General features: G+C 48.7%; 55 protein-coding genes, 2 tRNA genes, 1 pseudogene and 1 riboswitch (1 of these 59 only partly in view). Of the genes and pseudogenes, 37 read left to right on the forward strand and 21 right to left on the reverse strand.

Going from position 1 to position 56,637, the window contains the following annotated elements; translation table 11 throughout:
- Window positions 1-232: 232 nt before the first annotated feature.
- A complete protein-coding gene (locus tag ACTHUG_RS07725; RefSeq protein WP_440385540.1) occupies window positions 233-727 on the forward strand; it encodes a type IV pilin protein in 495 nt (164 codons plus the stop codon).
- Window positions 728-791: 64 nt separating this feature from the next.
- On the opposite strand, the gene ACTHUG_RS07730 is transcribed toward ACTHUG_RS07725, so the two are convergent.
- The 7 genes from ACTHUG_RS07730 to metK form a co-directional block, all read right to left on the reverse strand.
- Complete coding sequence (locus ACTHUG_RS07730; protein ID WP_070838655.1) at window positions 792-1,616, reverse strand: undecaprenyl-diphosphate phosphatase; 825 nt, start codon at window positions 1,614-1,616, stop codon at window positions 792-794.
- A 44-nt stretch (window positions 1,617-1,660) separates the two neighbouring features.
- Window positions 1,661-2,302, reverse strand: a complete 642-nt coding sequence (locus ACTHUG_RS07735) for a thiol:disulfide interchange protein DsbA/DsbL (RefSeq protein ID WP_440385541.1) — start codon at window positions 2,300-2,302, stop codon at window positions 1,661-1,663.
- 11 nt (window positions 2,303-2,313) lie between these two features.
- Window positions 2,314-3,384 carry an SPOR domain-containing protein gene (locus ACTHUG_RS07740; protein WP_440385542.1) on the reverse strand — a complete coding sequence of 357 codons (1,071 nt, stop codon included), beginning with the start codon at window positions 3,382-3,384 and terminating at the stop codon, window positions 2,314-2,316.
- 154 nt (window positions 3,385-3,538) lie between these two features.
- Window positions 3,539-5,035, reverse strand: coding sequence for a YifB family Mg chelatase-like AAA ATPase (locus ACTHUG_RS07745; RefSeq protein ID WP_440385543.1), 1,497 nt, complete (start codon window positions 5,033-5,035; stop codon window positions 3,539-3,541).
- Window positions 5,036-5,048: 13 nt separating this feature from the next.
- Window positions 5,049-5,369, reverse strand: coding sequence for an accessory factor UbiK family protein (locus ACTHUG_RS07750; protein WP_049349661.1), 321 nt, complete (start codon window positions 5,367-5,369; stop codon window positions 5,049-5,051).
- Between the two features lie 124 nt (window positions 5,370-5,493).
- A complete protein-coding gene (locus tag ACTHUG_RS07755; RefSeq protein ID WP_440385544.1) occupies window positions 5,494-6,558 on the reverse strand; it encodes a DUF1176 domain-containing protein in 1,065 nt (354 codons plus the stop codon).
- A gap of 170 nt (window positions 6,559-6,728) precedes the next feature.
- Window positions 6,729-7,898: a methionine adenosyltransferase gene (gene metK / locus ACTHUG_RS07760; RefSeq protein WP_440385545.1), complete on the reverse strand. Its 1,170-nt coding sequence runs from the start codon at window positions 7,896-7,898 to the stop codon at window positions 6,729-6,731.
- 173 nt (window positions 7,899-8,071) lie between these two features.
- Window positions 8,072-8,182: riboswitch (SAM-I-IV-variant riboswitch) on the reverse strand.
- Window positions 8,183-8,290: 108 nt separating this feature from the next.
- Here metK and ACTHUG_RS07765 point away from each other — a divergent pair.
- A complete protein-coding gene (locus ACTHUG_RS07765; RefSeq protein ID WP_440385546.1) occupies window positions 8,291-9,172 on the forward strand; it encodes a lysophospholipid acyltransferase family protein in 882 nt (293 codons plus the stop codon).
- Between the two features lie 48 nt (window positions 9,173-9,220).
- Here ACTHUG_RS07765 and ACTHUG_RS07770 read toward each other — a convergent pair.
- Window positions 9,221-9,297: transfer RNA gene (locus ACTHUG_RS07770), tRNA-Pro, on the reverse strand.
- A gap of 200 nt (window positions 9,298-9,497) precedes the next feature.
- Between ACTHUG_RS07770 and recC the strand changes: the two genes are divergently transcribed.
- Together recC and ACTHUG_RS07780 are read left to right on the forward strand one after the other, a co-directional pair.
- Window positions 9,498-12,797, forward strand: coding sequence for an exodeoxyribonuclease V subunit gamma (gene recC, locus ACTHUG_RS07775; RefSeq protein WP_440385547.1), 3,300 nt, complete (start codon window positions 9,498-9,500; stop codon window positions 12,795-12,797).
- A gap of 3 nt (window positions 12,798-12,800) precedes the next feature.
- Window positions 12,801-13,307, forward strand: coding sequence for a thioredoxin family protein (locus tag ACTHUG_RS07780; protein ID WP_440385548.1), 507 nt, complete (start codon window positions 12,801-12,803; stop codon window positions 13,305-13,307).
- Between the two features lie 109 nt (window positions 13,308-13,416).
- Here the strand turns inward: ACTHUG_RS07780 and lapB are convergent, their stop codons facing one another.
- Window positions 13,417-14,586: a lipopolysaccharide assembly protein LapB gene (gene lapB / locus ACTHUG_RS07785; RefSeq protein WP_440385549.1), complete on the reverse strand. Its 1,170-nt coding sequence runs from the start codon at window positions 14,584-14,586 to the stop codon at window positions 13,417-13,419.
- Between the two features lie 25 nt (window positions 14,587-14,611).
- A complete protein-coding gene (locus ACTHUG_RS07790; protein WP_036490154.1) occupies window positions 14,612-14,935 on the reverse strand; it encodes a LapA family protein in 324 nt (107 codons plus the stop codon).
- A 213-nt stretch (window positions 14,936-15,148) separates the two neighbouring features.
- Between ACTHUG_RS07790 and ilvE the strand changes: the two genes are divergently transcribed.
- Window positions 15,149-16,147 (forward strand): branched-chain-amino-acid transaminase, encoded by a 999-nt coding sequence (gene ilvE / locus ACTHUG_RS07795; protein WP_036493516.1) that lies wholly within the window; start codon window positions 15,149-15,151, stop codon window positions 16,145-16,147.
- A 1,074-nt stretch (window positions 16,148-17,221) separates the two neighbouring features.
- Window positions 17,222-19,462, forward strand: coding sequence for a right-handed parallel beta-helix repeat-containing protein (locus ACTHUG_RS07800; protein ID WP_440385847.1), 2,241 nt, complete (start codon window positions 17,222-17,224; stop codon window positions 19,460-19,462).
- A gap of 92 nt (window positions 19,463-19,554) precedes the next feature.
- Here ACTHUG_RS07800 and metE read toward each other — a convergent pair whose 3' ends face one another.
- The 3 genes from metE to iscX form a co-directional block, all read right to left on the reverse strand.
- Complete coding sequence (gene metE / locus ACTHUG_RS07805; RefSeq protein WP_440385550.1) at window positions 19,555-21,831, reverse strand: 5-methyltetrahydropteroyltriglutamate--homocysteine S-methyltransferase; 2,277 nt, start codon at window positions 21,829-21,831, stop codon at window positions 19,555-19,557.
- A gap of 89 nt (window positions 21,832-21,920) precedes the next feature.
- On the reverse strand, window positions 21,921-22,802 hold the full coding sequence (gene metF / locus ACTHUG_RS07810) for a methylenetetrahydrofolate reductase (RefSeq protein WP_003745556.1): 882 nt from the start codon (window positions 22,800-22,802) through the stop codon (window positions 21,921-21,923).
- Between the two features lie 168 nt (window positions 22,803-22,970).
- Complete coding sequence (gene iscX / locus ACTHUG_RS07815; RefSeq protein WP_003682097.1) at window positions 22,971-23,168, reverse strand: Fe-S cluster assembly protein IscX; 198 nt, start codon at window positions 23,166-23,168, stop codon at window positions 22,971-22,973.
- A gap of 311 nt (window positions 23,169-23,479) precedes the next feature.
- Between iscX and ACTHUG_RS07820 the strand changes: the two genes are divergently transcribed.
- Window positions 23,480-24,100, forward strand: coding sequence for a hypothetical protein (locus ACTHUG_RS07820; protein ID WP_440385551.1), 621 nt, complete (start codon window positions 23,480-23,482; stop codon window positions 24,098-24,100).
- Between the two features lie 76 nt (window positions 24,101-24,176).
- On the opposite strand, the gene fdx is transcribed toward ACTHUG_RS07820, so the two are convergent.
- The 3 genes from fdx to hscA all read right to left on the reverse strand — a co-directional run bounded on the left by fdx (window position 24,177) and on the right by hscA (window position 26,910).
- Window positions 24,177-24,518: an ISC system 2Fe-2S type ferredoxin gene (gene fdx, locus ACTHUG_RS07825; RefSeq protein ID WP_003745561.1), complete on the reverse strand. Its 342-nt coding sequence runs from the start codon at window positions 24,516-24,518 to the stop codon at window positions 24,177-24,179.
- 93 nt (window positions 24,519-24,611) lie between these two features.
- Window positions 24,612-24,974 carry a TIGR02328 family protein gene (locus ACTHUG_RS07830; RefSeq protein ID WP_440385552.1) on the reverse strand — a complete coding sequence of 121 codons (363 nt, stop codon included), beginning with the start codon at window positions 24,972-24,974 and terminating at the stop codon, window positions 24,612-24,614.
- Window positions 24,975-25,050: 76 nt separating this feature from the next.
- Window positions 25,051-26,910 carry a Fe-S protein assembly chaperone HscA gene (hscA, locus tag ACTHUG_RS07835; RefSeq protein WP_440385553.1) on the reverse strand — a complete coding sequence of 620 codons (1,860 nt, stop codon included), beginning with the start codon at window positions 26,908-26,910 and terminating at the stop codon, window positions 25,051-25,053.
- A 245-nt stretch (window positions 26,911-27,155) separates the two neighbouring features.
- On the opposite strand from hscA, the gene rpsF reads away from it, so the two are divergent.
- The 5 genes from rpsF to mltB all read left to right on the forward strand — a co-directional run bounded on the left by rpsF (window position 27,156) and on the right by mltB (window position 29,814).
- A complete protein-coding gene (gene rpsF / locus ACTHUG_RS07840; RefSeq protein ID WP_004519252.1) occupies window positions 27,156-27,527 on the forward strand; it encodes a 30S ribosomal protein S6 in 372 nt (123 codons plus the stop codon).
- Window positions 27,524-27,826, forward strand: a complete 303-nt coding sequence (priB, locus tag ACTHUG_RS07845; RefSeq protein ID WP_180947864.1) for a primosomal replication protein N — start codon at window positions 27,524-27,526, stop codon at window positions 27,824-27,826. Before rpsF ends, priB begins: the two co-directional genes overlap by 4 nt.
- A 6-nt stretch (window positions 27,827-27,832) precedes the next feature.
- Window positions 27,833-28,063 carry a 30S ribosomal protein S18 gene (rpsR, locus tag ACTHUG_RS07850; protein WP_003678863.1) on the forward strand — a complete coding sequence of 77 codons (231 nt, stop codon included), beginning with the start codon at window positions 27,833-27,835 and terminating at the stop codon, window positions 28,061-28,063.
- Window positions 28,064-28,079: 16 nt separating this feature from the next.
- A complete protein-coding gene (gene rplI, locus ACTHUG_RS07855; protein ID WP_036490126.1) occupies window positions 28,080-28,532 on the forward strand; it encodes a 50S ribosomal protein L9 in 453 nt (150 codons plus the stop codon).
- A 202-nt stretch (window positions 28,533-28,734) separates the two neighbouring features.
- The gene (gene mltB, locus ACTHUG_RS07860) at window positions 28,735-29,814 is read left to right on the forward strand and encodes a lytic murein transglycosylase B (RefSeq protein ID WP_070825675.1); all 1,080 of its coding nucleotides are present in this window, start codon (window positions 28,735-28,737) and stop codon (window positions 29,812-29,814) included.
- Between the two features lie 57 nt (window positions 29,815-29,871).
- Here the strand turns inward: mltB and ACTHUG_RS07865 are convergent, their stop codons facing one another.
- Window positions 29,872-30,585 (reverse strand): aldose epimerase family protein, encoded by a 714-nt coding sequence (locus ACTHUG_RS07865; RefSeq protein WP_314060270.1) that lies wholly within the window; start codon window positions 30,583-30,585, stop codon window positions 29,872-29,874.
- A 199-nt stretch (window positions 30,586-30,784) separates the two neighbouring features.
- On the opposite strand from ACTHUG_RS07865, the gene dnaX reads away from it, so the two are divergent.
- Window positions 30,785-32,788, forward strand: a complete 2,004-nt coding sequence (dnaX, locus tag ACTHUG_RS07870) for a DNA polymerase III subunit gamma/tau (RefSeq protein ID WP_440385554.1) — start codon at window positions 30,785-30,787, stop codon at window positions 32,786-32,788.
- 90 nt (window positions 32,789-32,878) lie between these two features.
- A complete protein-coding gene (locus ACTHUG_RS07875; RefSeq protein WP_440385555.1) occupies window positions 32,879-33,214 on the forward strand; it encodes a YbaB/EbfC family nucleoid-associated protein in 336 nt (111 codons plus the stop codon).
- Window positions 33,215-33,362: 148 nt separating this feature from the next.
- Here ACTHUG_RS07875 and ACTHUG_RS07880 read toward each other — a convergent pair.
- Window positions 33,363-33,438, reverse strand: a tRNA-Asn gene (locus tag ACTHUG_RS07880).
- 138 nt (window positions 33,439-33,576) lie between these two features.
- On the reverse strand, window positions 33,577-34,068 hold the full coding sequence (locus tag ACTHUG_RS07885; RefSeq protein ID WP_101755261.1) for a NemA protein: 492 nt from the start codon (window positions 34,066-34,068) through the stop codon (window positions 33,577-33,579).
- A 180-nt stretch (window positions 34,069-34,248) separates the two neighbouring features.
- On the opposite strand from ACTHUG_RS07885, the gene dapF reads away from it, so the two are divergent.
- The 7 genes from dapF (at window position 34,249) to ACTHUG_RS07920 (ending at window position 39,088) form a co-directional block, all read left to right on the forward strand.
- Window positions 34,249-35,100, forward strand: a complete 852-nt coding sequence (dapF, locus tag ACTHUG_RS07890) for a diaminopimelate epimerase (protein WP_049330948.1) — start codon at window positions 34,249-34,251, stop codon at window positions 35,098-35,100.
- Window positions 35,097-35,699 carry a hypothetical protein gene (locus ACTHUG_RS07895; protein WP_440385556.1) on the forward strand — a complete coding sequence of 201 codons (603 nt, stop codon included), beginning with the start codon at window positions 35,097-35,099 and terminating at the stop codon, window positions 35,697-35,699. Before dapF ends, ACTHUG_RS07895 begins: the two co-directional genes overlap by 4 nt.
- Window positions 35,700-35,805: 106 nt before the next feature.
- Window positions 35,806-36,738, forward strand: coding sequence for a cysteine synthase A (gene cysK / locus ACTHUG_RS07900; protein ID WP_440385557.1), 933 nt, complete (start codon window positions 35,806-35,808; stop codon window positions 36,736-36,738).
- 155 nt (window positions 36,739-36,893) lie between these two features.
- Complete coding sequence (locus tag ACTHUG_RS07905; protein WP_432757692.1) at window positions 36,894-37,394, forward strand: membrane lipoprotein lipid attachment site-containing protein; 501 nt, start codon at window positions 36,894-36,896, stop codon at window positions 37,392-37,394.
- Window positions 37,395-37,676: 282 nt separating this feature from the next.
- A complete protein-coding gene (locus tag ACTHUG_RS07910; protein ID WP_414386996.1) occupies window positions 37,677-37,997 on the forward strand; it encodes a hypothetical protein in 321 nt (106 codons plus the stop codon).
- 9 nt (window positions 37,998-38,006) lie between these two features.
- On the forward strand, window positions 38,007-38,600 hold the full coding sequence (locus ACTHUG_RS07915) for a DUF4304 domain-containing protein (protein WP_440385558.1): 594 nt from the start codon (window positions 38,007-38,009) through the stop codon (window positions 38,598-38,600).
- A 176-nt stretch (window positions 38,601-38,776) separates the two neighbouring features.
- On the forward strand, window positions 38,777-39,088 hold the full coding sequence (locus ACTHUG_RS07920; protein ID WP_440385559.1) for a hypothetical protein: 312 nt from the start codon (window positions 38,777-38,779) through the stop codon (window positions 39,086-39,088).
- Window positions 39,089-39,244: 156 nt separating this feature from the next.
- On the opposite strand, the gene ACTHUG_RS07925 is transcribed toward ACTHUG_RS07920, so the two are convergent.
- A complete protein-coding gene (locus ACTHUG_RS07925) occupies window positions 39,245-39,628 on the reverse strand; it encodes a YkvA family protein (protein WP_049349066.1) in 384 nt (127 codons plus the stop codon).
- Window positions 39,629-40,091: 463 nt separating this feature from the next.
- On the opposite strand from ACTHUG_RS07925, the gene sdhC reads away from it, so the two are divergent.
- The 16 genes from sdhC (at window position 40,092) to ACTHUG_RS08005 (ending at window position 56,049) form a co-directional block, all read left to right on the forward strand.
- A complete protein-coding gene (gene sdhC / locus ACTHUG_RS07930) occupies window positions 40,092-40,469 on the forward strand; it encodes a succinate dehydrogenase, cytochrome b556 subunit (RefSeq protein ID WP_440385560.1) in 378 nt (125 codons plus the stop codon).
- Window positions 40,463-40,804 carry a succinate dehydrogenase, hydrophobic membrane anchor protein gene (gene sdhD / locus ACTHUG_RS07935; RefSeq protein ID WP_003745591.1) on the forward strand — a complete coding sequence of 114 codons (342 nt, stop codon included), beginning with the start codon at window positions 40,463-40,465 and terminating at the stop codon, window positions 40,802-40,804. Before sdhC ends, sdhD begins: the two co-directional genes overlap by 7 nt.
- A gap of 2 nt (window positions 40,805-40,806) precedes the next feature.
- On the forward strand, window positions 40,807-42,570 hold the full coding sequence (gene sdhA, locus ACTHUG_RS07940; RefSeq protein WP_003745594.1) for a succinate dehydrogenase flavoprotein subunit: 1,764 nt from the start codon (window positions 40,807-40,809) through the stop codon (window positions 42,568-42,570).
- Window positions 42,571-42,689: 119 nt separating this feature from the next.
- Complete coding sequence (locus tag ACTHUG_RS07945; protein ID WP_003678833.1) at window positions 42,690-43,397, forward strand: succinate dehydrogenase iron-sulfur subunit; 708 nt, start codon at window positions 42,690-42,692, stop codon at window positions 43,395-43,397.
- Between the two features lie 3 nt (window positions 43,398-43,400).
- Window positions 43,401-43,649, forward strand: a complete 249-nt coding sequence (locus ACTHUG_RS07950; RefSeq protein ID WP_003678830.1) for an FAD assembly factor SdhE — start codon at window positions 43,401-43,403, stop codon at window positions 43,647-43,649.
- Between the two features lie 122 nt (window positions 43,650-43,771).
- On the forward strand, window positions 43,772-45,055 hold the full coding sequence (gene gltA / locus ACTHUG_RS07955) for a citrate synthase (RefSeq protein WP_440385561.1): 1,284 nt from the start codon (window positions 43,772-43,774) through the stop codon (window positions 45,053-45,055).
- A 210-nt stretch (window positions 45,056-45,265) separates the two neighbouring features.
- The gene (locus tag ACTHUG_RS07960; RefSeq protein WP_440385562.1) at window positions 45,266-48,094 is read left to right on the forward strand and encodes a 2-oxoglutarate dehydrogenase E1 component; all 2,829 of its coding nucleotides are present in this window, start codon (window positions 45,266-45,268) and stop codon (window positions 48,092-48,094) included.
- Window positions 48,095-48,193: 99 nt separating this feature from the next.
- A complete protein-coding gene (odhB, locus tag ACTHUG_RS07965) occupies window positions 48,194-49,375 on the forward strand; it encodes a 2-oxoglutarate dehydrogenase complex dihydrolipoyllysine-residue succinyltransferase (protein ID WP_002219391.1) in 1,182 nt (393 codons plus the stop codon).
- 258 nt (window positions 49,376-49,633) lie between these two features.
- Window positions 49,634-51,067 carry a dihydrolipoyl dehydrogenase gene (lpdA, locus tag ACTHUG_RS07970; RefSeq protein WP_002225317.1) on the forward strand — a complete coding sequence of 478 codons (1,434 nt, stop codon included), beginning with the start codon at window positions 49,634-49,636 and terminating at the stop codon, window positions 51,065-51,067.
- A 124-nt stretch (window positions 51,068-51,191) separates the two neighbouring features.
- Window positions 51,192-51,479, forward strand: coding sequence for a hypothetical protein (locus tag ACTHUG_RS07975; RefSeq protein ID WP_004519272.1), 288 nt, complete (start codon window positions 51,192-51,194; stop codon window positions 51,477-51,479).
- Between the two features lie 71 nt (window positions 51,480-51,550).
- Window positions 51,551-52,717, forward strand: a complete 1,167-nt coding sequence (gene sucC, locus ACTHUG_RS07980) for an ADP-forming succinate--CoA ligase subunit beta (protein ID WP_003675098.1) — start codon at window positions 51,551-51,553, stop codon at window positions 52,715-52,717.
- A 10-nt stretch (window positions 52,718-52,727) separates the two neighbouring features.
- Entirely contained in the window at window positions 52,728-53,618 is an 891-nt protein-coding gene (gene sucD / locus ACTHUG_RS07985) for a succinate--CoA ligase subunit alpha (RefSeq protein ID WP_002221113.1), read from the forward strand.
- A gap of 194 nt (window positions 53,619-53,812) precedes the next feature.
- Entirely contained in the window at window positions 53,813-54,247 is a 435-nt protein-coding gene (locus ACTHUG_RS07990; protein WP_070843376.1) for a DUF883 family protein, read from the forward strand.
- Between the two features lie 109 nt (window positions 54,248-54,356).
- On the forward strand, window positions 54,357-54,764 hold the full coding sequence (locus tag ACTHUG_RS07995; RefSeq protein WP_295697042.1) for a phage holin family protein: 408 nt from the start codon (window positions 54,357-54,359) through the stop codon (window positions 54,762-54,764).
- On the forward strand, window positions 54,745-55,011 hold the full coding sequence (locus tag ACTHUG_RS08000) for a hypothetical protein (RefSeq protein WP_440385563.1): 267 nt from the start codon (window positions 54,745-54,747) through the stop codon (window positions 55,009-55,011). The genes ACTHUG_RS07995 and ACTHUG_RS08000 overlap by 20 nt, the downstream gene beginning before the upstream one ends.
- A gap of 225 nt (window positions 55,012-55,236) precedes the next feature.
- Entirely contained in the window at window positions 55,237-56,049 is an 813-nt protein-coding gene (locus ACTHUG_RS08005) for a phosphatidylserine decarboxylase (RefSeq protein WP_311398427.1), read from the forward strand.
- 84 nt (window positions 56,050-56,133) lie between these two features.
- Here ACTHUG_RS08005 and znuD read toward each other — a convergent pair.
- Window positions 56,134-56,637, reverse strand: a pseudogene (znuD, locus tag ACTHUG_RS08010) (TonB-dependent zinc receptor ZnuD); it runs 1,784 nt beyond the window's last position.

Raw genomic sequence — 56,637 nt, forward strand, 5'->3', positions numbered from 1 at the left:
CGACGGTTTCTTCTGCCGCGCCTAAGGCTGCGCAGCCTGCCGTGAAAAAATAAGCCGGATTCTGCCTATATGCCGCCCTGCGGCCGAACCGTTTGCCGGTTGGGCCCCGGGGCGGCTTTGTTTGGGGCGGGGGGAATAGAAGCTTGGACCAGTGGGAACTTCTGTCGGGTGAAGGGATAAACGGATAGGACGCCTATTGGATAGGGATATAAAAGATAAAGGGAATAAGGATATGTATTTAAAGGCATTTGACGGAAAACGGAATGGGACAACTGTGCAGAGGGGGTATTCTTTGGTACAGCTGTTGGTGGTGATGTTGCTGGTTTCGATCTTGGCGGCGGTGGCCTTTACGGCCTATCGGGAATCGGTCCGCTCGGCCAACCTGCGTGCGGCGCATGCCGCGCTGCTGGAAAATGCGCGCTTTATGGAGCAGTTCTATGCGAAAAAGGGCAGCTTTAAGCTGACGTCGACGAAGTGGCCGGAATTGCCGGTGAAGGAGGCGGGCGGTTTCTGTATCAGGATGAGCGGCCAGGCTAGGGGTATCCTGGAGGGTAAGTTTACCTTGAAGGCAGTGGCGCTGGATAGGGAGGCGGAGCCGAGGGTGCTGCGCTTGAACGAGTCGTTGACGGCGGTGGTGTGCGGGAAGATGAAGGGGAAGGGTAGTTGTGCGGACGGCGAGGAGATATTTAGGGGTAATGATGCGGAGTGTAAGCCTTTTATGGGGTGACAATAGGGTGGAATGGATAAAGGAGAAGAAAAAGGACGTGCGCGGGCACGTCCTGGGAGAGGGGTTATTCGCTCCAGCTGACTAAGCCTAGCATCCAAGTAAGTAGAATCAGACCACCGAATACGATGCGGTAGTAGGCAAAGGGAACATAGTTTTTACTGGAAACAAATTTCAGCAAAGCTTTTACTGCTAATAAACCGGCGATAAATGCTGCGATAAAACCGATGGCAATTTGTCCGACATCTTGCAAGGTAAAGAGTTTGTAGTTTTTTAAGATGTCGTAACCTGTAGCTGCAATCATCATTGGTACGGCAAGGAAGAATGAAAATTCGGTAGCCGTTTTACGTTCCAGTCCCCACAGCATACCGCCCATGATGGTACTGCCTGAACGTGATGTCCCAGGGATAAGGGCACAAATTTGGGCGCATCCTACAACAAATGCGTCAATTGGGCGCATATCATCGACATGGTTGACTTTAGGTTTGGCTGTTGTTTGGCGTTTTTCAACCCATAAAATGAAGAAGCCGCCCAATACCAGCATGGTAGCAACGGTAATCGGGTTGAAAAGATGCAATTTAATTTGTTTACTGAATAAGAGGCCAACAATCGCAGCGGGGATGAACGCGATAAATAAATTCAGCACAAAGCGATTGGCTGTTCGCTCTTTGCCTAGTCCTTTTATGATATGGGTAAATCGTTGGCGATATTCGAATACAACGGCTAATACGGCTCCGAGCTGGATGGCGATTTCGAATACTTTTCCGTTACTTCGGAAATTCATTAAGTCGCCGAATACAATCAAGTGACCGGTACTTGAAATGGGGAGGAACTCGGTTAAACCTTCGATGATACCGAGAATAAGTGCTTTAAATAAAATCAGAATGTCCATAAGTTTTCAGACGGCCTTGAGGCCGTCTTTCTTTTATTGAATAGTTAAAGTGGTTTTGAGGATTGTTCGCGGCGGACTTTAATGATGAGCTCGTCTATGGTTTTCATACCGGCTTTCCAGTCGCTACCGTTGAAATTGACTTTGTATTTACCACCGACAATGATAGTTGGTGTGTTTTCAATTCGATAAGTTTCCGTCAATTGCTGCATTTTTGCAGCAGCCGATGCGGCAGCAGGGTTGTTGTAGGCTTGAAGCAGTTTTTTACTGTCAAAACTTGTCTGTTTACCGACCCATGTGCGGAATACATTTGCATCAGCCAAGTTAATCTTCTGTTCGTAAACAGCTTTGAAGATAACTGGATTGGCCTGATATTTTAAACCTGAAAGATTGACGGCAGCGGTTACCTTGGCCAAACCCAACATTTCAGGCATCCAAACGACGTGCTCTGTCCGTAAGGAAACATCTTTGGCGAAGGTTTTGCTGTGTTGCAACAAAACCGGATCGAGATGGTAACAATGGACACAGAAGTAGCCGAAAAATTCTAGCACTTCAATTTTTCCGGCTTGCTGCTGCGGGATAGGGCGATTAAGAACGGTATAGTCCACGCCTTCGGTAGCAGCCTGCGCACTTAGACTGAGCAGGCTCAGGCTGAGTGCGGCAATAGTTTGTTTCATACGCTGCTTCATCAGTGATTCCATTATTTGGTAGAACGAATCAAGCTGTTGATATTATGGCCTTGCAGGTTTTTTTGCAGTTTCACAGCGGCTTCCTGCGGCATGGTGTTACTTTGAACTCGATAAATGGTTTTGTCGCCGTTTTGCGATTCAACCACTTTGGAAGAAACACCTAAAATAGCCAGTTTTGCACGTTGTGAGTCTGCGCTGGAGCGGTCTGCATATGAACCAAGTTGCAGGAAGGCTTTTTTACCGCTGTTGGCAGCTGCTTCAGCTTTTTCTGCAGACTGTTTACTTGCAGCGTTGCTGCTTTCTTTTGTTGCAGAGGCATTTGCTGCTTTACGTGCTTTTTCGATGCTGCCGCTGTTGAGGATTTGCTCAGGTGTCGGCTTGTTTTGTTTTTTGGCTTCGGCTGCTTTTTTCTCAGCCAATTTGCGCTCGGCACGCTCTTTTTGTTTGTCGGTCAGTTGGTCGGCCGCTTTTTTGTCTTTTGCAGTTTTATCAGCAGCTTCTTTTTCAGCTTTGGCTTTTTCTGCGCGTTTTTTTTCTAATTCGGCTTTTTTCTCGGCCAGTTTTTTCTTAGCGGCTTCTTTTTCTGCTTCCGCTTTTGCGGCTTTTTCTTTGGCTTCACGTTCGGCTTTGTCGGCGGCAGTTTTGTCTGCTCTTTCTTTGGCTTCGCGTTCGGCTTTATCGGCAGCGGCTTTTTCAGCTTTTTCTTTAGCTTCGCGTTCGACTTTTTCTGCTTCGGCTTTATCCGCTTTTTCTTTGGCCTCGCGATCGGCTTTTTCCTGAGCCTCTTTTTCTGCTTGTGCCGCTTTCTCTTCAGCTTCTTTTTCAGCCGCTTCTTTTTCAGCTTTGGCTTTTTCTTCATCTGCTTGGCTGGACGAATTGTCGGTAGCAGGGCGTTTCTCTGCTTTGTCTTGAGGCTTCAGGATTTCAGGTTCTTCGCTTTGTTTAGGCTGAGTCAGCTCTTTGAAAACGTTTTGGTTGCCTTGGTTCAAGAAGAACAAAATACCGGCAATAATACCTGTTGCCAGTATCAGGCCGAAAAAGAAACCGGCCAAGCCTTTGCCATATTGTGTAGATTTTTTCATGACTTACCTTGTAATAATGGGTTCAGACGGCCTGAAGGGAGACTGTCTGAGTTTGAATTCGATATTTTATCAATAACCGTTATGGACGGCAAAATCCTGATGCTTTGTTTACTCTAGTTTTACTTAAATATAAAGATTCAGGCCGTCTGAAAAGTTAGAGGGCGCGACGGAAGCCGATGGCTTTCATCACATGGGTTTTACTGACTTCTTCGTCTCCTGCCAAATCGGCCAGCGTACGGGCGACGCGCATGATGCGGTGGAAGCTTCGAGCGGAAAGGGACAGTTTTTCGAGCATGGTTCCCAAGGCTTCTTGCGCTTCTTTTTGGATACGGGCTTTGCCATCGAGCTCGCTGACACTCAATTCGGCATTAACTTTGCCTTGTCGGCCGTATTGGATTTTGCGCGCGGCGGTAACGCGTTTTAATACGGCGGCACTGGATTCGCCGACTTCTTGTTGCATCAGCTCGGCGGCGGAAAGGCTGGGTACTTCGATGGTTAAATCAATGCGGTCGAGTAATGGCCCTGAAATTTTGCTGCGGTAACGGGCGATGCTTTCAGGCGTGCAGCGGCAAGGTTTGGACGGATGACCGAGATAGCCGCAAGGGCAGGGGTTCATAGCGGCGACGAGCTGGAACTTGGCCGGATAAACGGCTTGGCGTGCAGCGCGGGAAATATGGATTTCGCCGTTTTCCAAAGGTTCGCGCAATACTTCCAATACTTTACGGTCAAACTCGGGCAATTCGTCTAAAAACAACACACCGTGATGCGCCAATGAAATTTCACCCGGACGCGGGTCGGAACCGCCGCCGACCATGGCGGCCGAGCTGGCGCTGTGGTGGGGACTGCGGAAAGGACGGTTGCTGTCGAGTTGCTGTTGATGGTTGGGCAGGAGCGAACGCAATGCCCAGACTTCGACCAATTCGTCTTCGGTCAAAGGCGGAAGGATACTTGGCAAGCGTTGCGAAAGCATGGATTTGCCTGTACCTGGAGGGCCCATCATCAGCAGGCTGTGTCCGCCTGCCGCGGCGATTTCCAAGGCGAGGCGGGCGGTATGTTGGCCTTTGACATCAGCTAAGTCGGGTATTTTACTTTGTTCAGACAGCCTTTGTGGCAGTTTGCATTCGGTTTGTGTCAACGGTTCGATGTCGTTTAAATGGGCGGCCACTTCGCCCAAAGAACGTGCGCCATAAACCGCAATGCCACGCATGACGGCAGCCTGCTCAGCATTTTCCTGCGGCAAGACGAAAGAACGTCCCGCCTGCATGCCCTGCCATGCCATGGCCAGCGCGCCGCGTACGGGACGCAGCAGCCCGGACAGCGCCAATTCTCCGGCAAACTCATATTGCGCGAGCTTTTCAGGATTAATTTGTCCCGATGCGGCAAGAATGCCCAAGGCAATCGGTAAATCGAAACGGCCGGATTCTTTGGGGAGGTCGGCCGGTGCGAGGTTGACGGTAATTTTCTTGGCGGGGAAGTCGAAGCCGCTTTGGATGATGGCGGCACGCACGCGGTCGCGGCTTTCTTTGACTTCAGTATCGGGCAAACCGACGATATTGAAATGTGGCAAGCCGTTGGCAAGGTGGGCTTCCACTTCGACCAACGGCGCGTTCATACCGCTTAAGGCGCGGCTGTAAACCAAAGCAAGCGACATGTTTCAGACGGCCTTATTCGGCGGCTTCGGTTTGTTGTACGATTTCGGCAACCGCTTCTTCGGCAGCTTCTTCGGCCGCTTTCAAAGCGGCTTCTTCAGGCTCTTGGGCGGCTTCGAGTTTGGCCAAACGGGCTTCCAATTCGGCCAGCTTGGTACGGGTTTTAATCAAAACCTGTTGTTGGATGTCGAATTCTTCTCGGGTTACCAAATCCATGCGGTTGAACGCGCTGCCGAGCATGGCTTTAACGTTTTTTTCCATGTCTTTGGCAGGGCTGTTGGCGATGGTTTCGCTGATTTTGGAGCTGACTTCTTCAAAAAGTTGTTTGCCGAACATAATCCGTATCCTTTATTCAGAATGTATATAGAAATTCAAGTGGCTATTGTATAAGGAAAAAGGCCGTCTGAAAACGGGAATTTTGAGACGGCCTTTGCTTCCTATCGTAAATATTCCGTGTCTTTTAACGCTCAACACGGGCTTCAAAAACAGGCATCAGCCATGCGCCGCCCGTGAAGCCTTTGCATGAACCGGTGGTGTGTTCCTCACTGCGGACAAACGTTTTACCGTCCCATACCGCGGCATTGCCCGACCAGCAGTCGCCGATCCCTCGGCCTTTGAAGCTGCCGCTGAGGGTGGCTGTTTTCTCATCGAATCCGCCGTGTCCGCCGTATGTCATTGGTGGCAGCACTTGTTCGATTTTGGTTAATTTTTTGTCGGCAATGACATAGTAGCCGCTGGTTTGATAGGCTCCGCCGATACAGACAGCCTCCACTAAAACTTGTTGTTTGTTGAGCGGATAAATATTTAGGCTGCGGTTCCAATCCATGTGCTCTTTATCATGCAGGGCCGGGCAGTAATTATCGTCGTTTTCAGAAACGCGGTTGCTGTCTCGCAGCAGTTTCATGACGGCATTGTGGCGCGGCGTGTTTTGCTTCAGCGTATCGCCTGCATTTTTCGGTACGGCAACGGCACGGATAACGGGTTTGGGTTGCGGATTGAGGACTGCCTGACTACTGTTGCCTTTGCGTATCAGCGCGGAAGGTGTGTTCAGACGGCCTTGGAATTCGTCCGCTTTCAACATTGCCGCCGCCGCGCCTTTGTCGGACAAATGCCATTCATATTTTCCAGAGCGGATGCTGATTTGGCTTTTTTTTTTCAATGCTTCGAGCAAGGCGTTGGTTTGCGCGCTGCTCAATTTGCCTTGGCCTTTTTTATTCAACGCCAATTTGCCCAGTGATTTACCGTTCAATACCAATTCGTTGCGGGCCGCCACACGGGCGAGTTGCCTATCATCGTCGTTAAACGGCAGCAGGGAAACTTCGCCGGCAACGGCGGCATTCGCCCCCGCTTTTCGGGTAAACAGGATGGAAACCGGCGTTTCTGTTTCATCCGCCTGATATCCGGCAAGACGGCAGGTACCGGTATTGTCGCAAGCGATGTCCCAGTCTTGGTAATTTTGATAAAAGCCTTGAGGCGGAGCAGCCAGTGCGGTGGCAGGTAAAACAGCCAGCAGCCATTTTTTCATGATGCCTTCTTTCAAATTTATTTATGTAGATTCACAAAGGCGGCATATCAATCCAAAATTTGTTACGCTGTTTTGTGAAAATACGATGTGTCGTTCGTAAAAAGGTTTTGAATATTGAGATGTAAAAAAAGGCCGTCTGAAATGCCCTTTCAGACGACCTCTATGCTTTTTTATACGCCTGCGGCTGCTTTCAATGCGGCTGCTTTGTCGGTACGCTCCCAAGTAAACTCAGGCTCTTCGCGGCCGAAGTGGCCGTAGGCAGCAGATTTGCTGTAAATCGGGCGCAAGAGGTCGAGCATTTGGACGATGCCTTTGGGGCGTAGGTCGAAATGTTCGCGAACCAAGGCAATCAGTTTTTCTTCGCTGATTTTGCCGGTGCCAAAAGTATCGATGGAAATCGAAGTCGGTTCGGCAACGCCGATGGCGTAGGAAACTTGGATTTGGCATTGGGTTGCCAAACCGGCGGCTACGATGTTTTTCGCAACATAGCGGCAGGCGTAGGCGGCAGAACGGTCCACTTTGGACGGGTCTTTGCCGGAGAATGCGCCGCCGCCGTGCGGAGCTGCGCCGCCGTAGGTATCGACGATGATTTTACGGCCGGTCAAACCGCAGTCGCCTTGCGGGCCGCCGATGACGAAGCGGCCGGTCGGGTTGATCAGGTATTTGGTTTCGTCGGTCAGCATTTCAGACGGCAGAACCGGTTTGATGATGTGTTCGATCACGGCTTTGCTCAGTTCTTCATGGCTGATTTCAGGGTCGTGCTGGGTGGACAGGACGACGGTGTCGATGCGTTTTACTTTGCCGGTTTCGCTGTCGTAAACCACGGTCAGTTGCGCTTTGGCATCAGGGCGCAGCCACGGCAGGCGGCCGTCTTTGCGCAATTCGCTTTGGCGTTGCATCAGGCGGTGGCTGTAATAGATGGCAAACGGCATCAGGGTCGGGGTTTCGTCGCAGGCATAGCCGAACATCAAACCTTGGTCGCCTGCGCCTTGATTCAAGTCGATGCCTTCGCCTTCGTTCACGCCTTGGGCGATGTCGGGGGATTGTTGGTCGTAGTACACGCCGACTGCGCAGCCGTTGGCATCAAAGCCCAGCTCGGAGGAGTTGTAGCCGATGCGTTTGATGGTTTCGCGTGCGACTTTGATGTAGTCCACTTGGGCGGTGGTAGTGATTTCGCCTGCCAATACGCACAAGCCTGTGTTGACCAGGGTTTCCGCGGCAACACGCGCTTTGGGATCTTGCGCCAAGATGGCATCCAAAATCGCATCGGATACTTGGTCGGCAACTTTATCCGGATGGCCTTCGGATACCGATTCGGAAGTAAACAGATATTCGCTCATTGCTATTCTTTCATTAAAAACAGGCTGCTGTGTTTTCAGACGGCCTTTTATTTCGGACAGCGGAAATCATAACAAAAACTCCGCTTTTTCTCTATACAAGTGAGAAACATTCGCACTTGCCTGCTGTTTCGGAATCCTGTTGCGTGTTTCTTACAGGCAAAAAAATTCCCGCATTAAGCGGGTTTGGATTGCTCTGGCGAGCCACATCGGTTTTTCAACCGTCCACCTTACCTTTCCGTTTGAAAAGCAGGTTGGCATGGAATTCCCAACTCTTAATGCAGGGCGGATAGTAGCAGAAAAGCAGGTGTGCCGCAATATATTTGCCCGAAGTCTGTTTTGTTCAGACGGCCTGTTTCGTTTACAATCTGTCCACTTCATTTTGGTAAAACCTTATGCAAACGCTTGTTACCTTTGTTTTTAAATTTTTGGCCGCGCTGCCTTTGGCTTGGTTGCACAAATTAGGCAACCTGCTGGGTAGTTTGGGTTTCCGCGTGCTGTCGAAAGATCGCCGGCGTGTTTTCGAAAACATGAAACTTGCCGGATTGAACCCGACGGACGAGGCAGTGAAAAAAGTTTTCCGTGAAACGGCAAAAGGCGGCTTGGAATTGCCGGTGGCGTTTTTCAGACGGCCTGAAGAAATTGAAAACCTGTTTGTCAGCGTCAACGGTTGGGAACATGTTCAGACGGCCTTGATCGCGGGCGAAGGTTTACTGTTTATCACGCCGCACATCGGCAGCTATGATTTGGCCGGCCGCTACATCAGCCAGCAGCTGCCGTTTCCGCTGACGGCGATGTACAAACCGCCTAAAATCAAGGCTTTTGATGCGGTAATGCAAGCAGGACGCGTGCGCGGTAAGGGCAAGACTGCACCGACCAGCATTCAGGGCGTCAAACAAATCATCAAGGCCCTGCGCGGCGGTGAGGCGACCATTGTGTTGCCGGACCATGTGCCGTCTCCGGAAGAAGGCGGCGACGGCGTGTGGGTGGGCTTTTTCGGCAAACCTGCCTACACCATGACGTTGGCGGGCAAGCTGGCGCAAGTCAAAGGCGTGAAGGCTTTGTTTTTCTGCGGCGAGCGTCTGCCCGACGGGAAAGGCTTTGTCTTGCACATCGAGCCATTGCGCGGCGAGTTGAACGGCGATAAGGAGAACGATGCGCGCGTGATCAATGAAAATACCGAATATTGGATACGCCGTTTTCCGGAACAATATTTGTTTATGTACAACCGCTACAAACATCCCGAAGGCGCGCCTTTCCCGCCGCCGGAAGTATAGGCTTGCCGAATGTAAAAAACCTGCTTGGATTCAAGCAGGTTTTGTGTTTGGTCGGAATGAGAGGATTCGAACCTCCGACCCCTTCGTCCCGAACGAAGTGCGCTACCGGGCTGCGCTACATTCCGAATGTGGGGAATTATAGGATAGGAGAAGCCGGTTTGTACAGGGGGTCGATAAATAATTAATAATTGGCCGCCGATGGATTTGTTTTAGGCCGTCTGAAGCGATGTGTTTCAGACGGCCCGTGTTTTTGTTTGCTGCTTCTGCTGAAGCATTTGTCCTAATGGCATTATAATGTGGGCAATTGTTTTTTAGATTGTCTGCTATGTTTTATCTTTATCAGTCCGACCGTTTGGAAGCGCTTGCCGAAATGTGCGCGCATATTCATCAGGCCTTGCCTTTGGATGCGGTATTGGCGCAGGAAGAAGTGGTGGTGCAGAGCCAGGGGATGCGGCGGTATCTGAATGTGTTTTTTGCGCGCAAACTCGGCGTGGCGGCGAATTTGAAGTTCAGCCTGCCGGCCGGTTTGGCGTGGCAGCTGATGCGTAAATTGGTTCCCGATGTGCCGCCGCTCAGCCCGTTTTCGCCTGAAGTCATGCGTTGGCGTTTGCTGGATTTGTTCCGCAGCGAAGCGTTTCAGACGGCCCCGGAATACGAAAACGTGCGCTTGAAGCTGGAAAGTTATTTAAAAAGCTCGGCATCGGCGGATTATCAGCTTGCCGGACAAATGGCGGATATTTTCGACCAATATTTGGTGTACCGGCCGGATTGGATTGATGCGTGGCAGGCTGGGAAGCTGCTGGGTTTGGGCGATGATGAGGATTGGCAGGCGCGGCTGTGGCGTTATTTGGACGATGGCAGCCAATCGGCGCCGCACCGCGTGGCCTTGTGGGAAAAGCTGTTGGCGCAGTTGGATAAATCGGTCTTGCCGCAAAGGTTGTTTGTATTCGGCATTTCGACAATGGCGCCGATGTATCTGCAACTGCTGCACCAAATTTCCAAGCATTGCGATGTGTTTGTGTTTGCGCTCAACCCGAGCAGCCAATATTGGGGCGAGGTCATCGACGAGGCACAAATTTTGAAAAGGGGCGATGAGGCGGATTTGTCGCAGGCAGGGCATCCGCTGTTGGCTTCTTTGGGCAAGCAGGGACGCGATTTCTTTGATTTTCTGTCGGAAGTGGAAACTGAGCAGGATATTCAGGTTTATGAAGAGGGAAAAGACGATACCTTGTTGCATTGCCTGCAAAACGATATCCAAAATTTAATCATGCCGTCTGAACGCTTATACCAACAGGAAGAAAGCGAGGCAGGCGCGCAGCAGGCTTGGGTTCAAGTCCACGATGCGGATGGCAATCCGGTGTGTGTCGAGCCGGACAAGCTGTTGAACGATGGCTCGGTCAAAATCGTCGCGGCCCACAGTCCTTTGCGCGAACTGCAGATTTTGAAAGAAGAGCTGTCGCTGGTGTTGCAAAATAATCCCGACTGGCAGCCGCACGATATTGCCGTTTTGACGCCGAACATCGAGCCCTACAGCCCGTTTATCGAAGCTGTTTTTGGACAGGAGCAGGCCGGCAGCCAGGCTTTGCCGTATTCGATTTCGGATGTAAAACTCAGCCGCCGCCAACCCTTGCTGTATGCTTTGGCGCAAACTTTGGATTTGCTGGAAAGCCGGTTTGAAGTGGACAAGGTTTTACCTTTGCTGGAAAGTCGGTTGGTGTTGCAACGCTTCGGGTTGAGCGAGGAAGATGTGCCGCTGCTGCATGAGGCTGTTGCCGGATTGAATGTGCATTGGGGTTTGGACCAAACCATGCGCGAGGGTAAAGACAACCTCTTTACTTGGCAGCAGGCGGTAGAGCGTTTGGCCTTGGGCTGGATGCTGCCCGAAGGCGGCCACGGCATGTGGCAGGGCGTGAGCGCGTGGCATAGCAACGTCAACCAGTTGGATGTGTTCAGCGGTTTTGCCGAATTTATCCGTACTTTGGCCTATATGGCGGCGCAATGGCAAGAGCCTGCCGATGTGGAAGGCTGGGTGCAGCGTTGCCGCGATTTGCTGGAGAAACTGTTTGCTCCGGATACGGACGACCAATACGCCAAGCAGCAGTTTGAGCAGTCTTTGGCGAAATGGCAGGAAGAGGCGCAGTTAGCCGAATTTGACGGATTGTTGCCGTGTAAAACCGTTATCCGCCATATCCGCCGCTTTTTGGACAGCGAAAGCCAAGCCGGATTTTTGAGCGGCGGCATTACTTTTTGCAGTATGGTGCCGATGCGCAGCCTGCCGTTTAAAATGGTTTGCCTGCTGGGTTTGAATGACGGCGATTTTCCGCGCAATACCAAAGCGGCGGTGTTCGACCTGATTGCCAAACATCCGAAAAAAGGCGACCGCGCCCGCCGCGACGACGACCGTTATCTCTTCCTCGAAGCCTTAATCAGCGCGCGCGAAATGCTGTATTTGTCTTATATCGGCCGCGATATACGCAATGATGCCGAGTTTGCACCGTCTTCGTTAATCAGCGAGCTGCTGGATACTATTGCCGCCATGACGGGGAGAAGCGGGCGCGAGTTGGCGGAGAAATGGGTGAAACATCATCCTTTGCAGGCGTTTTCACGCCGTTATTTCCAAAAGGACGCGCTTTCAGACGGCTTCTTCAGTACGCGCCAAGATTACGCCGATGCGCTGAACCAACCGCCAGTAGAAGCGCAGCCGTTTTTCCTTGAGGCTTTAAGTCAGGAAGAGCCGGGCAAAACCATTCAGCAGGGCGAGCTTATCAGTTTTTGGCGCAACCCTGTCAAAGTTTGGCTTAAGAGAAATTTAAGCTGGGATCAGCCGTATTTGGACGGCGCATGGGAATCTGCCGAACCGTTTGAGCCGCAACATGAAGGCCGGATTGCCGATGCCTATTTGGATGCGCGGCGCAAAGGGGAAGATTTTGAAGATACGGCCATTCGGCTGAATGCAGAAAGCCTGATGCCGGTAGGCGAATTAGGCGGCTTGTGGCAGAAGCAGTATCAGATATCTGCGAAAAACGTAGATGCCGAGTTGATACGCAGTGACAAAAGGCCGTCTGAACCTTATGAATTACACTTTGACGACTTGGTTTTACAAGGCACCATCGGCAATCTTTACGAATGCGGACGCATTGTGTTCCAAAAACAAAAAGACAATGCGCCCAACCGCATTGCCCGTTTATTGGAGCATTTGATTTTTTGTGCTGTCGCCCCTCAATCCGTTGCCAACCGACAAACCCATATTGTCAGCCTGGGGCAGACCGAAACCTATGCCGCCATCGGGCAAGAGGCGGCGAGGGCACTTTTGAAAGAATGGTTGGTATATTTCCGGATCGGACAAAATACCCCCTTGCCGTTTTTTGCCAAAACCAGCCTTGCCGCTGTGGAGGAGTACAACAAGAAAGAGGATTGGGATGCTGCCTTGAGGAAAGCCCATGATGTTTTTAACGGCAATAAAATGAGCAAAGGGCAGAAAGAATATACTGAAGTGAAGCTGGTGTTTGGCCATTCGGATGAATCGCCTCTTGATGAGCCGCTATTTGAAAACCTTGTCGTCAATCTGCTTGTTCCGCTTTTGAACAGCGCGGCAGGGAAAAACAATGCAACAGAACAGGAGTAAAGCATGGCTACTTATGAAGAATATTTGGATTTTGATACCGAAGAAGACAAATTGAAACAGCAGCAGCTCTATCAGGCGACCGAGCTGTCGGCGCAAACGGCAGCGGCGGTCAAAAAGATCAGACGTCCGCAAAACTGGCTGCTTGCCGCTGCGCCATATTGTCCCGATTGCCGCGTGTTTGTGCCGTTTATTCAAAAAATGGCGGAGTTGAACCCCAATATCCGCGTCAACTATATTGCCCGCAGTGATTTTGACGACAGCAGCCGTTTCGATAATCCGCGCCAACAGGAAATCGTCCGCACCAACCAAAAAATCCCTGCGCTGTTTTTAATCGGACATGAAGAGGCAGGGCCTGTGTTTAGCGAGTTTCCGCAAGTAGTGTTGAACCAAATTGCGGCAAATGAAACCCGTCGCACGGAATTGCGTGATGCATACCGTGCCGGCGAGTTTAATGCCGATATTGAGGCTCAGGTTGTAGCGGCGTTGGCATGGGCAGAGCAGCGTTGTTGAGCAAATATTGCCGGTGTGTGAAGCCATGTTTTGAACCGCTTTGATATTTTGTAATAAAAAGGCCGTCTGAAAAGATTTCAGACGGCCTTTTTTAATGCTTAACGCTTTATCAAATCTCGATTTTATTCGGCGTAAAGGTTTGCCATTTATTGCAGGCTGGGCAGTGCCAGAAGAAGACTTGGGATTTGAAGTGGCAGTTGCGGCAGCGGTACATGACGCTTTTTTGCAGCTGGCGGCCGATAATGGAACGAATCATATCGGTATCGGCTTTCCACTCCGGATTCATACTGCTGAGTTTCAAACCAAGCAGGCGGTACACGCCGTTGAGGTCGGGTTTTTGGCGGACGAGTTCGACAGCGATTTGCGCCGCTTCAGTTTCGCCTTTGAGCAGCAGGGCTTTCTCGTAGATGACGTTGATCAGGTCAAGATCGGGAAAGGTTTGCATATAGCCGATGAGGCGGTTGAGGCCTTCTTCCTGTTTGCCTTGCGCGGCATAGGCTTCATAGAGTTTCTCGCCGACCATGCTCAAATAGGCGTGGTTTTGCTGCTCGATGGCGGAATACGCTTCCACGGCGGCAGGAAAGTTGCCCTGACGGTATTCGATGTCGCCGAGAATGATGTTGGCGCGCGTACATTTTTTGTTGGCTTCGAGCGCTTTGCCGATGTTGTAGCGGGCGGCGTCGAAGTTGGATTTAAACAGCGCGGCTTGGGCGATTTCGCAATAGAACTGGGCGATTTCAAACTGGTAGGTCTGTTCGTCATGGCTCAAGAGTTGCGCCATTTCGATGGCTTTTTCCCAGTCGCGGTCTTGTTGGTAAATACTCAAAAGGTGTTGGCGGGCTTCGCGTGCCATGTCGCCTTCCTGCAAACCGAGGAAGATTTGTTCGGCACGGTCCACCAAGCCTGCGCTTTGGTAGTTTTGCGCCAATTCAAAAAGCACGCGCGCGCGTTTTTCGTTGATGGTGTCGGGCGAATCGAGCAGGGCGCGGTGCATATTGATGGCTTTGTCGTTTTCGCCGCGTTGGCGGTAGAGCTTGCCTAAAGTCAGGTTCAAATCGTATGACTGCGGCTGTTGGTCGATGACTTCCGCCAATTCGCGCGCGGCGCGGCCGCTGTTGCGGTCAACGAGGGCGTCAAGGCTTTTGTAAAAGCCGGCCGGTATGCTTTTGGCCTGTTTTAGGACGGTCTTCATATCGACGCGTGCGGCAAACCAGCCCATGGCGAAGAAAACGGGGAGGAGGACGATGGGCAGTAAGATGACCCACAATTCGTTGTCCATGGTATTCCTTTATTGATTGGTGGCGTTACGCTTTGGGAGCGGTTTCGGAAGCCGTTGCCGGTGTTTCGGTTTTGACTGGGGTCAGGTCTTTTTCGGAAAGGTGGGCGTATTTTTTCACTTCGGCACGCAGGCGGTTGTTTTCGCTGCGCAGGGTCAGCAGACGGCCGAAGAGGGCAAACATACCGAACACGATGCCGATAATAAAGGCGCCGAAAAGCACGACAATCAGCGGCAGATTGACGTTTTGGCCGGGCAGGTAGAAGAAGGATACGGTGTGGGTATTGGTGATGGCCAGCAGGAGGAAAACAAGAAGAATCAGGATTTTGATGATGGTATAGATGAGTTTCATGGGTTGCTCCGGGTGGGCCGCGGTTGGGGCAGGCCGTCTGAAAAATGGTATCAGTTTAAACGATTTGCCGGATTTCGGATAGGACGGCATGTTTCAGACGGCATGGGAAGGGTATCTTTAATGCTGACGGGTACTTGTCAAACCCATATTGAAAGGCGTATTGTTCAGTCTTTAGTTATTATCTTACAAATCAGAATAAGAAAGGCAATCATCATGAGCAGACCAGTCCCAGCCGTATTCGGCAGCGTTTTCCACGCTGAAATGCCCGTTATCGCTTATCGTGAAGGTAAATGGCAACCGGTAGAATGGCAATCTTCCAAAGACCTGACACTTGCCCCCGGCGCACATGCGCTGCATTACGGCAGCGAATGTTTTGAAGGTTTGAAGGCATTTCGTCAGGCAAACGGCAAAATCGTGATGTTCCGCCCGACCGCCAACATCGCGCGTATGCAGCAAAGCGCAGATATTCTGCACCTGCCGCGTCCTGAAACGGAAGCTTATTTGAATGCTTTGATCGAATTGGTCAAACGCTCCGCCGAGGAAATCCCTGACGCACCTGCCGCTTTGTACCTGCGTCCGACTTTGATCGGTACCGACCCTGTGATCGGTAAAGCCGGTTCTCCTTCCGAAACAGCCTTGCTGTACATTTTGGCTTCTCCTGTCGGCGACTATTTCAAAGCCGGTTCGCCCGTTAAAATCTTGGTGGAAACCGAACACATCCGTTGCGCCCCGCACATGGGCCGCGTGAAATGCGGCGGCAACTACGCTTCCGCCATGCCTTGGGTATTGAAAGCCAAAGCAGAGCACGGTGCAAACCAAGTATTGTTCTGCCCGAATGGCGACGTTCAGGAAACCGGCGCGTCTAACTTTATCCTGATTAACGGCGATGAAATCATTACCAAACCGTTGACCGACGAATTCTTGCACGGCGTTACCCGCGATTCCGTACTGACTGTTGCTAAAGATTTGGGCTACACCGTTACCGAGCGCAACTTTACTGTCGATGAGCTGAAAACTGCGATTGAGAATGGTGCGGAAGCGATTCTGACCGGTACGGCTGCGGTTATTTCTCCGGTAACTTCTTTCGTGATTGACGGCAAAGAAATCGAAGTGAAGAGCCAAGAGCGCGGTTATGCAATCCGTAAGGCAATTACGGACATTCAATACGGTTTGACAGAAGACAAACACGGCTGGTTGGTCGAAGTTTGTTAAGTAGAACGCAGTGAATATAAAAGGCCGTCTGAAATATTTTTTCAGACGGCCTTTTTTTATTGGTTTTTTGATGGGGAAATCGATAATAAAATGCTAAATTTTTTAAACAAACGGTAGTATTTTTAGATAATCGGTATATAATGCACAGTCATGTTGTAAAAATACACATTGGAAATATCGAATTTTATTGATTTTTAGAAGAAGTTAAAAACAGTTATAGATATTTATTCTGTATATTTTGTAAATTTAGTTAAATAGGGAATGCTAAAAACATATCGTGTTAGAATTTCCCTCCTTTTTGGTTTCGCGGGATTCACTCTGTCAAGCCAAAAAGGAAAACGATGCAAGATAAAACCATTTTTATTTTGCTATAAAAATCAAAAATAACTTAACTTTGGATGAACTAATCAATTAAAAAGGGACTCTGATACATTTCCGTCAAAAATAACCGGACACATGGTACGCGGACAGATTGCCTATATAAAGTCATCCAAGGGTTCTGTCTGACACCATGGCCGTTTCCAATCAGAAAACCGGCAGAAGGGGAAACGCTGCCGAGTTTCTTAAAGCGGCCAACTTCAGTTTGGCCTTTATACAGGCAATTGTTGTTACGACAGAATCCGTCTTACCTCTTTAATCAATCGGCTTTTTTGTCGCACGCTTGTGCGGTAGGAAAGGCGATATTCGATACAAGGAAATACGCTGATTATGTCACATAAACTTGCTCCTCTTGGCCGTACCCACATTCGTCACGGCTCATCCACACCTGAAGCAAATTCCAAATCATCTTCTCCTCTAAAAGAATGGATACACACCCACAATTGGGGGGATATGCCGTCGGTTTCTCCTGAGCTTAAGCAATTAAGCGGTAAAAATACGGTAACGAGAGAAGTAGTGCATGTGGCGGAGGCAGCAAGATTCGACAGTTCTTCATCATCTTCAGACGGCCTTGTGACAAAAATGCATGTTGCACGGGCCAGCGTTGCTTCTGTAAGCAGCGTTTCCAGTAAACATACCATTGCGCCTAAAGTGGCGAGCAAACACGTTGTTTCAAAAGAACCGGTTAATCAATCGATGGAAAAAGTCCTGGCTGAAAGGCAAAAAGTTTACGAAGAAGCCAAAGCAAAAAAAATAGCCGAGGCTGCCGCGGCCAAAGCAAAGGCTGTCGAGCGCGCAAAAGAAGCGCATAAAGCGGCAGTCGAAAAAGCGGTTGCAGAGCGTAAAGCCAAACTCGAAGCCGCACGCAAAGAAAAAGAGGCGGAAGACAGAGTTGCCGAAGAAAAAGAAACCGTTGAGATTGTCCATAAAAAGAATCTGAAGGATTCAGACGGCCATGACAAAATAGCGGGCGTTTCTTCCGGTAAAAAAGCAATCAATAGCCACGACGGCCACCTCAGTTCAGGCAAAGCAAACAAAATTGACGACCATACCGAAGGCAGGGCAGGACTATCCGGAAAATACCGCGTGTATGAATCTAAAGAGTATGGTAATTACGTTCGTGTGAATGATTTTGGTGCCGATGCGCAGGGTAAAAAAGACAGCCTTCAGGCATTTAAAGCGGCTTTAGAGGCGGCGCACAAAGAAAAAGCCATGGTCTTCTTGGATGGTACTTACTATATTTCCAATCAGATTGTGATGGATAAAACCGTCTCCGGCGCGCGCGGCTTGTTTGGTTCTGGCATGGGCAAAACCAAAGTAACGTTTGATAAAGCACAAACAGGCGAATTCAATCCGGACACCAACCATGACGATATCCGCGAATTTGCCGGTATCTTGATCGATGGGCAAAACAATAAAACCATTGCCGATTTGTCGGTTCAATATACCAACCCTGATTTTTACCGCAAAGGCTTAAGCTATTTTGGCAAGGTAAACGGCATTTTGGTCAACGATGCGGACAATACTTTAATCAGCAAAGTTGAGGTTTCCGGTGCCAATCGTGCTGGTGTGATGTTTACCTCGACCGCTTCTTTGGAAACGGAAAAAGGCCATAAGCTGACCTTTAAAGAACGCGTGCAAAGCGGCGAAATTAATGAAACATACGAAGCGCTGCCTTTGGGTGAAAACAACCGTATTGTCGATTCGTATCTGCACCACAACCGCGTTGCCGGTGCGCTGATCGGTTTCCAACAAAACTTTATCGGCGAGGGCAACCGTTTGGATTGGAACGGCCACGAAGCGGATGGCGGGACAGGGTACGGTATAGCCGTGGCTGCCGGCAGCTACAATTACGGCATCACATACCGTAAAAACACGACCGACCATAACTACCGCAAGGGTTTGGATGTGCATGATGGTACAGGCATTGTCATTGAAAACAATGTGTTAACGGGTGACCGACTGTATGGTATTGTTGCCTACAACCGCCAGTTTTCTATGGATAAAGTCAAAATTACCGGCAATACCATTATTCAAGATCCGAGCTTCCGTTTGAATGTTGATGATGACTTGGGCAAGTACTACCACATGTATTCAGGTATTCAGGTGCAAACCAATACCCAATACAGAGATTTGCACTCAGCTGACAAAGGCTATTTTGATATCAGCGATAATGTCATTAAAAATCTGACGGTTTATCAAAATAATATTCAGACCTACGCGATTGAGTTCCGTAACCATGAAAGCAAAATGGATTACACGCTCAATATGGCAAACAACAAGATCAGCGGCGAATCCACTAAATATCTGATTGCCGTCATCAACGATACCTACGACCGCGTTTTATCTAAAAACGGCATGGGTAGCGGTACCATTACCATCAGCGGCAATGATGCCGATATCGGCAAGATTATGAAAGGCGCAGTACCGGTTTATGTGGAAGAACACCATGGCAATGTCGCTATGCATGGTGCGGTAACGATTCACAACAACAAAATTTCCGTGCGTGAAGAATCTGCCGGCTACGTCGAATTTGCTTATTTAAAGAGCAATGCCAAAGAGTACAACATCACCAATAACACATTGAAACTTGGCGGTGATTTGAATGATGCTTTGATAGACGTACACAGTACCAACCCTAAGGGTAAGGCATCTTTAAATGTGGCCAACAACAAAATCCTGACGGACATTAAAGGCAAGTTGTATGATTCATGGCTGCGCTTTGAGAATGACATCAACACGTATTCTGAAGGCAATAGCCATAACGGCGCGGCACTGAAAAAAGTGAATACGACCGGCAGTAAAGTGGCATTGAGCGATATTTTGTCAGAAGCCAACCATATTGTTGAAACGACTAAAGAGACTGTGTATCACCATACTCAGAACGTGTATACATCAGGAGTGGAAGAACATCATACAACGACAGGGATTTTGTAAGTTGTTGAAGCCGTAATTTTTATGTTTTAAACATTGATAAATAAAAAAAGGCCGTCTAAAAATTTTCAGACGGCCTTTTCATCTAACTCACATTATTTAGCCAGTTCGGCACGCAGTTTGTGGGTTACGTTCATCATCACTTGGAGTTGTTCCAGAGTTTCTTTCCAGCCACGGGTTTTCAGGCCACAGTCCGGGTTCACCCACAGACGTTCAACCGGTACAACCTCGATGGCTTTGCGCAATAGGTGCTCAACTTCAGCTTCAGTCGGTACACGTGGGCTGTGGATGTCGTAAACGCCCGGGCCGATGTCGTTCGGGTATTTGAATTCGCCGAACGCGGTCAAGAGTTCCATGTCGGAACGTGAAGTTTCGATGGTGATCACGTCAGCATCCATAGCGGCGATGGCCGGCAGGATGTCGTTGAACTCGGAGTAGCACATATGGGTGTGGATTTGAGTGCTGTCTTCGCAACCGGTAGAGGACAAGCGGAAAGATTCGCCGGCCCAGTTCAGGTAAGCATCCCAATCGGCACGTTTCAAAGGCAGACCTTCGCGGATGGCAGGTTCGTCAATTTGGATGACTTTGATGCCGGCTTTTTCCAGATCCAATACTTCGTCGTTCAGAGCCAGTGCGATTTGTTTGCACACGGTAGAGCGAGGAATATCGTTGCGGACGAAAGACCATTGCAGAATGGTTACAGGGCCGGTCAACATACCTTTCATCGGGCGTTTGGTCAGGCTTTGTGCGTAAGTAGACCAAGCCACGGTCATGGCTTCAGGACGGCTTACGTCACCGAAGATGATAGGTGGTTTAACGCAGCGTGAGCCGTAGCTTTGTACCCAGCCGTATTGAGTGAATGCAAAACCGCTCAACAATTCGCCGAAGTATTCGACCATGTCGTTACGCTCGGCTTCGCCGTGTACCAGTACGTCCAAGTCCAGTTTTTCTTGCTCTTCAACTACCAAGGCGATTTCTTTTTTCATCGCGGCTTCGTAATCGGCGGCAGACAGTTCGCCTTTTTTGAAGGCTGCGCGTGCTTGGCGGATTTCGGTAGTTTGTGGGAAAGAACCGATATTGGTCGTCGGCAGCAGAGGCAGGTTCAACCATGCTTGTTGCGCTTTGATACGGTCGGCAAATGGAGATTTGCGTTGGTCTGCGTTGGCAGGCAAATCGGCCAGGCGTTTGGCAACGTCTGCACGGTGGATTTCGCTGCTGTTGGCACGGGAGTCGGCGGCAGCTTGGCTGGCGGCCAGTTCTTCGGCAACAGAATCACGGCCTTCGTTCAATGCGGCTTTCAGAACGCGCAATTCTTGGGTTTTTTGCAGGGTGAATGCCAACCAAGAGTACAGGTCAGGTTTGTTGGCTTTCAGTTTTTCTTCAACTGACAAGTCAAATGGAGTGTGCAGCAGAGAGCAAGAGCTGGAAATCCACAAACGGTCGCCCAGTTTGGCTTGCAGAGGCTCGACAGTTTCCAAAACTTTGTTCAGGTTGGCGCGCCAAATATTGCGGCCGTCGATAACGCCGGCAGACAGAACTTTGTCGTAGTCGGCAAATGCGTCCAGTTGCTCAGGAGCGCGTACCAAGTCGATGTGCAGGCCGTCAACAGGCAGGGATTTCAACAACGCGGCGTGTTCGGCAACAGAACCGAAGTAAGTACTCAACAGGATTTTGGCGTTTACTTTGCTCAAAGTGGCGTAAACGTCTTTGTAGGCTTCTACCCATTCTTTTGGCAGGTCGACAGCCAAAGCAGGCTCGTCGATTTGAATCCATTCGGCACCGGCTTCAACCAAAGCGTTCAGGATTTCAACGTAAACAGGCAACAGTTTAGGCAACAGGCTCAGACGGTCGAATTCGACAGCGCCTTTTTCTTTACCTACCCACAGGAAAGTCAATGGGCCGACGATGGTCGGTTTGGATTTCAGGCCCAAAGCTTGGGCTTCTTGCAGTTGTTGAACGTAGTGTTTAGCGTTGGCTTTGAATTCGGTATCGGCGTGGAATTCAGGCACCAAGTAGTGGTAGTTGGTGTCGAACCATTTGGTCATTTCGATAGCGAATTGGTCTTTATTACCACGGGCCAGTTGGAAGAATTGTTCCAAAGACAGGTTTTGGCTGTCGAAGCCGAAGCGGGCAGGGATGGCACCGGTGGCAACTTGCAGGTCGAGGATGTGGTCGTAGAAAGTGAAATCGCCTACGGCAACGTAATCAGCGTTGGCAGCGGCTTGGTGTTTCCAGTTTTTCTCGCGCAAGTCTTTAGCAACAGCCAGCAATTCTTGCTCGCTGATTTCTTTGCGCCAGTATTTTTCTTGTGCGAATTTCAATTCGCGGAAGGCACCGACGCGCGGGAAGCCTGAAAAATGCAATGTTGTCATGTTAACTCTCCTGGTTGGAATTTTGAATCAGGCCGGTATGGCCTGAATGTTCGATATTGTAAATCAGAATGGGGAGGCCGTCTGTTTTATTAACGCGGACGCACGCCCAAAATATGGCAGATGGCGTAAGTCAGTTCGCTGCGGTTGAGGGTGTAGAAGTGGAAGTCTTTGACACCTTCGCGCGAGAGGACTTTGACCATGTCGATGGCGATGCTGGCGGCAACAAGGTTGCGCGTGCCTTGGTCGTCATCCAAACCTTCGTACATTTTAGACAGCCAGCTTGGGATTTTGACGTTGGTCACTTGAGCCATTTTGGTCAATTGTTTGAAATTGGTTACGGGCAGGATGCCGGGAACAATTTCAACGTCAATGCCCATCATCACGCAACGGTCGCGGAAGCGCAGATAGCTTTCCACGTCGAAGAAGAATTGGGTAATAACGTTGTTTGCACCCGCATCGATTTTGCGTTTCAGATTAATCAAGTCGGCTTGTGCGGATTTGGCTTCCGGGTGCACCTCTGGATAGGCCGCTACGGAAATATCAAAGTCGGCAACGGAGCGCAACAGTTTGACCAAATCTTCGGCATAGAAAGGTTTTTTCTCATAGCCGGGCGGCTCGTCGCCACGCAGGGCGACAATGCGGCGGATACCGCTGTCCCAATAATCTTTGGCGATTTGGCGCAACTCGTCAGGGCTGGCGTCGATACCGGTCAGGTGGGGGGCGGCGTCAAGGCCGGTTTCTTGTTTGATGCGTTTAACGATACTGTGTGTGCGGTCGCGTTCGCCGGAGTTTGCGCCGTAGGTTACGGAAACGAATTTCGGATGCAAGGTTTGCAGGCGATGGATGGAATCCCACAGCATGGTTTCCATTTGTTCGTTTTTCGGTGGGAAAAATTCGAACGAAACGTTGATGTCGCCTTTCAAATCAGAAAGGCTGTTGTTTAAAGCGGCGATTTCTCGAGCGTGATTCATGGTTATGCACCTTCTGCATATCTTTTATTTGTTGTCAGACTGCATAATAAATTTGAGGTTGGTATGAGTCAATTTCGAAATTTTCCGAAATTGTATGAATAGATTTAATAAAGACCTCAGGCCGTCTGAAAAACAGCCTGAGGTCTTGTTTGATGAAAAGGGAAAAGGTTATTCCGCTTCATCTATCCAGGCTTGTTGCACGGCTTCGAGAATGCGTTCGCCGCAACGCGCCGGATCATCGTCAAATTCAGGCAGTGCCATAATCAAATCACGCAGTTGGGTAAAACGCACGGTTTTCGGGTCGATGCTGTCGCCGTGTAAATCGTAGAGTTCTTCGGCGATGCGTTGAGTATCTGTCCATTTCATGATGTGTTCCTTTATTGGGTTTCGACTATTGCCAATTATTTTAATCAAGAAGAAGTCGGACTGCCAGATTGTTTTACGGAAGAAGGGCAGATAAATGATGACGCTATTTTTTAACAAAATAGCATAGTTGCGTTAAAATACGGCAAGACACTTAAAATTCACGGCATATTCCCTTTGAATCTACCGTTTTATACTTTCTATTCCGTTTTGAATGATTTGGTTTCCATGCAAAATTTACATTTCGCTATGCAACCAAATTTTTTGGAACGGCTCTTAAGACAATCCATCGCTTAAAAATAAAAGGAAAAAAGATGAATAACGCACTCAACGCCAAGCTGTCCAAACTGATTTACGCGCTTGCTTCCGATGATCCGGAATATCTGTCCAAAGCAGGTGCATTTGACCGTTTGCTGTTGTTGGTTCGCGAATTTTATCGGATGCTGGACGAAACAGAAGGTTTGAAACAGCTGGTGTTCCGTCTGTATTACGGCAAACATTATGGCTTGATTAAACTGGATGCTGCTTCACCCAATGACGATGCAGGCGCATTGAGGTTGAAACGTTGGATGGTTTATTCGCGCATCGCCGAGCGTATCGAAAATTGCAGCAAGCATTTGTCGGTCGTGCTTGAAGATGCAGTGTTGGAAAATGGCGCGGACAAATCGCGTTATATAGATGAAGCCAATGCCATTATCGAGCGTTTCGGTTTGGTAAGGGATGAGGCAGCACTTTCGGCGATTGAGGCAGAGGAAGCTTTGAAGGCTGAGGCTGAACTGCCGACAGTCAACAAATCTCAGAACGCTGCTCCCCGTTATAATGGCAATCTGCATCAAATCAGAATGCAAGAGAAAATTGAAAATTACTCCGCTACACAGAAAGTGGCTTCCATGCAAATTTCGCGTATGCGTTTTATTTTTCCCCATATCAAATAGGTTGCCGCATAAGCAACAGGCCGTCTGAAAACCATGAATTTGTGGTTTCAGACGGCCTTTTTCATTAATCCTTGTTTTAATGGTCTTCACGCGCGTGGTTGATCGTATATTTGGGAATTTCTACGACCAAATCTTCATCGGCAACAACTGCCTGACAGCTCAAGCGTGAATCGGCTTCCAAGCCCCATGCCTGGTCGAGCAGGTCTTCTTCCAGTTCGCTCGGTTCTTCCAAGCTGTCAAAACCTTTGCGGATGATGACGTGACAGGTTGTGCAGGCACAGGATTTTTCACAGGCGTGATCGACTTCGATGTCGTGGTCGAGCAGTACGTCAAGGACGGTTTGACCTTCCGGTGCGTCTTCGATAACCGCGCCTTCGGGGCATAATGTCGCGTGTGGGAGTACGGTAATTTTTGGCATTTTTATTGTCTCAGTTGTTTAAGAGTGGTTGTGGTTCAAAGTGGTTTCAGACGGCCTTGGGTATTCAATATTCAGACCGTCTGAAAAATGGGTTTATAACATGATGCCTTTACTTTTTAAATTTTCCAGGCATTCGTCCAAGTAGGCATCATCATGTTCGGCATAAATCGGCGAAGTAGCTGTTTCAGCCGCGTGCGAATGGTATGGGGCAATGGCTTTGCCGCGATATAGCGGGTCTTTCCATAAGGCATCGGGTTTGTAACCGCGCTTTTCCATCTCTTCCATAATCAACGCGTGATACAGATAGAGTTTGTAGGGTGAATGGGTAAAAACGTAATTAACCGTCGCATGCGGCCTACCCCAACCTGCTCCGCGTAAAGCGGCGCATTCGCGGTGTTGCCCCAAAAGCTGGGCGCGGGGGAGTAGGGGGATAAGGGTTTGGTGCCAGAGTCGCATAGAAGTAATCAGGTCGTTTGGGATATTAGATTTTCAGACGGCCTTTTGATTCAAGGCCGTCTGAAACCATTTGCCGTCAAATATTATCAACGCTTTGACCTGTCAGTGCACGTTGGATATTGCGGTTCATGCGCTTGGCGGCGAAGTTGTCGGTGCTGTGGCTGAGTTTGGCGACGGCGGCGCGGATGTCTTCGGCTTTACCGTCTTTCAGACGGCCTTGCAAAGCAGCGATGTCTTGCTGAATTTGTTGCAATTCTTCGGTATCCAGCAAATCGCTATCCAACTCAAGGGCAGCGTTGACGGCATCGGTCAGGCTTTCGGCTTCGACTACGGCTTCGGCACGTGCGCGTGTGGCCATGTCTTCGGCGGCGTTGTTCATGCTGTCTTTGAGCATTTGGGTGATGGTGCTGTCGTCTAAACCGTAGGAAGGCTTGACTTCGATTTGCGCCTGTACGCCGGTGCTTTGTTCTTGTGCGGAAACAGACAGCAAACCGTCGGCGTCAACTTGGAAGGTAACGCGGATACGCGCTGCGCCTGCTGCCATCGGCGGAATGCCGCGCAGGGTAAATTTGGCCAGGCTGCGGCAGTCGGAAACGAGTTCACGCTCGCCTTGTACGACGTGTATCGTCATGGCAGTCTGACCGTCTTTGAATGTGGTGAAGTCCTGCGCGCGCGCGGTAGGAATGGTGGAATTGCGCGGGATGATTTTTTCGGCAAGGCCGCCGTAGGTCTCCAGGCCGAGTGATAAAGGTGTCACGTCCAGCAGCAGCCATTCGCCGTCGTTTTTGTTGCCGGCAAGGACGTTTGCCTGTATGGCGGCGCCGAGTGCAACCACTTCGTCTGGGTTGAGGTTGTTCAACGGAGTTTGTCCAAAGAAGGTGGCGACCGCTTGTTGAACATGCAACATGCGGGTCGAACCGCCGACCATAATCACGCCTTTAATGTCGGCTTTGGTCACGCCTGCGTCTTTCAGTGCTTGTTTGACCGGCTCTATGGTTTTTTGCACCAGATTTTGGGTCAGATTGTGAAACTCTTGGCGGGTAATAACAGTATGGACTTTATGGCCGTCTGAAAGTGTGGTTTCGATGACGGCTTCGGTTTGAGTGGTCAGTTTTTCTTTGGCAGTACGGACAAGGGAAAGCAGAAGCTGGCTGTCTTGTTCGTTGAGTTTGGAAAGGTCGTTTTGTTCGAGTAGGTGGCAGAACAAACGATGGTCGAAGTCGTCGCCGCCCAATGCGCTGTTGCCACCGGTAGCTTTGACTTCAAACAGGCCTTTAGTCAGTTGTAATACGGATACGTCGAACGTACCGCCGCCCAAGTCGTAAACGACAAACGTGCCTTCTGAGGCGTTGTCCAGCCCGTAGGCGATTGCGGCGGCGGTCGGCTCGTTGAGGAGGCGCAAGACATTCAAGCCTGCCAAACGCGCGGCATCTTTGGTGGCTTGACGTTGAGCATCGTCGAAATAGGCAGGAACGGTAATGACGGCGCCAACCAAATCGCCGCCCAATGTTTCTTCGGCGCGCAATTTGAGGGCTTTGAGGATTTCTGCCGATACTTCGATAGGCGTTTTCGCACCTTGACGGGTGTTTAATTCGACCACGCGCTCATTGGGGGTAAATTGATAGGGCAGGTATTGCGCGTCTTGTGTAAGGTCGGTAAGGGTGCGGCCGATCAGGCGTTTGGCGGAGCTGACCGTATTCAGAGGATCAGTTTTTTGTGCGGAAAGGGCGTTTTTGCCGACTTCGACTCCGCCATCCAAATAGCGGACAACCGAAGGCAGGGTGGTGCGGCCGTCTGAATCGGGCAGACAGACTGCGCTGCCGCTGCGTACGGTGGCCACCAAGCTGTTGGTTGTGCCTAAATCAATGCCTACGGCGAGGCGGTGTTGATGGGGGGCGGCGGACATGCCGGGTTCGGAAATCTGCAAAAGAGCCATGATTGTGTGCCTTCTGATGCTGTATTTATTAGGATGGAGCAGATTTTAGCAGATTTTTGGCAGATAGTTGAGTGGTTTGCTAGGAAATAACCCTAAGGCCTAATGTTGTTTTTTAATTGAAAAGAAAGTGGATTTTGAATCCGGACTTGTATTTTTTAAGAAATGCGGATAAAATTCAGCCTCTTTGCCTTGCCTTTTACTTCGCATGGTGAAAGGCTGTTTTTAATCATCCATAAGGAGATAACATGCGTCATTACGAGATCGTGTTTATCGTTCATCCTGATCAAAGCGAGCAAGTGCCTGCTATGGTTGAGCGTTACAAAACCATGATTACTGAAGCCAACGGTAAAATCCACCGTTTGGAAGACTGGGGCCGTCGTCAATTGGCTTACCCAATCAACAAAATCCACAAAGCACACTATGTTTTGATGAATATCGAAACTACTCCTGAAGTGGTTGAAGAGTTGGAAACTGCTTTCCGCTTCAATGATGCCGTACTGCGTCACCTGACCATCAAAACAAAACACGCTGTAACTGAAGCTTCCCCAATGCTGGGCGGCGAAAAAGCAAAAAACTTGCTGAACGGTGCGGCTGAAGAAGTTGCAGCAGCCGAATAAGATTGAACAATCTGATTAAGCTTACCGCCCGTATCTTACAGGTTCAGCCTTTGAGATATACGCCGGCAGGAATTCCTGTTTTAGATATTGTGTTGCAACATGAATCTTGGCAGGAAGAAAACGGACAGAAATGTCTGGTCAAATTTGAAATTCCCGCGCGGATTTTAGGTAAGCAGGCTGAGGAATGGCAGTATCGGCAAGATGCCGTCATCGAGTCGGAAGGTTTTTTGGCGCAACGCAGCCAACGCTTCCCCAAACCGGTACTACGCATACAGAACATTAAAGAATATAAAGGTTAAACGACAATGGCTCGTCAATCATTCAAACGTAGAAAATTCTGCCGCTTTACGGCTGAAAAAATCCAAGAAGTTGATTACAAACAAGTTGATTTGTTGAAAGACTTCATCTCTGAAAACGGCAAAATCATCCCTGCCCGCATTACTGGTACTAAAGCACACTACCAACGTCAGTTGGCTACTGCTGTGAAACGTGCCCGTTTCCTGGCTCTGTTGCCTTACACCGATCAACACAAATAATTTTGGAGTTTAAATCATGCAAATTATTCTGTTAGAAAAAATCGGCGGTCTGGGTAACTTGGGTGATATCGTTACCGTTAAAAACGGTTACGCACGCAACTTCCTGATCCCTGCCGGTAAAGCAAAACGTGCAACCGAAGCCAACATGAAAGAATTCGAAGCACGTCGCGCTGAATTGGAAGCCAAACAAGCTGAAATCTTGGCGGATGCTAAAGCCCGTCAAGAAAAACTGGAAGGCCAAACCATTACTGTTGCTCAAAAAGCCGGTGTTGATGGTCGTCTGTTCGGTTCTGTTACCAATGCTGACATCGCTGAAGCGATTGTTGCGACCGGTATCCAAGCTGCTAAAGCAAACGTACGCCTGCCTAACGGTCCTTTGAAAGCTGTTGGCGAATACGAAGTTGAAGTGGCTCTGCACACTGACGCTGTTGCTAAAATTACCGTTGCTGTTGTTGCAGCCGCTGAGTAATTGATTCATTCAAGGCCGTCTGAAAATCAAGGGTTTCCTTGAATTTCAGACGGCCTTGTTTATCTGCTTGAGCTGAAGTAAGTAAATATCGATTTGTCTATATTTTTTAAGTCTATCTGGAAATATAGCAGAAGGGATGATGTATTGGCCGAATATTCATTCGTGTTCGGGTTTGTCGTATTATTTAGTAAAGAGATTATTTATGAATAAAATCAAAATCTTTGGGATAGGTCTGACTGCTTTGGCTTTAGCTTCATGCGGCACTCCGCAAAAGCCTGCTGTTGATACGGCAAAACCTGTCGAGCCTGTTTCCTCTGCAAAACGCCCTGTATTTGATGCAGCGGCTGAATCTGTTGCCAGCAGCGGTTTTAATGAAAACGTCAATGTTCAGCAGTTTATCCAATATGAAGTGAAAAACCGCCGTTTCAGTGCAGAAGAATTGCGTAACTTCTTCAATGGCGTGGTGTATAAAGGCAATATTATTACCATTATGTACCGCCCAAGCACTTCGCGTCCTTGGTATGAATTCCGTACCGGTAACTCCGGTGCAGCCAAATTTAACGGCGGCAGACAATTCTATGCGGCAAACCGTGCCGTAATTGATGATGTGGCACGCAAATACGGCGTACCTGCCGAATTGATTGTGGCGATTCTCGGTATCGAAACCAATTATGGCAAAAATACGGGCAGCTTCCGCGTTGCCGATGCTTTGAGTACATTGGCCTTTGATTATCCACGCCGTGCCGAATTTTTCCAAAACGAATTGAGCGAACTTTTGCTGATGGCAAAAGAAGAAAAAGAAAATATCTTTGACTTTAAAGGCAGCTATGCCGGCGCGATGGGTATGCCGCAATTTATGCCTTCCAGCTACCGTAAATGGGCGGTGGACTATGATGGTGACGGGCATCGCGATATTTGGAATAATGTCGGCGATGTGGCGGCTTCTGTCGCCAATTATATGAAACAGCATGGCTGGCAGACTGGCGGTAAGATGGTTGTGCCGGTCAGTCTGACGATTACGCCGCACTTGCAGGCGATTATCGATGAGAAAACTGCTTTGACACGCACTGTCGCAGATTTCAAAGCCTTGGGTGTCGTGCCTCAAGCTGCTGTTGCCGATAATGAAAAAGCTGTGTTGTATGCTTTGGAAACCAGCCCTGGCGTATTTGAATACTATTTGGGCCTGAATAACTTCTACACTGTATGGCAATACAACCACAGCCGTATGTATGTAACAGCGGTACGCGATATTGCGAATGCAATCAATAACAATGGCCTGTAAGCCATAAGAAAACCACCCTTCGGGGTGGTTTTTAGATATTGAGGATTTGTAAGGGGGTTAAGCCATCAATCTGATTTTCATGGCGTAACGTTTTTTACTGTGCCCTGAAACAAATTGTCCGCCTCGGGCAGGGGATAAAAACGCATTGCCTTCTGCGGTTGGCTCTGCACAAGTATATTGGCCGTTTCGATCGCTCCAGAGTGCGTACACAGGCAGATTGTGGGTACGGATATCCAGTTTTAAGCCGTCAAATGCAACGTGTGCATCCTGGTCGGAAGAAACAAATTCGGTATGGGAGATATAGTCGGCATCGTATGGCGCGCCGTTGAAATCAAATTGTGTACCTGCGGCGGTAAAGTAGGGGTGGAATCCTGGAGAAGTGCGGACGGGTGATTCGCCGTAATTGCAGACGGTTAGGATGGCGATGGCTTCATTTTCGTTAGGCAGGCTGTAATCGAGCAACCATTCGACGTGTTCGTAGCCTTTTTCTGTGCTGATTAATTTCAAGCCGATATCTGATTCATTTTGATGGCGGATTTCCCAGTCTGATGTTCTGCCGAAACCATGTTGGGCCAGATAATTTTTGCTGTCAGGTCCGAATTGGGGTAAGCAGACGTGCATACCGCCGCGTAATTTTGTGTCATCGCCGACTTGAACGCTGGTTTTCGGAAATAAGACTTCCCGTCCTTTTAGAATCAGGGAATCAATATATCCGCCCATTGTATTGACTTGCATAGTGGCTGATTGGTTGCGTAGTATGATTTCAGGCATAATGATTTGAGTTTCAAATTGTTTATCATTTGTGTAGTATTCTAACATTGATGACATGCTGTCGCCGTCGGCTTGATAGAAAATCCTTAATAAAAATCAAAAAAATGCTAGAATATATGCCATTTTCTGAGGCCGTCTGAAAAGCAGCAGATCATTCTTTTCAGATGGCCTTCCGATTTATTTCCCGTAGAGAAACAACATGGCTTATCAAGTTCTTGCACGAAAATGGCGCCCGAAAACCTTTGCCGATTTGGTCGGACAGGAACATGTCGTCAAAGCCCTGCGCAACGCGCTGGACGAAGGCCGTCTGCACCATGCCTATCTGCTGACAGGGACACGCGGTGTGGGTAAGACCACGATTGCCAGGATTTTGGCCAAGAGCTTGAACTGCGAAAATGCCGTGCATGGCGAACCATGCGGTCAGTGTGACAGCTGTACGCAAATCGACAGCGGCCGTTATGTGGATCTATTGGAAATCGACGCGGCATCGAATACCGGTATCGACAATATCCGCGAAGTGTTGGAAAACGCGCAATACGCGCCGACTGCGGGTAAATACAAAGTCTATATCATCGACGAAGTGCATATGCTTTCCAAAAGCGCGTTCAATGCCATGCTGAAAACTTTGGAAGAGCCGCCTGAACACGTTAAATTCATTTTGGCGACCACCGATCCGCATAAAGTCCCCATTACCGTATTGAGCCGCTGTTTGCAGTTTGTTTTGCGTAACATGACAACCCAGCAGGTTGCCGAGCATTTGGCACATGTCTTGGACCGTGAAAACGTTCCTTATCAGCCGCAGGCTTTGCAGCTTTTAGGACGTGCCGCCGCCGGTTCGATGCGCGATGCGCTGAGCCTTTTGGATCAGGCGATTGCTATGGGTTCGGGTAAAGTGGCCGAACAAGATGTCCGCCAGATGATCGGAGCGGTCGATAAACAATACTTGTTTGAATTGCTTGAAGGAATCATCAATCAAAACGGCGAGGCCTTGCTGGAAAAGGCTCAGGAAATGTCCGCAAGAGCGATTGGTTTTGACAGCGCATTGGCAGAATTGGCCATGCTGTTGCAACGTTTGGCTTTGATTCAAACCATTCCTTCCGCCTTGGCAAATGACGACCCTGAGCGTGAAACTTTGCTGCGATTAAGTCAGGCTTTGAGTGGCGAGCAGATTCAGCTTTATTATCAATGTGCTATTCATGGCAAACAGGATTTACCGCTGGCTCCGGACGAGTATGCCGGTTTTGTCATGACGCTTTTGCGCATGCTCGCATTTGCGCCGTTGGCCGCTTCCGGTTGCGATACACAAAGTCAGATTGAACATACGGATTTGCATTCCGACCATCAGAAAGCTGAGGCCGAAAAAAAGCCTTTTCAGCTGCCGAAATCTGAGCCGATAGCAGCAACGGCGGTTGAGAAAGAGGCTGCTTCTGCCAAACAGGATGCCGTTGAAAGGCCGTCTGAAGAAACCGTTCAGCCTGTTCTGCAACAACAGGCGGATGTACCGCCTTGGGAGGAAATGCCGAGCCAAGTATCGGCTGAGCCGCCTAAAACACAAACGGTGCAGATGCAAGAAGCGGAGGCGCCATTGCCTGTTGCAAAAGTTCAGACGGCCCCTGAGCCGGAAGAATATCCGCACATGGATGAGGAAATTCCACCTCCGTATTTTGATGAAGCATATGCATTTGAAGATTCACATCGTGCTGATGTGATGGAAGTACCGCAGCCGGCTGTGTCTGCTGAGCCTGAAGAAGAGGAGGGAGATGAAGAAGAGCTTCAGTTCGCTCCTTTGCCTGAGTTTAAAACTGAGAATTGGCACAGCATTATCGAACGTTTCGCCCGTAAATTAGGTGCGGCGCAGATGTTGGCACAAAATGCGGCATGGACGAGTTATGATGCGGAAGCAGGATTAATCATGCTGTCGTTGACGGATGAGGCCAAAGCCACTGCCAATAAAGAGCGCTTGGATAAAATCTGCCAGACGTTGAGCGAGGCATACCATCTTGGCAATTTAAGGCTGCAAACCGAGCCTTGGCAGGATGATAAAGGCTGGGAAACGCCGGTTATGCGCCGCAAACGTATTCAAGAAGAAGGGCGGCAGCAGGCGCAAGATTTGCTGGAAGCGGATACAACGGCGCAGAAAATCTTGCAAACCTTTGAAGCGCAATGGCTGCCGGATTCTTTAGAATTGGCAGGACATTCTTAAAATACTGATATACAAGGCCGTCTGAAAGGTAAGAGCGTTTTTCAGACGGCATGAGTGAACCCATTTATTTCAAACCCATAGGAGTAAAATATGTTCGGAAAAGCCGGATTAGGCGGCCTGATGAAACAGGCTCAACAAATGCAGGAAAACATGAAAAAGGCACAAGCCAAGCTGGCTGAAACCGAAGTTGAAGGCGAAGCAGGCAATGGTTTGGTAAAAGTTGTGATGACGTGTTCGCACGTTGTCCGCAAACTTGAAATCAGCCCTGATTTGATTCAAGAAGCCGCTGACGACAAAGAAATATTGGAAGATTTGGTATTGGCCGCTATCAATGCCGCTTCTGAAAAAGCCGAAGAAACCACCAACAAAACCATGGGTGCATTCACCCAAGGCCTGCCTGCAGGTATGGGCGATTTCTTCCGTTGATTTAAAAATAAATAAAAGGCCGTCTGAAGCCAGATTTGGGTTTCAGACGGCCTTTTTTATTATGAGGATTCAGGGCTTTCTTTGGGGAAGAACAATCGTTCTTTATTGATGTAAAAAAGCCTGAACAGAAGTTCAGGCTTTTAAAATTTGGCTCCCCGACCTGGGCTCGAACCAGGGACCTGCGGATTAACAGTCCGTCGCTCTACCGACTGAGCTATCGGGGAATGGGGCGTATTATAATGGCTGGAAAAAATGTGTCAATCCATATTTTCAAGAAAATGGTGCAAAATATTTCAAATGTTTGAATGTTAAAAATATTTTGTAATCAAGTTTCACAGGCTTCCAGCCGTTTCAGACGGCTTTTAGTATTTGGCGTTAACCAATTTGCCGTTTTGGAATACTTGTTGCTGCATCACGGTGCCGTTGTAGGCGTAAGTGGTCAGCGAGCCGTTGCTTGGCGTGGCGCGGAACTGCATCAGCTGGTTGCGGCTGAGGACGTAGGGGTCCGTGCGTTTTTGGCTGTTGTCGCTGTAAAAGTCTTGGACGACATATTCGTTGTTGCGTTTGCTGATCAGTTGGCGATGGAAGCCTCCTTTGACTGCGCTGTTGCTGGGTGTGCCGTGTGCATCAAAATAGGTCACGATTTGTTCTTCTGAGATACGGATGCCGTCTGAATCTGTGCCTTTGGTGGTTTTGGTTTTGTCCAAGCCGACAGGGATGTTGATGGATGTGCCCAGGCCGACATGGCGGCCAATGCCGGTACCGACACCTAAGCCGACGGAAACACCTGGCGTGCCGACTGTACATGCGCTGAGTGAAGCGGCCAAAAGGACGGGTAAGAGAACTTTTTTCATAATGTGTATCCTTGTAATAAGAAATGTTTGTAATGTTGGAAGTATAGTATTTTTGCGGGGTGGCTGGTGTTAGTATTGGTAAAAGGGCGCAAGGCCGTCTGAAAAACAAGATAGAAACGGATATATCATTCTGGTGTAGAATGTGCCGGAATAATGATTTAATAAGAATGTGAATGAATAATGAAAACTTTAAAATTTACGAAGATGCACGGCTTGGGCAATGATTTTATGGTGGTCAATGCCATCGAGCAGGACTTTGATCCGTTGGCTGCGCCGCTTGCCCAATGGGCAGACCGCTATCGCGGCGTGGGATTTGATCAGTTTTTGGTGGTGGAGAAGCCTTCTTCTGATGCGGTCGATTTTCGGTATCGTATTTTCAATGCGGATGGTCGGGAAGTAGAGCAGTGCGGCAATGGTGCGCGTTGTTTTGCGCGTTTTGTCGCGGATAAGGGTTTGACGGATAAAACGGAAATTTTGGTCGAAACGGCCAAAGGAATTATTGTGCCGAAGCTGTTGGATAACGGTTTGGTTACCGTCAATATGGGTAAACCGCGTTTCATGCCGTCTGAAATTCCGTTTGTGCCTGCGCATGGTGAAACGGAAGATGCGCTGACACATATTGTCTTGGTCGGTTTGGAATCTGTGCCGGTAAGCTGTGTGAATATGGGTAATCCTCATGCGGTAATTTTGGTTGATGATGTTGAGGCTGCACCGGTGGAGCATTGGGGCAGTGCCATTGAATCGCACGAGCAGTTTCCTGAACGGGTCAATGTCGGCTTTATGCAGATTGAAGATGAGTTGTCCGTCCGGTTGCGTGTGTTTGAGCGCGGGGTGGGGGAAACTCAGGCTTGCGGTACTGGAGCGTGTGCGGCCGTGGTGGCCGGCGTGCGCAATGGCCTGCTGAAAGCGGGTGCGCCTGTGCGTGTTACTCTGCCTGGGGGCGAACTGTTTATCAGTTGGGAAGAAGGGGGTGATGTGCAAATGACCGGCCCTGCTGAAACCGTTTTCGAAGGCGAGTTGCAGTATTCATGATGGTTTCTTTGGATTTTTGGTTTGCCATTGCGTATGCTGCGGTATCGTTGGCGTTTATTTTTCGTGCGCAGCGGTTTCAATGGTTTTGGGCTGCGGTGCTGTTGTGGCTGGGGATTTCGGCACTGGGCGCGCGCCTGTTGCCCGGAATGTGGGGCTTTACGCATACAGGCCCTTTGTTCATCCCTCATTTTTACCTGACCGTCGCCAGTGTTTTTTTCTTTATTGACGATTGCAGTAAAACGGAAGACAGAAAGTTTTGGTCGGCAGGTGAATATGCCGGTTTGACCTTATTTGCCGTTTCCAATGTCGTCATGACTTTGGCTTTTGTTTTCCTGGCTGTCGCGGTTTATTTCATCTTGCCGCTGGCAGGCTCGGTTTTTGCATGGGCGGCCTTGCTGAAAATTTATGCTTTGAAACCCATTTATTGGTTTGCATTGCAGGGCGTCCTGATGCTGGTGTTTTATCTGCACAGAGTGGTTGTTTGCAAGCAGTCTGCCTCTCTTTTCAGTATGCGGCAGATGTGGGCAGGCTGGACGGTTGCCGTCGTGATGCAGGCTGTGGTTGCCGTTGCATTGATTTTTGAGCGCAGTGGATATTGACCGCGCTTGAACCAAAAGTTATAAAGAAAGAAATTTTCGATATTGGTTTTTCAGACGGCCTGAGTTTAATATGCAGGCTGTATTACATCTAAATCAGGAGCAGGAAATGAAAATTGCAAATAATATTACCGAGCTGATCGGCAACACACCTCTGGTGAAACTGAACCGCCTGACCGAAGGTTTAAAAGCGCAAATTGCCGTTAAACTTGAATTCTTTAATCCGGGCAGCAGCGTGAAAGACCGTATTGCCGAATCTATGATTGAAGCGGCCGAGCAAGCCGGTAAAATCAATAAAGATACCGTTATCGTTGAGGCGACCAGCGGCAATACCGGTATCGGTTTGGCCATGGTGTGCGCGGCCCGGGGTTATAAATTGGCTATCACCATGCCTGAAAGCATGAGTAAAGAACGCAAAATGCTGCTGCGTGCGTTTGGTGCAGAATTGATTCTGACCCCTGCTGCCGAAGGCATGGCAGGCGCTATCGCCAAAGCCCAATCTTTAGTGGACGAACATCCAGATACTTACTTTATGCCGCGCCAATTTGATAACGAGGCCAATCCTGAAGTTCACCGCAAAACCACTGCCGAAGAAATTTGGCGCGATACAGACGGTAAAGTGGATATTTTCGTGGCCGGTGTGGGTACGGGCGGTACGATTACCGGCGTGGGCGAAGTGTTGAAAAAATACAAACCCGAAGTTCAAATCGTGGCTGTCGAGCCTGAAGCTTCCCCAGTATTGAGTGGCGGCGAAAAAGGCCCTCATCCGATTCAAGGTTTGGGCGCAGGCTTTATCCCCAGCGTTTTGAATACGACTGTTTACGACAGCATTGTCAAAGTGCCTAACGACGCAGCATTTGAAACCGCGCGCGCTATGGCTGAGAAAGAGGGTATTTTGGTAGGTATTTCTTCCGGTGCTGCGGTATGGAGCGCATTGCAACTGGCTAAAAAACCTGAAAACGAAGGCAAGCTGATCGTTGTCTTGTTGCCATCATATGGCGAACGCTATCTTTCTACGCCGCTTTTTGCCGATTTGGCATAAATATAGGATTGTGGTTAAAAGGCCGTTTTCAGACGGCCTTTTTTGCGTATGGGCTTGAGATATCGTATGAAATCTGTTGTAATTCAGTTAATGAGCTTTGAATACCGTTATTCAAAAGTTGGTTTCTTCAACGAATCATGCTTATAATGCGCATTATGAAAAAATACATTCTTCCTATCCTTGCTGTGGTGGCACTTGCCGGTTGTGAATCGATTTATGTTCCGACTTTGAAAGAAGTGCCAGTTCGACCAACCAACGTCAAAAAACCTAAGGCTGATTCACAAGTTTCAGCTACCGGTTATCATTTGGCTCCTTCGCATTGGGCAGATGTTTCCAAGATTCATGATGAAGCACGTCGCTTGAGTACCCAAGTGAGCCAAGGTAGTCTGACCAAAGTTCAGGCTGCCCAATATTTGAACCGCTTCCGAATCCAACAAGTGGGACGCAACTCTGTCGATGACAGTATGTACGAAGTTTATCTGCGTTCTGCCGTTGACAGCCAACGTGGTGAAATTACTACCGAGCAATCCAAACAGTACATCCAAGGTGCTTTGCGCGGTTGGCAACAACGCTGGAAAAACATGGATACTAAGCCAAGCAATCCTGCGTTTACCAACTTCTTGATGGAAGTTATGGGTATGCAGCCTTTGAAATAAAAAAGTCATAAACCGAGAAGGCCGTCTGAATATTCAGACGGCCTTCTTTTTGCATTTTATATCGGTATTACAGACTTAATCTGATTTTATTTTTAGCTTATTATTTAGAGTGGAAGCTGAAGTAGAAACATAGAAGAGGAATGAGGGTTTCACTTGAAGAAGAGATGAATATTATTCGCTGATAGAGCATTTTGTTAAACTAGAAATGTAAATCAGTGCAAGATAGCGGAGTAGAACGAAATGCGAATACTCCTTCCATTAATATAAAAGGAGAAATGAAAAATGAAAAAGACCTACTTTGTTTATCGAGATAGTGGAGCGATAGAAAGGCAAAGTGATGGAGTTGAGTTCTGTAAAATACCTGAGTTCTATGATGATCAGATCTATTTTTATTGCGATGAATATATGCTCTTTTGGACGTCCATTGATGATGTGGGGGAGATAGATAAGGCTCGGGATTTTAAATTAAAGGGTCAAATAGTGCCAGCAACCCTAGAGGAAATCAGTAAGGAAGGTTTGATCAGTTCCATTCATTCTGTTAAGCAATATGCGATTGAGAACGGGAAAGTTGTAGGGATAACCTATATCCATTTAGATTCCTAGGAAAATGCAATGAGGAACTCTCCACATCCTGTTAGAAATAGAGGTAATGAAATGAAAGAGGCCAAAGAACTCTTCCTAAAAAATGGTTTTTTGCGACTAAAGCGAACCAATAACTATTATAAAGTCGATCATGATTTTTACACAGTCATCTATTTTCAACGAAAATCAGATGGTAGTGCCTATTTCGTGAATGTTGGCCTTCATCCCCTCTTTCTGGAATCGGGACTGTTAGAAGAAGTGGATTGTGCTTTAAGGACGCGATTAGGATCTATCGATCATAGAAATGGCATGGATCAAGCTGAATTGGAAAAGGCTGTCCAAGACGCCATTGATTTTACTGCTCAGTATTCATCGTATCCTACCGTATTTTCGAGCATAGATCCCGAGAAGGATCTTGATAAGGATTGGTTGTTAAAACAATTCTCTATCACCAAAGTGAACTTATGCAGATTGTATGTTGAGTATTATGATTCAATCGATTCTAAAAAGCAGGCTTTAGATTTTGCAAACTATGGTTTATCTATCACACCTAAGATTGCCTCTGTTCCCAAAAACTTCTTTAAAACCTACATTCGTTCGGGAGATGTTTTAAAAAATTGTTAGGAATAAATTGAGATTAAGGGGGTATGATGGTCAAATGGATGCTTTTTCACTAAAGTAGGTAATAGCTAGGAATGCTAGTCTAGACCTGTTCAATAAAGGATGTGTCGCAAGAATTGGGGGAAAAGTTGAAAAGTAGAGACTATTTTCATAGACAATATTCAGTATTGTGGAATCTAATGATGTCCATAGAAAGTAATGTTGTATCAAGTGAAGAGGTTGAGTTTCTGTATCATTTTGATATGAGCAAAGAGGAAGATGTCGTTACAGTATTTGATGCATTTGTGAAAGAGTATTTTTTGAGATTAGAAGAAGAAAAACAAAACCAAGTGTTAGAGGTCATTGAGGATGTCTTACAGGCTGGAGATAAAGTGGTTGAGTATTTCTTTGAATATGAATTTGGTTTTGCTTCAAAAGAGCCAAGAAATAAAGTTGCTTTTCTAGAATTAGTAAAGGATATTTTAGTCTCATATTTAACCTTCTCTGACTAGTCGTCATCTTTCCCTTAAACTTAAATTAGAGAAATATTGGAATCAAAGGGTTCAAGTGAGTCCTTATTAAAAGGAGGTCGGAATCAAAGTATTTTATTTTTGATGAGTGTATAGAAGCATAAGGTAGTAATCCTAGCAAGTTGAACTCTATCTAAATCAAGAACCAAACAGCTTGTCTGCCGCTTGACGGGCTTTTTCTTTGATGTCTTCGGTCAGATAGTTTTTCATCTGAGAATAAACCAACGCAATGACGGCAATGTCATCACTGAAGCCGAAGGGAATCAGAAGGTCGGGAATGCTGTCGATAGGGCTGAGGAAGTAAACCAGTGCGCCGACAATAATCATTTTGGCGCGTTTGGGTGTATGTTCGGATTCCCAGAGATAATAAAGCGCATAAAGCTGGCGGACGACAGGTTTGCCCAAGCGTCCGGCAAAGCGTCCGAGTTTTTTCATGAAGCCGGATGTGTCTAAGTTTCGACGGCGGAAGGAGGGGATGTAGTCTTCCGGATCGGGTGTGTTTTGATGAGGGGAGTGTGCCATGATTGAGCTTCCTTTTTAAGGTATGGAAACATGGTTGGTGTTGCGTTGTATTTTAGTCTATTTGGGGGCGGATGAAATGCTTATGAATGTATAACTATGTAATAGTGATACCAATGCTGCAATAGTAATAAGTTAAGAAAGGTGTATGCCTTTGTAAAAATGGCATTTAAGAATGAGAATTTATCTTGCAGTTGATATGATTCTCAAGTCATGATGATGTTATCGTCAGTGTTACGGCGGGCAGGGTGGCTTAATTGCAGGAAAGTCACAAAAAGACCAATCATACAAAAAAAAATTTAGAAATGATTATTTGATTTTATTGGTATTTTGGTAAAAACCATTGGAGTACTCATAAATTACACTGTTCAAAATGAGATAAAACAGGTAAATTATGGTTTATGTAGCTTATTGTAGTCTTGAGCTATAGGTTTTGAGCTGATAATAAATCATAGAGGAACTGACCATGTCCGCCAAATCACGCCCGGTATTTTTGGAAATTCCCAATATCCGATTGCCCATACCGGGGATTGTATCTATTCTTCACCGTATCAGCGGCGTCGGCTTGTTTTTGATGCTGCCTGTTCTTTTATACCTCTTCTCAGGAACATTGGATCGCGAATCGTCGTTTGAAGCATATCGTTCCGTTATTTCTAATCCGTTTGTGAAGTTGATCCTCATCGGTCTGCTGTGGGCGTATCTGCACCATTTCTTTGCCGGCATCCGCTTTCTGTTTTTGGATGGGCATAAAGGCTTGGAGCTGAATACCGCACGCAATACCGCTAAAGCCGTATTTGCTTCTGCATTGGTTTTGACTGTCGTTTTGGGAGCTTTATTATGGTAGATCGTAAATTGACAGGTGCGCATTACGGTTTGCGCGATTGGGCAATGCAGCGTGCAACTGCGGTTATCATGTTGGTGTACACCGTAGTTCTTTTGGTTGTTTTGTTCACGTTGCCTAAAGAATATTCGGCATGGCAGGCATTTTTTGATCAAACTTGGGTGAAAGTGTTTACCCAAGTGAGCTTCTTGGCCGTATTTTTGCATGCGTGGGTAGGTATCCGTGATTTGTGGATGGACTACATTAAGCCTTTCGGCGTGCGTTTGTTTTTACAAGTTGCCACCATCGTTTGGTTGGTAGGCTGCTTGGTGTATTCAGTTAAAGTAATTTGGGGGTAAATATGAGTTTTCCTGTTCGTAAGTTTGATGCCGTGATTGTTGGCGGTGGTGGTGCAGGTTTACGCGCAGCCCTCCAATTGTCTAAATCTGGTTTGAATTGTGCTGTTTTGTCTAAAGTGTTCCCGACCCGTTCTCATACCGTGGCGGCTCAGGGCGGTATTTCTGCTTCATTGGGTAATGTGCAGGAAGACCGTTGGGATTGGCACATGTACGATACCGTAAAAGGTTCCGACTGGCTGGGTGACCAAGATGCGATTGAGTTTATGTGTCGCGCCGCGCCTGAGGCAGTGATTGAATTGGAACACATGGGTATGCCTTTTGACCGCGTGGAAAGCGGCAAAATTTACCAACGTCCTTTCGGCGGCCATACTGCCGAACACGGTAAACGCGCGGTAGAACGTGCTTGCGCGGTTGCCGACCGTACCGGTCATGCGATGCTGCATACCCTGTACCAACAAAACGTCCGTGCCAATACACAATTCTTTGTGGAATGGACGGCGCAAGATTTGATTCGTGATGAAAACGGCGACGTCGTCGGTGTAACCGCCATGGAAATGGAAACCGGCGAAGTTTATATTTTCCATGCTAAAGCCGTGATGTTTGCTACTGGCGGCGGCGGCCGTATTTATGCGTCTTCTACCAATGCCTATATGAATACTGGTGATGGTTTGGGTATTTGTGCCCGTGCAGGTATTCCGTTGGAAGACATGGAATTCTGGCAATTCCACCCGACTGGTGTGGCCGGTGCGGGCGTGTTGATTACTGAGGGTGTGCGCGGTGAAGGCGGTATTTTGTTGAACGCCAACGGCGAACGCTTTATGGAACGTTATGCCCCAACCGTAAAAGACTTGGCTTCCCGTGACGTGGTTTCTCGCGCAATGGCAATGGAAATCTACGAAGGTCGCGGTTGCGGTAAAAACAAAGACCATGTATTGCTGAAAATCGACCATATCGGTGCAGAAAAAATTATGGAAAAACTGCCGGGCATCCGCGAGATTTCCATTCAGTTTGCCGGTATCGACCCGATTAAAGACCCGATTCCTGTCGTACCGACTACCCACTACATGATGGGCGGTATTCCGACCAATTATCATGGCGAAGTTGTCGTTCCTCAAGGCGACGAATACGAAGTGCCTGTAAAAGGCCTGTATGCCGCAGGTGAGTGCGCCTGTGCTTCCGTACACGGTGCAAACCGCTTGGGTACCAACTCTCTGTTGGACTTGGTGGTATTTGGTAAAGCTGCCGGCGACAGCATGATTAAATTCATCAAAGAGCAAAGCGGTTGGAAACCTCTGCCTGCTAATGCCGGCGAATTGACCCGTCAACGTATCGAGCGTTTGGACAATCAAACCGGCGGTGAAAACGTTGATGCGCTGCGTCGCGAACTGCAACGCTCCGTCCAACTGCATGCCGGCGTGTTCCGTACCGATGAGATTCTGAGCAAAGGCGTTCGAGAAATCATGGCGATTGCCGAGCGTGTGAAACGTACTGAAATCAAAGATAAGAGCAAAGTGTGGAATACCGCGCGTATCGAAGCCTTGGAATTGGATAATCTGATTGAAGTAGCGAAAGCGACTTTGGTGTCCGCCGAAGCACGTAAAGAATCGCGCGGCGCGCACGCTTCAGACGACCATCCTGAGCGTGATGACGAAAACTGGATGAAACATACCCTGTATCATTCAGATACCAACACCTTGTCCTACAAACCGGTACATACCAAGCCTTTGAGCGTGGAATACATCAAACCGGCCAAACGCGTTTATTGATGAGTTTTCAGACGGCCTTTATCATGGAGGCCGTCTGAAACCTAACCATACCCACATTGAACTGCCTGAATCCATAATACAAAATCATTGGGCAGTTTATGAGAAAAGGAACACTTCTCATGGAAAAAATGAGTTTTGAAATTTACCGTTACAACCCGGACGTTGATGCCAAGCCTTATATGCAACGTTACGAGTTGGAATTGGAACCAACCGACGTTAAACTTTTGGACGCTTTGGTGCGCCTGAAAGCACAAGACGATACATTGTCTTTCCGCCGTTCTTGCCGCGAAGGTATTTGCGGTTCTGACGGTATGAACATCAACGGCAAAAACGGCTTGGCATGTTTGACCGATTTGCGCAGCCTGAAACAGCCGGTCAAAATCCGTCCTCTGCCGGGTCTGCCTGTTATCCGCGACCTGATTGTGGACATGACCCAATTCTTCAAACAATATCATTCTATCAAACCTTATGTTGTCAACGACAATCCGATTGATGCGGACAAAGAGCGTTTGCAAACTCAGGAAGAGCGTAAAGAGTTGGACGGTTTGTACGAATGTATTTTGTGTGCCTGCTGCTCGACTGCATGCCCGTCATTCTGGTGGAATCCTGATAAATTCGTCGGTCCGTCCGGTTTGCTGAATGCTTACCGCTTCATTGCGGACAGCCGCGATACCATTACTAATGAGCGTTTGGATAATTTGAACGACCCATATCGTTTGTTCCGCTGTCACACCATTATGAACTGCGTAGACGTATGTCCTAAACACTTGAATCCGACCCGAGCCATCGGTAAGATTAAAGAGATTATGTTGAAACGAGCCGTTTAAGAAATGATGGTTTTTGACGATATTGCCAAACGGAAAATCCGTTTTCAAACCCGCCGGGGATTATTGGAATTAGATTTAATCTTCGGCAGGTTTATGGAAAAAGAATTCGAGCACCTGAGTGATCAGGAATTGTCCGAATTTTCCGAAATCCTCGAATTTCAAGACCAAGAATTGCTTGCCTTGATTAACGGACATTCGGCGACGGACAAGAAGCACCTGATTCCCATGCTTGAAAAAATCAGACAGGCATGATGTGTTATAGAGCTTGTTTGCGATACCGATCCGAACAAGCTCTTTCCATACGGAGGCCGTCTGAAAAAAGACCGTGCCGCTTAGACGGCAACGAAAGCCCCAACCTACAAAGGAGTTTAAGAATGTCTAAATCAGTCAAGCTCACCACCCCAAATCAAGAGGCTTTGGAGCTGCCAGTATTGGAAGCAAGTATCGGCCATGATGTGGTTGACATCCGTGCGTTGACAAAAAATACAGGTCTGTTTTCATTCGACCCAGGATTCGTGTCCACTGCAAGTTGCGAATCTAAAATCACTTATATTGATGGCGATGAAGGTCTGTTGTATTACCGTGGTTATCCTATCGAGCAGCTGGCCGAAAAATCTGATTACTTGGAAGTTTGCTACCTGTTGATCTACGGCGAGCTGCCTACGCCCGAACAGAAAAAAGAATTTGATGCTACAGTCAGCCACCATACTATGGTGCATGAACAGTTGACTTGGTTCTTCCGTGGTTTCCGCCGTGATGCGCATCCGATGGCGATGATGGTGGGTGTGGTTGGCGCGCTGTCTGCGTTCTATCAAGACAGCTTGGATATTACCAATCCTGAACACCGCAAAATCGCGATTTACCGCTTAATCTCCAAAATTCCGACTATTGCGGCAATGTGTTACCGTTATTCCAACGGTTTGCCGTTCAATTATCCAAAAAATAACCTTTCCTATGCTGAAAACTTCTTGCACATGATGTTTGCCACACCATGTGAAGAATATAAACCTAATCCAGTATTGGCCCGCGCGCTCGACCGCATCTTTATTTTGCATGCCGACCACGAGCAAAACGCCTCTACTTCGACCGTACGTTTGGCCGGCTCTTCTGGTGCGAACCCATTTGCCTGTATCGCTGCCGGTATCGCCTGTCTGTGGGGTGCTTCACACGGCGGTGCAAACGAAGCTGTGTTGAAGATGCTGGACGAAATCGGTGATGTGTCTAATGTTGCTGCATACATGGAAGGTGTGAAACAACGCAAATACCGTCTGATGGGCTTCGGTCACCGCGTATACCGCAATATGGACCCGCGCGCCAGCATCATGCGCGAAACCTGCTATGAAGTCTTGAAAGAGTTGGGCTTGGAGGACAGTCCGAAATTCAAGCTGGCGATGGAATTGGAACAAATTGCACTGAAAGACCCATTCTTTGTCGAACGCAAACTGTATCCAAACGTCGATTTCTACTCCGGCATCGTCTTGTCCGCGTTAGGTATTCCGACCGAAATGTTTACCGTTATCTTTGCGTTGTCCCGCAGTGTAGGCTGGATTTCACATTGGCATGAAATGATTAGCGATCCGACACTGAAAATCGGCCGCCCGCGTCAACTGTATACCGGTGCGGAACGTCGTGATTATGTTCCGGTGGATAAGCGCTAACAGACAATATATTAATATATTGTTAAAAAGTCGTTTGAAAAAATCGAATTGTTGTTTTCAATGAGGTTGACCCATAATTAATTAAGTTGATAACAGGTAATTTGATTTAAAATAGGGTAGAATAAAGTGTCATTTCAGACGGCCTGAATTCCGTTCGGAGAACACGGGATTCTACCCTTTGTTTATATTTTAAAGAAAAGAGCTCACGCCATGATGGACGAAAAACTCAATTTCTCTTATCTGTTTGGTTCTAATGCGCCATACATCGAGGAGTTGTATGAAAAGTTTCTGGAAAACCCGGAATCTGTCGATGAAAAATGGAAACAGTATTTTACAGATTTGAGTAAACAGCCGGGCGCAGTCGCTGTCGATGTTGCCCACACACCGATTCGTGAATCATTTGCCACTTTGGCTAAAAAGAAAATTGCATCTGCTGTTGCAGGCGGTGTGGATGAGGCAATGATGAAAAAGCAAGTCAGCGTTTTGCGACTGATTTCTGCCTATCGTATTCAAGGCGTGGGTGCGGCCCAACTTGATCCGCTCAAACGTATCCCCCCTCAAAACATCGAAGCACTCGACCCTAAATTCCACGGTCTGTCTGATGCCGACATGGCGCTTCAATTCAATATGGGCGAGGGCGATTTTTCCGGTCAAGGCAAATTGCCCCTTTCCCAAATCATCAGTAATCTGAAACAAACCTACTGCGGCCACATCGCATTGGAATATATCTATATTCCCAATACTGAAGAGCGTCGTTGGGTGCGCAATTATTTTGAAAGCGTATTGTCCACACCGCATTACAATGCCGATCAAAAACGCCGTATTTTGAAAGAAATGACTGCCGCCGAAACTTTGGAACGTTATCTGCATACCAAATATGTCGGTCAAAAACGCTTTGGTGTAGAAGGCGGTGAAAGCGCGATTGCCGGTTTGAACTACCTGATTCAAAACGCCGGTAAAGACGGCGTGGAAGAAGTCATCATCGGTATGGCACACCGTGGCCGTCTGAATGTTTTGGTTAACATTTTGGGCAAAAAACCGGCTGATCTGTTCGCTGAGTTTGAAGGCCGTGCCGAAATCAAATTGCCTAGCGGCGACGTGAAATACCACATGGGCTTCAGCTCCGACATCGCTACTCCGCATGGCCCGATGCACGTTTCTTTGGCATTCAACCCGTCACACTTGGAAATTGTTAACCCGGTAGTGGAAGGTTCTGCGCGCGCCAAACAAAAACGTTTGGGCGAAAACGGCCGCGATAAAGTCTTGCCGGTATTGATTCACGGTGACTCCGCATTTATCGGTTTGGGTGTTAACCAAGCGACATTCAACCTGTCTAAAACACGCGGTTATACCACCGGCGGTACTGTTCACATCGTGATCAACAACCAAATCGGCTTTACCACTTCCGATACCCGCGATACCCGTTCAACCGTACACTGTACCGATATCGCAAAAATGGTTTCCGCTCCGGTTATCCATGTGAACGGCGATGATCCTGAACGCGTTTGCTTTGCCATCCAAGCCGCTTTGGATTACCGCAAAAAATTCCATAAAGACATCGTGGTCGACGTTGTCTGCTACCGTAAATGGGGCCACAACGAGGGCGATGATCCGACCTTGACCCAACCGATGATGTACAAAAAAGTATCGCAACACCCAGGTGCGCGTGCTTTGTACACCGAGCAACTGATTGCCGAAGGCGTGGTAACCCAAGCTGAGGCTGATGGTTACATCCAAGCCTACCGTGATGCTTTGGACAAAGGCGAACATGTTGAACAAACAACGCTGAGCAACTTCCAACGCACACAAATCGACTGGAGCAAATACCAAGGCAAAGATTGGCGCGAAAAAATCGAAACCGGTTTGCCTGCCGCCGACATCGAGCGTCTTACCGAGAAATTCACCGCCGTACCGGAAGGCTTTGCCCTGCATCCGACTGCAAAACGTGTGATCGAAGCGCGTAAAGCCATGGCATCCGGCAAACAGCCTATCGACTGGGGCATGGCCGAAACCCTCGCATACGCAAGCCTGCTGACCAAAGGTCATGGCGTGCGTATCTCCGGTGAGGACTCCGGCCGCGGTACATTCTCACACCGTCATGCCGTTCTGCACGATCAAAAACGCGAAAAATGGGACGACGGTACTTATGTTCCTCTGCGCAACATGGGCGAAGGCTTGGGCGAGTTCCTGGTTATCGACTCTATCTTGAACGAAGAAGCCGTGATGGCGTTCGAGTACGGCTTTGCCTGCTCCGCTCCTGACAAGCTTACCATTTGGGAGGCTCAATTCGGTGACTTCGCCAACGGTGCGCAAGTAACTATCGACCAATTCCTGTCTTCAGGCGAAACCAAATGGGGTCGTTTGTGCGGCCTGACCACCATCCTGCCGCACGGCTACGACGGTCAAGGCCCCGAGCACTCTTCTGCACGCGTAGAACGTTGGTTGCAACTGTGTTCTGAGAACAATATGCAAGTCATCATGCCGTCTGAAGCGTCGCAAATGTTCCACCTCTTGCAACGCCAAGTCTTGGGTTCATACCGCAAACCGCTGGTGATTTTCATGTCCAAACGCCTGTTGCGCTTCAAAGGTGCAATGAGCCCGCTGGAAAACTTCACCGAAGGTTCGACTTTCCGTCCGGTTATCGGTGATACTGCCGAACGCGCAAGCAACGACAGCGTGAAACGCGTGGTATTGTGTGCCGGTCAGGTTTACTATGACTTGGAAGCAGGCCGTGCCGAGCGTAAACTGGAAGATGATGTTGCTATTGTCCGCGTTGAGCAGCTGTATCCGTTCCCATACGAAGAGGTTAAAGCTGAACTGGCGAAATATCCGAACGCAAAATCTGTGGTTTGGGCACAAGAAGAGCCGAAAAACCAAGGCGCGTTCTACCAAATCCGCCACCGCATCGAAGGCGTTATCAGCGAAGAGCAAAAACTGTCTTATGCCGGTCGTCCAAGCAGCGCATCGCCTGCAGTGGGCTACTCAAGCAAACACATTGCTCAATTGAAACAATTGGTTGAAGACGCTTTGGCGTTGTAAGCCTAGCGGCATTCCGTTTGAAATTGTTCAGGCGGAATGCCCATATGCAGAATTAAAAACACACAACAGGCCGTCTGAAAGGGCCATTGGAGACACAAAATGATTATTGATGTAAAAGTACCTATGCTGTCTGAAAGCGTATCTGAAGGCACGCTCTTGGAATGGAAGAAAAAAGTTGGCGAAGCAGTTGCCCGTGACGAAATCCTGATCGATATCGAAACTGACAAAGTGGTTTTGGAAGTACCTTCTCCACAAGCCGGCGTATTGGTTGAAATCGTAGCTCAAGACGGTGAAACCGTTGTTGCCGACCAAGTTTTGGCGCGCATCGATACAGCTGCTACTGCCGCTGCTGAAGCCCCAGTCGCCGCTCCTGCAGAAGCTGCCCCAGCTGCCGCTCCTGCTGCTGCACAAAATAATGCCGCTATGCCTGCTGCCGCCAAACTGGCTGCCGAGACCGGTGTTGACGTGAACGCATTGCAAGGTTCCGGCCGTGACGGTCGCGTATTGAAAGAAGACGTACAAAATGCCGCTGCCAAACCTGCCGCAGCTGCTGCTCCTGCTGTTGCACTTCCTGCCGGCGCACGTCCTGAAGAACGCGTACCAATGAGCCGCCTGCGTGCCCGTGTTGCAGAACGCCTCTTGGCTTCTCAGCAAGAAAACGCCATTCTGACTACATTCAACGAAGTCAACATGAAACCAATCATGGACTTGCGTGCGAAGTACAAAGAAAAATTCGAGAAAGAACACGGCGTGAAATTGGGCTTTATGTCTTTCTTCGTTAAAGCCGCTGTTGCCGCCCTGAAAAAATACCCGGTTGTGAATGCTTCTGTTGACGGCAAAGACATCGTATACCACGGCTACTTCGACATCGGTATCGCGATTGGCAGCCCACGCGGTTTGGTTGTGCCAATCCTGCGCGATGCTGACCAAATGAGCATTGCCGACATCGAACAAGCAATTGTTGATTACGCGAAAAAAGCCAAAGACGGCAAAATCGCTATCGAAGATCTGACCGGCGGTACATTCAGTATTACCAACGGCGGTACTTTCGGTTCTATGATGTCTACCCCGATTATCAACCCGCCTCAATCTGCGATTTTGGGTATGCACGCCACTAAAGAGCGCGCTGTGGTTGAAAACGGCCAAGTTGTTGTCCGTCCAATGATGTATCTGGCTCTGTCTTACGACCACCGTATCATCGACGGCCGCGAAGCTGTATTGACCTTGGTAGCCATTAAAGATGCGTTGGAAGACCCAGCTCGCCTGTTGTTGGATCTGTAATCGTTTCAGACGGCCTTTTATTTGTTAATGAAAAGGCCGTCTGAATTTTTATTTAGATGTAGCGTAATGTAGTATCGTGCTACAATAGGCTCAACGAACGATTGAGGCCGTCTGAAACATTTGATTCGAATGAATCGACAGATATGGACTTTCAGACGGCCTTTTCTTAAAACCATCAAAACGCAGTCATTCAAAATAAAAAAGAAACAAAAAGTATCGTTTTTATTTTGAGATACTGCAAAAGCAAAGGATGACACGATGTCTCAATATGATGTAGTAGTGATTGGTGCTGGCCCGGGCGGATACGTTGCCGCCATCCGTGCCGCGCAACTGGGTTTCAAAACCGCTTGCGTCGACGCAGGCGTTAACAAAGCAGGCAATGCCCCTGCATTGGGCGGTACTTGCTTGAACGTAGGTTGTATCCCTTCTAAAGCCCTGTTGCAATCCAGCGAACATTTCCACGCTGCGCAACACGAGTTTGCCGAACACGGTATCACTGTCGGCGACGTAAAATTCGACGCGGCCAAAATGATTGAGCGCAAAGATGCCATCGTAACCAAACTGACCGGCGGCGTGAAATTCCTGTTCCAAAAAAACAAAGTAACCAGCCTGTTCGGTACTGCTTCCTTTGCCGGTAAAAATGGCGATGCTTACCAAATCGAAGTCGATAACAAAGGCGAGAAAACCGTTATCGAAGCCAAACACGTCATCGTAGCCACCGGTTCCGTACCGCGTCCGCTGCCACAAGTCGCTATCGACAACGTGAACGTATTGGATAACGAAGGCGCATTGAACCTGACCGAAGTACCTGCCAAACTCGGCGTGATCGGTTCTGGCGTGATTGGTTTGGAAATGGGTTCCGTATGGAACCGCGTGGGTGCAGAAGTTACCATTCTTGAAGCTGCGCCGACCTTCCTGGCTGCTGCCGACCAACAAATCGCCAAAGAAGCCTTTAAATACTTCACCAAAGAGCAAGGTCTGAGCATCGAATTGGGCGTGAAAATCGGCGACATCAAATCTGAAGGCAAAGGCGTTTCCGTTGCTTACGAAACTGCTGCCGGCGAAGCCAAAACCGAAGTATTCGACAAACTGATCGTTGCCATCGGCCGTATTCCAAACACCAAAGGCCTGAACGCCGAAGCCGTAGGCTTGGAAAAAGACGAGCGTGGCTTTATCAAAGTAGATGGCGAATGCCGTACCAACCTGCCTAACGTATGGGCAATCGGCGACGTGGTTCGCGGCCCGATGTTGGCACACAAAGCCAGCGACGAAGGCGTTGCCGTTGCCGAGCGTATTGCCGGTCAAAAACCGCATATCGACTTCAACAACGTGCCGTTTGTAATTTACACCGACCCTGAAATCGCTTGGGTGGGTAAAACCGAAGAACAGCTCAAAGCCGAAGGCGTGGAGTACAAAAAAGGTACTTCAGGTTTCGGTGCAAACGGTCGCGCATTGGCAATGGGCAAAGCCAAAGGTACGGTTAAAGTATTGGCAGATGCCAAAACCGACCGCATCTTGGGCGTACACATGATTGGCCCGGTTGTCAGCGAATTGGTTACTGAAGGCGTGACTGCGCTTGAATTCTTTGCCAGCAGCGAAGACATCGCCCGCATTATCCATGCCCACCCAACCTTGTCCGAAGTGGTTCACGAAGCTGCATTGGCGGCCGACAAACGCGCTTTGCACGGTTGATAGACATTAAGGCCGTCTGAAATTTTTCAGACGGCCTTAAGGCCTCCGACAAATTGAATGTTCCGATAGCTTCGTTTTCTGATTTATAATTCCGTCAGGCAAACACACAGCATTTACATTCATTATGAACAAAGAAATAGTCGGTATTTTCTTTATACCGATGGGCATCATCAGCATGTGTATGGCTGCATTGTGGCAAATGTATGTGATGATGACCGAAACTTATACGCTCAACCGTTTCAAAGATAAAGAATTGGTTTGGCGCGTGGCATTGTTGTTTATCAGTTTCAGCCTTGCCGTTTATCTACTCTGCCCGAATTCGCGTAAAAAAGGCATCGTCTTTTTTATTCTCGGGGGAGGCGGTGCAACCATGTATCTGCTGGCGCGGATGTGGTTGCCCTTCAGTAAATAGTAGGGCCGTCTGAAAATATGGGATTGGCCGCAGGGCGATTCCTAAAACCCACTCACCTTAAGGAGAAATCCATGAATTTACACGAGTATCAGGCTAAAGAACTGCTGGCTAGCTACGGTTTGCCCGTACAAGGCGGTATTTTGGCACACAACGGCGAAGAAGCCGCTGCAGCTTACGACAAATTGGGCGGCAAATTCGCTGTTGTCAAAGCACAAGTACACGCCGGCGGCCGCGGTAAAGCGGGCGGCGTAAAAGTCGTTAAAAGCCGCGAAGAAGCTAAAGAAGTGGCTGAAAGCCTGATTGGCACCAACTTGGTAACTTACCAAACCGATGCCAACGGCCAACCTGTCAACAGCGTTTTGGTTTGCGAAGATATGTATCCTGTTCAAACCGAGCTGTACTTGGGCGCAGTGGTTGACCGTTCTACCCGCCGCGTTACATTCATGGCTTCTACCGAAGGTGGCGTGGAAATCGAAAAAGTTGCTGCCGAAACTCCTGAAAAAATCTTCAAAGTAACCGTTGATCCGCTGGTCGGCCTGCAACCTTGCCAAGCTCGCGAAGTTGCCTTCCAACTGGGCTTGAAAGACAAACAAATCAACGAGTTCGTCAAACTGATGACCGGCGCGTACAAAGCGTTTATCGAAAACGACTTCGCCCTGTTTGAAGTAAACCCATTGGCAGTTCGCGAAAACGGCGCACTGGCTTGCGTGGACGGCAAAATCGGCATCGACAGCAACGCGCTCTACCGCCTGCCAAAAATCGCTGAATTGCGCGACAAATCTCAAGAAAACGAACGTGAGCTGAAAGCTTCTGAATTCGACCTGAACTATGTTGCCCTGGAAGGCAACATCGGCTGTATGGTTAACGGTGCCGGTTTGGCGATGGCCACTATGGACATCATCAAACTCAAAGGTGGCCAACCTGCCAACTTCTTGGACGTTGGCGGCGGTGCAACCAAAGACCGCGTGGTTGAAGCGTTCAAACTGATTCTGGAAGACAAATCCGTTAAAGGCGTATTGATCAACATCTTCGGTGGTATCGTACGTTGCGACATGATTGCGGAAGCCATCGTGGCAGCCGTTAAAGAAATCAACGTCAACGTTCCTGTTGTTGTTCGTTTGGAAGGTAACAACGCCGAACTCGGCGCGAAAATCCTGAACGAATCAGGTCTGAAACTGACTTCTGCAGACGGCCTGAATGACGCAGCCGAAAAAATTGTTGCAGCCGTAAACGCCTAAGGAGAAAAGAATGAGCGTATTGATTAATAAAGACACCAAAGTATTGGTTCAAGGTTTCACCGGTAAAAACGGTACTTTCCACTCCGAACAAGCTCTGGCTTACGGCACTAAAGTTGTCGGCGGCGTTACCCCGGGCAAAGGCGGTCAAACCCACCTGAACCTGCCTGTATTCAACACCATGAAAGAAGCCGTTAAAGAAACCGGCGCTGACGCATCTGTAATTTACGTTCCCGCTCCGTTTGTTTTGGACTCTATCGTTGAAGCAGTTGATTCAGGCGTAGGCTTGGTCGTTGTGATTACCGAAGGCGTGCCTACTCTGGACATGCTCAAAGCCAAACGTTACTTGGAAACCAACGGCAACGGTACCCGCTTGGTCGGCCCTAACTGCCCAGGCGTGATTACTCCGGGTGAGTGCAAAATCGGTATTATGCCGGGCCACATCCACACTCCGGGCCGCATCGGTATTATTTCCCGTTCCGGTACATTGACTTACGAAGCTGTGGCACAAACCACCAAACTGGGCTTGGGTCAATCAACCTGTATCGGTATCGGCGGCGACCCGATTCCTGGTATGAACCAAATCGACGCACTGAAACTCTTCCAAGAAGACCCAGATACCGACGCCATCATCATGATCGGTGAAATCGGCGGTACTGCGGAAGAAGAAGCAGCCGAATACATCCAATCCAACGTCACTAAACCCGTTGTCGGCTACATCGCAGGTGTGACCGCCCCTAAAGGCAAACGCATGGGCCACGCCGGTGCGATTATCTCCGGTGGCAAAGGTACTGCCGAAGAAAAATTCGCCGCTTTCGAAAAAGCTGGTATCGCTTACACCCGCAGCCCTGCCGAGTTGGGCACTACCATGCTGGAAGTGTTGAAAGCAAAAGGTTTGGCATAAGACTTAAGTCTTTAAGCTGAATTGAAGAGGCCGTCTGAAGTTTTCAGACGGCCTTTTTTAATTTCATTTGGTTGTTTTTACATATTTGATACTTAATTTGATTGGAATTAATGCGATAACCGGAGAGAAATGTTTATAATTGATTAACAGATAAATAGTCTGTAACCATATCAACCTATCTCAAGGAGAAAAACATGAAAAAACACGATTTTGAAGCACGTCGCGAGGCTTTGCTGAAAGACATCCGAGAAGTGATGGATGATGTGGAAGAGTTGTACCGCGACGGTGTGGAAGCCGGTTCGGAAGAGGGCGGCAAAGCCCGGGCCAAATTGGAAGAAAAATTGGCCGCGGCCAAAGAGCGTTTGAGCCGTTTTGAAGAAGAGGCCGGCGAACGTTTACGCCATCATGCCGAGCGTGCGCGTGAGAAATACGAGCAGTTTGAAGAAGCGGCCCAGGAGCGTTTTAAAGAAGGCAAAGAGCGCTTTGCCGAATTTGAAGCCGATGCGGGCGAGCGTTTGAAACGCGGTGCCAAACATGCTGATGAAGTGGTGCATGAAAAACCATACTATGCGATGGGTTTTGCCGCATTGGCCGGTTTGGTTGTCGGTGTGTTGTTGAACCGCCGTTAATGTGAATATGTTAAGGCCGTCTGAACAGGCGTACACATGAAATCTTGGATTTCATTGCGCCGTACAGACGGCCTTAGCCTTATGTTTCCTGAGAAAAAGGATAATCGAGATGGGGATTCGCCAACGTTTTGAACATGGCAAGGCTTTGTTGAATCAGGGCGCGGATTTGCTGCTGTTGCGTTTGCAGGTATTGAGCTTGGATTTGACGCGTCAGGCGGAGAATGTGTTCCGTTTGGCGGTTTGGCTGGTGTTGTCCGGCGCGCTGTTGATGGTGGGCTTGGTCGGTTTGCTGTTCGGCTTGAACCGCGTGTTGTCGGATGTGGCGGCGTTGTGGGTGTTTTTCGGCATTTTCTTCGTGAGCCTGCTGATTATTGCCGTATTGTTTCGCAAAGTATCGGCAGATTATCGGGAGCAGGGCAGTCGTGTGGCTGAAACCTTGCAGGATATTCGGACGGACATTGCGTATTTGCGCGGTGAGATAGACAAGGGGGCGGACGATGAAGCAACAGGAGTATGAAGAAGCGCGCGAGCTGCTGATTTTGGAAGCCAAACTGGTGCGGCTGCGGATTGAAGCGGAAAATTTGAAACTGCGTAAAGCGGAAGAAAGCAAAAAACGACAGGGCAATCAGTTGATTAAGCTCGCAGATGTGGCGTATCAGTTGAGCCAAACGCGTTTGCTGTCTCAACGCTCTTTGTTCTCTACATCACGCCGTCGGCATTGGATTTGGCTGGTGTTGGCGGTTATACTGGGTTTGTCGAGATAATCGAGGGAAGAGGTTTGGTCTAAATGATATTTGCAGCGTATTGTTGGCTCGTGTGAGCTGCTTGTTGAGGACGCTGCGTCATTGTGTTGCCGAGATTTAAACTTTATCTATGTTGAGTATTTTTTACAAAAGACACCGGCCGTCTGAACATTTCAGACGGCCTCAATGTTTGGAGTTTCAGATATAATGGCGGCAATTTTGAAATTATTAAATGAAGGATAAGTAATGAACCGTTTGTATCCCCACCCGATAATCGCCCGCGAGGGCTGGCCGATTATCGGCGGCGGTTTGGCTTTGAGCCTGTTGGTGTCGATGTGCTGCGGCTGGTGGTCTTTGCCGTTTTGGGTGTTTACCGTATTTGCTCTGCAGTTTTTCCGCGACCCTGCGCGTGAGATTCCGCAAAATCCTGAAGCGGTGTTGAGTCCGGTTGACGGCCGTATCGTGGTGGTCGAGCGCGCACGCGATCCGTATCGTGATGTCGATGCTTTGAAAATCAGTATTTTTATGAACGTGTTCAACGTGCATTCGCAAAAATCGCCTGCCGATTGTACGGTAACGAAAGTGGTTTATAACAAAGGCAAATTCGTGAATGCGGATTTGGACAAAGCCAGCACGGAAAACGAACGTAACGCGGTGTTGGCGACTACGGCTTCAGGTCGTGAAATTACTTTTGTTCAAGTGGCCGGTTTGGTGGCACGCCGTATTTTGTGCTACACCCAAGCCGGTGCGAAACTGTCCCGTGGTGAACGCTATGGCTTTATCCGCTTTGGTTCGCGCGTGGATATGTATCTGCCTGTCGATGCGCAGGCGCAAGTGGCGATTGGCGATAAAGTAACCGGCGTCAGCACTGTATTGGCGCGTTTGCCGCTGACTGCGCCGCAAACTGAATCTGAGCCTAAAGCTGCAGCTCCACAAGCCGCGCCAGTTTCACAAGCTGCTCCGGCTGAAACAGTGGCAAGCCAATCTACCGAACAGCAGCAAATCGAAGCAGCGGCGGCTAAAATTCAAGCGGCTGTGCAAGATGTATTGAAAGATTAATAGTCAGTTTTAAATGATTGGTTAAAACAAGAAAAAGGTTTTCAGATAGCCGTCTGAAAACCTTTTTTGTTTGCCTATCTAGTTTTAAAACTTCACGTTCACGCCGCCGGTAAAGCTGCGGCCCATTTGCGGCGTATCAGAGAGGAAGCTGCTGTGGGCGTAAACGGATTGGTTGAGCAGGTTGTCGGCTTTGACGTACCAATTCCACTCGCTATAGCGCGTATTGCGGCGGTAGTTTGCGCCGAGGTTGAGCATATGGTGTCCGGGCGTGCGCGTTTCGTAGCGGGCGAGTTTGTTTTGGGCGAACACGCGGTAGTAGTCCAAATTGGCATCGATACGGTCGGTCAACGAGGCTTTCAGGTGGAAGCCGAGACGCGCAGCCGGAACACGAGGCGCGTTTTGGTCGTCCTGCGCGATGAAAGGACGGTTGCCGTAGGCATCTTCCCTGCCGGGCAGGGATGGCAGGTTTTTCAGACGGCCTCGTACATAGTCGCCGGAAACGCCGATGCGGTAGCGCGGTGTCGGTTTGAAGTAGATTTCGCCTTCCGCGCCGTAGAAGTCGGCACCGGATTGGTTGTAGCGCACGAG

This window comes from Neisseria sp. P0022.S009 (genome assembly GCF_051956675.1).
Lineage (GTDB): Bacteria > Pseudomonadota > Gammaproteobacteria > Burkholderiales > Neisseriaceae > Neisseria.

Coding starts and splice junctions, on each gene's coding strand:
- sdhD (WP_003745591.1), top strand. CDS start 40,463: ATGGTAGATCGTAAATTGACAGGTGCGCATTACGGTTTGCGCGATTGG.
- ACTHUG_RS07895 (WP_440385556.1), top strand. CDS start 35,097: ATGATGGTTTCTTTGGATTTTTGGTTTGCCATTGCGTATGCTGCGGTA.
- iscX (WP_003682097.1), bottom strand. CDS start 23,168: ATGAAATGGACAGATACTCAACGCATCGCCGAAGAACTCTACGATTTA.
- recC (WP_440385547.1), top strand. CDS start 9,498: ATGTTTTATCTTTATCAGTCCGACCGTTTGGAAGCGCTTGCCGAAATG.
- sucD (WP_002221113.1), top strand. CDS start 52,728: ATGAGCGTATTGATTAATAAAGACACCAAAGTATTGGTTCAAGGTTTC.
- sdhC (WP_440385560.1), top strand. CDS start 40,092: ATGTCCGCCAAATCACGCCCGGTATTTTTGGAAATTCCCAATATCCGA.
- ACTHUG_RS07875 (WP_440385555.1), top strand. CDS start 32,879: ATGTTCGGAAAAGCCGGATTAGGCGGCCTGATGAAACAGGCTCAACAA.
- rpsR (WP_003678863.1), top strand. CDS start 27,833: ATGGCTCGTCAATCATTCAAACGTAGAAAATTCTGCCGCTTTACGGCT.
- ACTHUG_RS07950 (WP_003678830.1), top strand. CDS start 43,401: ATGATGGTTTTTGACGATATTGCCAAACGGAAAATCCGTTTTCAAACC.
- ACTHUG_RS07960 (WP_440385562.1), top strand. CDS start 45,266: ATGATGGACGAAAAACTCAATTTCTCTTATCTGTTTGGTTCTAATGCG.
- sdhA (WP_003745594.1), top strand. CDS start 40,807: ATGAGTTTTCCTGTTCGTAAGTTTGATGCCGTGATTGTTGGCGGTGGT.
- ACTHUG_RS07765 (WP_440385546.1), top strand. CDS start 8,291: ATGCAAACGCTTGTTACCTTTGTTTTTAAATTTTTGGCCGCGCTGCCT.
- lpdA (WP_002225317.1), top strand. CDS start 49,634: ATGTCTCAATATGATGTAGTAGTGATTGGTGCTGGCCCGGGCGGATAC.
- ACTHUG_RS07750 (WP_049349661.1), bottom strand. CDS start 5,369: ATGTTCGGCAAACAACTTTTTGAAGAAGTCAGCTCCAAAATCAGCGAA.
- ACTHUG_RS07990 (WP_070843376.1), top strand. CDS start 53,813: ATGAAAAAACACGATTTTGAAGCACGTCGCGAGGCTTTGCTGAAAGAC.
- ACTHUG_RS07740 (WP_440385542.1), bottom strand. CDS start 3,384: ATGAAAAAATCTACACAATATGGCAAAGGCTTGGCCGGTTTCTTTTTC.
- mltB (WP_070825675.1), top strand. CDS start 28,735: ATGAATAAAATCAAAATCTTTGGGATAGGTCTGACTGCTTTGGCTTTA.
- rpsF (WP_004519252.1), top strand. CDS start 27,156: ATGCGTCATTACGAGATCGTGTTTATCGTTCATCCTGATCAAAGCGAG.
- ACTHUG_RS07910 (WP_414386996.1), top strand. CDS start 37,677: ATGAAAAAGACCTACTTTGTTTATCGAGATAGTGGAGCGATAGAAAGG.
- metE (WP_440385550.1), bottom strand. CDS start 21,831: ATGACAACATTGCATTTTTCAGGCTTCCCGCGCGTCGGTGCCTTCCGC.
- ACTHUG_RS07945 (WP_003678833.1), top strand. CDS start 42,690: ATGGAAAAAATGAGTTTTGAAATTTACCGTTACAACCCGGACGTTGAT.
- ACTHUG_RS07925 (WP_049349066.1), bottom strand. CDS start 39,628: ATGGCACACTCCCCTCATCAAAACACACCCGATCCGGAAGACTACATC.
- ACTHUG_RS07790 (WP_036490154.1), bottom strand. CDS start 14,935: ATGAAACTCATCTATACCATCATCAAAATCCTGATTCTTCTTGTTTTC.
- ACTHUG_RS07745 (WP_440385543.1), bottom strand. CDS start 5,035: ATGTCGCTTGCTTTGGTTTACAGCCGCGCCTTAAGCGGTATGAACGCG.
- rplI (WP_036490126.1), top strand. CDS start 28,080: ATGCAAATTATTCTGTTAGAAAAAATCGGCGGTCTGGGTAACTTGGGT.
- ACTHUG_RS07915 (WP_440385558.1), top strand. CDS start 38,007: ATGAGGAACTCTCCACATCCTGTTAGAAATAGAGGTAATGAAATGAAA.
- ACTHUG_RS07830 (WP_440385552.1), bottom strand. CDS start 24,974: ATGCGACTCTGGCACCAAACCCTTATCCCCCTACTCCCCCGCGCCCAG.
- ACTHUG_RS07730 (WP_070838655.1), bottom strand. CDS start 1,616: ATGGACATTCTGATTTTATTTAAAGCACTTATTCTCGGTATCATCGAA.
- odhB (WP_002219391.1), top strand. CDS start 48,194: ATGATTATTGATGTAAAAGTACCTATGCTGTCTGAAAGCGTATCTGAA.
- ACTHUG_RS07905 (WP_432757692.1), top strand. CDS start 36,894: ATGAAAAAATACATTCTTCCTATCCTTGCTGTGGTGGCACTTGCCGGT.
- gltA (WP_440385561.1), top strand. CDS start 43,772: ATGTCTAAATCAGTCAAGCTCACCACCCCAAATCAAGAGGCTTTGGAG.
- fdx (WP_003745561.1), bottom strand. CDS start 24,518: ATGCCAAAAATTACCGTACTCCCACACGCGACATTATGCCCCGAAGGC.
- ACTHUG_RS07885 (WP_101755261.1), bottom strand. CDS start 34,068: ATGAAAAAAGTTCTCTTACCCGTCCTTTTGGCCGCTTCACTCAGCGCA.
- ACTHUG_RS07995 (WP_295697042.1), top strand. CDS start 54,357: ATGGGGATTCGCCAACGTTTTGAACATGGCAAGGCTTTGTTGAATCAG.
- metK (WP_440385545.1), bottom strand. CDS start 7,898: ATGAGCGAATATCTGTTTACTTCCGAATCGGTATCCGAAGGCCATCCG.
- ACTHUG_RS07820 (WP_440385551.1), top strand. CDS start 23,480: ATGAATAACGCACTCAACGCCAAGCTGTCCAAACTGATTTACGCGCTT.
- ACTHUG_RS07975 (WP_004519272.1), top strand. CDS start 51,192: ATGAACAAAGAAATAGTCGGTATTTTCTTTATACCGATGGGCATCATC.
- sucC (WP_003675098.1), top strand. CDS start 51,551: ATGAATTTACACGAGTATCAGGCTAAAGAACTGCTGGCTAGCTACGGT.
- hscA (WP_440385553.1), bottom strand. CDS start 26,910: ATGGCTCTTTTGCAGATTTCCGAACCCGGCATGTCCGCCGCCCCCCAT.
- dnaX (WP_440385554.1), top strand. CDS start 30,785: ATGGCTTATCAAGTTCTTGCACGAAAATGGCGCCCGAAAACCTTTGCC.
- ACTHUG_RS08005 (WP_311398427.1), top strand. CDS start 55,237: ATGAACCGTTTGTATCCCCACCCGATAATCGCCCGCGAGGGCTGGCCG.
- ACTHUG_RS07735 (WP_440385541.1), bottom strand. CDS start 2,302: ATGAAGCAGCGTATGAAACAAACTATTGCCGCACTCAGCCTGAGCCTG.
- dapF (WP_049330948.1), top strand. CDS start 34,249: ATGAAAACTTTAAAATTTACGAAGATGCACGGCTTGGGCAATGATTTT.
- ACTHUG_RS08000 (WP_440385563.1), top strand. CDS start 54,745: ATGAAGCAACAGGAGTATGAAGAAGCGCGCGAGCTGCTGATTTTGGAA.
- ACTHUG_RS07725 (WP_440385540.1), top strand. CDS start 233: ATGTATTTAAAGGCATTTGACGGAAAACGGAATGGGACAACTGTGCAG.
- lapB (WP_440385549.1), bottom strand. CDS start 14,586: ATGGACAACGAATTGTGGGTCATCTTACTGCCCATCGTCCTCCTCCCC.
- ACTHUG_RS07865 (WP_314060270.1), bottom strand. CDS start 30,585: ATGCCTGAAATCATACTACGCAACCAATCAGCCACTATGCAAGTCAAT.
- ACTHUG_RS07920 (WP_440385559.1), top strand. CDS start 38,777: ATGATGTCCATAGAAAGTAATGTTGTATCAAGTGAAGAGGTTGAGTTT.
- ACTHUG_RS07800 (WP_440385847.1), top strand. CDS start 17,222: ATGGAAAAAGTCCTGGCTGAAAGGCAAAAAGTTTACGAAGAAGCCAAA.
- ACTHUG_RS07780 (WP_440385548.1), top strand. CDS start 12,801: ATGGCTACTTATGAAGAATATTTGGATTTTGATACCGAAGAAGACAAA.
- metF (WP_003745556.1), bottom strand. CDS start 22,802: ATGAATCACGCTCGAGAAATCGCCGCTTTAAACAACAGCCTTTCTGAT.
- ACTHUG_RS07755 (WP_440385544.1), bottom strand. CDS start 6,558: ATGAAAAAATGGCTGCTGGCTGTTTTACCTGCCACCGCACTGGCTGCT.
- ilvE (WP_036493516.1), top strand. CDS start 15,149: ATGAGCAGACCAGTCCCAGCCGTATTCGGCAGCGTTTTCCACGCTGAA.
- cysK (WP_440385557.1), top strand. CDS start 35,806: ATGAAAATTGCAAATAATATTACCGAGCTGATCGGCAACACACCTCTG.